The 45,335-nt window shown below is 40.7% G+C and carries 46 protein-coding genes, 2 pseudogenes and 1 riboswitch; of the genes and pseudogenes, 8 read left to right on the top strand and 40 right to left on the bottom strand.

Annotation, left to right across the window (positions count from 1 at the left end; translation table 11 throughout):
• Positions 1–178: 178 nt before the first annotated feature.
• The 24 genes from spo0A to CSV60_RS14615 all read right to left on the bottom strand — a co-directional run bounded on the left by spo0A (position 179) and on the right by CSV60_RS14615 (position 19,921).
• Positions 179–976, bottom strand: coding sequence for a sporulation transcription factor Spo0A (spo0A, locus tag CSV60_RS14725; protein WP_099630060.1), 798 nt, complete (start codon positions 974–976; stop codon positions 179–181).
• 228 nt (positions 977–1,204) lie between these two features.
• A complete protein-coding gene (locus CSV60_RS14720; RefSeq protein ID WP_099630061.1) occupies positions 1,205–2,158 on the bottom strand; it encodes a SpoIVB peptidase S55 domain-containing protein in 954 nt (317 codons plus the stop codon).
• Between the two features lie 110 nt (positions 2,159–2,268).
• Positions 2,269–3,969, bottom strand: a complete 1,701-nt coding sequence (gene recN / locus CSV60_RS14715) for a DNA repair protein RecN (RefSeq protein WP_099637501.1) — start codon at positions 3,967–3,969, stop codon at positions 2,269–2,271.
• Positions 3,970–3,985: 16 nt separating this feature from the next.
• The gene (gene ahrC / locus CSV60_RS14710; RefSeq protein WP_099630063.1) at positions 3,986–4,435 is read right to left on the bottom strand and encodes a transcriptional regulator AhrC/ArgR; all 450 of its coding nucleotides are present in this window, start codon (positions 4,433–4,435) and stop codon (positions 3,986–3,988) included.
• A gap of 77 nt (positions 4,436–4,512) precedes the next feature.
• Positions 4,513–5,334, bottom strand: coding sequence for a TlyA family RNA methyltransferase (locus CSV60_RS14705; protein ID WP_099637500.1), 822 nt, complete (start codon positions 5,332–5,334; stop codon positions 4,513–4,515).
• Positions 5,331–7,229: a 1-deoxy-D-xylulose-5-phosphate synthase gene (gene dxs / locus CSV60_RS14700; protein WP_099637504.1), complete on the bottom strand. Its 1,899-nt coding sequence runs from the start codon at positions 7,227–7,229 to the stop codon at positions 5,331–5,333. The genes CSV60_RS14705 and dxs overlap by 4 nt, the downstream gene beginning before the upstream one ends.
• Before the next feature lie 142 nt (positions 7,230–7,371).
• Positions 7,372–8,256: a polyprenyl synthetase family protein gene (locus CSV60_RS14695; protein WP_099630065.1), complete on the bottom strand. Its 885-nt coding sequence runs from the start codon at positions 8,254–8,256 to the stop codon at positions 7,372–7,374.
• Positions 8,249–8,491 (bottom strand): exodeoxyribonuclease VII small subunit, encoded by a 243-nt coding sequence (locus CSV60_RS14690; protein WP_099630066.1) that lies wholly within the window; start codon positions 8,489–8,491, stop codon positions 8,249–8,251. Before CSV60_RS14690 ends, CSV60_RS14695 begins: the two co-directional genes overlap by 8 nt.
• A gap of 2 nt (positions 8,492–8,493) precedes the next feature.
• Positions 8,494–9,843: an exodeoxyribonuclease VII large subunit gene (xseA, locus tag CSV60_RS14685; RefSeq protein WP_099630067.1), complete on the bottom strand. Its 1,350-nt coding sequence runs from the start codon at positions 9,841–9,843 to the stop codon at positions 8,494–8,496.
• A 63-nt stretch (positions 9,844–9,906) separates the two neighbouring features.
• Positions 9,907–10,776: a bifunctional methylenetetrahydrofolate dehydrogenase/methenyltetrahydrofolate cyclohydrolase FolD gene (gene folD / locus CSV60_RS14680; RefSeq protein WP_099637499.1), complete on the bottom strand. Its 870-nt coding sequence runs from the start codon at positions 10,774–10,776 to the stop codon at positions 9,907–9,909.
• Positions 10,777–10,854: 78 nt separating this feature from the next.
• Complete coding sequence (gene nusB, locus CSV60_RS14675; protein WP_099630069.1) at positions 10,855–11,229, bottom strand: transcription antitermination factor NusB; 375 nt, start codon at positions 11,227–11,229, stop codon at positions 10,855–10,857.
• Between the two features lie 521 nt (positions 11,230–11,750).
• Positions 11,751–12,137: an Asp23/Gls24 family envelope stress response protein gene (locus tag CSV60_RS14670; RefSeq protein WP_099637498.1), complete on the bottom strand. Its 387-nt coding sequence runs from the start codon at positions 12,135–12,137 to the stop codon at positions 11,751–11,753.
• 16 nt (positions 12,138–12,153) lie between these two features.
• On the bottom strand, positions 12,154–13,500 hold the full coding sequence (gene accC / locus CSV60_RS14665) for an acetyl-CoA carboxylase biotin carboxylase subunit (RefSeq protein WP_099630071.1): 1,347 nt from the start codon (positions 13,498–13,500) through the stop codon (positions 12,154–12,156).
• Positions 13,501–13,513: 13 nt separating this feature from the next.
• Entirely contained in the window at positions 13,514–14,017 is a 504-nt protein-coding gene (gene accB, locus CSV60_RS14660; protein WP_099630072.1) for an acetyl-CoA carboxylase biotin carboxyl carrier protein, read from the bottom strand.
• A 279-nt stretch (positions 14,018–14,296) separates the two neighbouring features.
• Positions 14,297–14,848 carry a SpoIIIAH-like family protein gene (locus CSV60_RS14655; protein ID WP_099630073.1) on the bottom strand — a complete coding sequence of 184 codons (552 nt, stop codon included), beginning with the start codon at positions 14,846–14,848 and terminating at the stop codon, positions 14,297–14,299.
• The gene (locus CSV60_RS14650; protein ID WP_099672189.1) at positions 14,835–15,257 is read right to left on the bottom strand and encodes a hypothetical protein; all 423 of its coding nucleotides are present in this window, start codon (positions 15,255–15,257) and stop codon (positions 14,835–14,837) included. Before CSV60_RS14650 ends, CSV60_RS14655 begins: the two co-directional genes overlap by 14 nt.
• Positions 15,258–15,320: 63 nt before the next feature.
• Entirely contained in the window at positions 15,321–15,488 is a 168-nt protein-coding gene (locus CSV60_RS15910; RefSeq protein ID WP_158232007.1) for a hypothetical protein, read from the bottom strand.
• A gap of 9 nt (positions 15,489–15,497) precedes the next feature.
• A complete protein-coding gene (locus CSV60_RS14645; RefSeq protein ID WP_158232006.1) occupies positions 15,498–16,397 on the bottom strand; it encodes a stage III sporulation protein AE in 900 nt (299 codons plus the stop codon).
• Positions 16,398–16,432: 35 nt separating this feature from the next.
• A complete protein-coding gene (locus CSV60_RS14640) occupies positions 16,433–16,810 on the bottom strand; it encodes a stage III sporulation AC/AD family protein (RefSeq protein WP_099630076.1) in 378 nt (125 codons plus the stop codon).
• The gene (locus CSV60_RS14635; RefSeq protein ID WP_029054553.1) at positions 16,811–17,020 is read right to left on the bottom strand and encodes a hypothetical protein; all 210 of its coding nucleotides are present in this window, start codon (positions 17,018–17,020) and stop codon (positions 16,811–16,813) included.
• 321 nt (positions 17,021–17,341) lie between these two features.
• Positions 17,342–17,899, bottom strand: a complete 558-nt coding sequence (efp, locus tag CSV60_RS14630; protein WP_099637496.1) for an elongation factor P — start codon at positions 17,897–17,899, stop codon at positions 17,342–17,344.
• Between the two features lie 24 nt (positions 17,900–17,923).
• Positions 17,924–18,982, bottom strand: coding sequence for a M24 family metallopeptidase (locus CSV60_RS14625; RefSeq protein ID WP_099637495.1), 1,059 nt, complete (start codon positions 18,980–18,982; stop codon positions 17,924–17,926).
• Entirely contained in the window at positions 18,979–19,425 is a 447-nt protein-coding gene (gene aroQ, locus CSV60_RS14620) for a type II 3-dehydroquinate dehydratase (protein WP_099637494.1), read from the bottom strand. The genes CSV60_RS14625 and aroQ overlap by 4 nt, the downstream gene beginning before the upstream one ends.
• 70 nt (positions 19,426–19,495) lie before the next feature.
• Entirely contained in the window at positions 19,496–19,921 is a 426-nt protein-coding gene (locus CSV60_RS14615) for a hypothetical protein (RefSeq protein WP_099637493.1), read from the bottom strand.
• A gap of 122 nt (positions 19,922–20,043) precedes the next feature.
• Here CSV60_RS14615 and CSV60_RS14610 point away from each other — a divergent pair, with 122 nt between their 5' ends.
• A complete protein-coding gene (locus CSV60_RS14610; protein WP_099637492.1) occupies positions 20,044–21,033 on the top strand; it encodes a DUF1385 domain-containing protein in 990 nt (329 codons plus the stop codon).
• Between the two features lie 111 nt (positions 21,034–21,144).
• Here the strand turns inward: CSV60_RS14610 and CSV60_RS14605 are convergent, their stop codons facing one another.
• The 6 genes and pseudogenes from CSV60_RS14605 to CSV60_RS14580 all read right to left on the bottom strand — a co-directional run bounded on the left by CSV60_RS14605 (position 21,145) and on the right by CSV60_RS14580 (position 27,823).
• Positions 21,145–22,572, bottom strand: coding sequence for a carbon starvation CstA family protein (locus CSV60_RS14605; RefSeq protein ID WP_099630082.1), 1,428 nt, complete (start codon positions 22,570–22,572; stop codon positions 21,145–21,147).
• A gap of 235 nt (positions 22,573–22,807) precedes the next feature.
• Positions 22,808–23,410 (bottom strand): annotated as a pseudogene (locus tag CSV60_RS14600) (vitamin B12-dependent ribonucleotide reductase); the annotation flags it as partial.
• 90 nt (positions 23,411–23,500) lie between these two features.
• Entirely contained in the window at positions 23,501–24,331 is an 831-nt protein-coding gene (locus CSV60_RS16085) for an HNH endonuclease (RefSeq protein WP_233189645.1), read from the bottom strand.
• 211 nt (positions 24,332–24,542) lie between these two features.
• Positions 24,543–25,700 carry a hypothetical protein gene (locus CSV60_RS14590; protein WP_369823654.1) on the bottom strand — a complete coding sequence of 386 codons (1,158 nt, stop codon included), beginning with the start codon at positions 25,698–25,700 and terminating at the stop codon, positions 24,543–24,545.
• Positions 25,701–26,028: 328 nt separating this feature from the next.
• A pseudogene (locus CSV60_RS14585) lies at positions 26,029–26,826 on the bottom strand (ribonucleotide reductase N-terminal alpha domain-containing protein); the annotation flags it as partial.
• A 163-nt stretch (positions 26,827–26,989) separates the two neighbouring features.
• Positions 26,990–27,823 carry a lipoate--protein ligase family protein gene (locus tag CSV60_RS14580; RefSeq protein ID WP_099637490.1) on the bottom strand — a complete coding sequence of 278 codons (834 nt, stop codon included), beginning with the start codon at positions 27,821–27,823 and terminating at the stop codon, positions 26,990–26,992.
• Positions 27,824–27,952: 129 nt separating this feature from the next.
• Here CSV60_RS14580 and CSV60_RS14575 point away from each other — a divergent pair, with 129 nt between their 5' ends.
• From CSV60_RS14575 to CSV60_RS14565, 3 genes are all read left to right on the top strand, one after another.
• Positions 27,953–28,348, top strand: coding sequence for a rhodanese-like domain-containing protein (locus tag CSV60_RS14575; protein WP_199173114.1), 396 nt, complete (start codon positions 27,953–27,955; stop codon positions 28,346–28,348).
• 59 nt (positions 28,349–28,407) lie between these two features.
• The gene (locus tag CSV60_RS14570; protein WP_099637489.1) at positions 28,408–29,673 is read left to right on the top strand and encodes an ATP-binding protein; all 1,266 of its coding nucleotides are present in this window, start codon (positions 28,408–28,410) and stop codon (positions 29,671–29,673) included.
• A gap of 438 nt (positions 29,674–30,111) precedes the next feature.
• Complete coding sequence (locus tag CSV60_RS14565; RefSeq protein WP_099637488.1) at positions 30,112–30,276, top strand: aspartyl-phosphate phosphatase Spo0E family protein; 165 nt, start codon at positions 30,112–30,114, stop codon at positions 30,274–30,276.
• A 195-nt stretch (positions 30,277–30,471) separates the two neighbouring features.
• On the opposite strand, the gene CSV60_RS14560 is transcribed toward CSV60_RS14565, so the two are convergent.
• On the bottom strand, positions 30,472–31,020 hold the full coding sequence (locus CSV60_RS14560; RefSeq protein ID WP_099637487.1) for a DUF7010 family protein: 549 nt from the start codon (positions 31,018–31,020) through the stop codon (positions 30,472–30,474).
• An 81-nt stretch (positions 31,021–31,101) separates the two neighbouring features.
• A complete protein-coding gene (locus CSV60_RS14555; RefSeq protein ID WP_099637486.1) occupies positions 31,102–31,533 on the bottom strand; it encodes a DUF1801 domain-containing protein in 432 nt (143 codons plus the stop codon).
• Between the two features lie 522 nt (positions 31,534–32,055).
• Here CSV60_RS14555 and queC point away from each other — a divergent pair.
• The 4 genes from queC to CSV60_RS14535 all read left to right on the top strand — a co-directional run bounded on the left by queC (position 32,056) and on the right by CSV60_RS14535 (position 36,121).
• Positions 32,056–32,721 (top strand): 7-cyano-7-deazaguanine synthase QueC, encoded by a 666-nt coding sequence (queC, locus tag CSV60_RS14550; protein WP_099637485.1) that lies wholly within the window; start codon positions 32,056–32,058, stop codon positions 32,719–32,721.
• Positions 32,721–33,272, top strand: a complete 552-nt coding sequence (locus tag CSV60_RS14545) for a VUT family protein (protein ID WP_099630337.1) — start codon at positions 32,721–32,723, stop codon at positions 33,270–33,272. Before queC ends, CSV60_RS14545 begins: the two co-directional genes overlap by 1 nt.
• Positions 33,273–33,286: 14 nt before the next feature.
• Positions 33,287–33,775, top strand: a complete 489-nt coding sequence (gene queF, locus CSV60_RS14540; RefSeq protein WP_099630094.1) for a preQ(1) synthase — start codon at positions 33,287–33,289, stop codon at positions 33,773–33,775.
• 306 nt (positions 33,776–34,081) lie between these two features.
• Positions 34,082–36,121, top strand: a complete 2,040-nt coding sequence (locus CSV60_RS14535) for a catalase (protein ID WP_199175298.1) — start codon at positions 34,082–34,084, stop codon at positions 36,119–36,121.
• A 452-nt stretch (positions 36,122–36,573) separates the two neighbouring features.
• Here CSV60_RS14535 and CSV60_RS14530 read toward each other — a convergent pair whose 3' ends face one another.
• From CSV60_RS14530 to CSV60_RS14495, 8 genes are all read right to left on the bottom strand, one after another.
• Positions 36,574–37,410: a malate synthase gene (locus tag CSV60_RS14530; protein WP_099637483.1), complete on the bottom strand. Its 837-nt coding sequence runs from the start codon at positions 37,408–37,410 to the stop codon at positions 36,574–36,576.
• Positions 37,411–37,946: 536 nt separating this feature from the next.
• Positions 37,947–39,434 (bottom strand): aminomethyl-transferring glycine dehydrogenase subunit GcvPB, encoded by a 1,488-nt coding sequence (gcvPB, locus tag CSV60_RS14525; RefSeq protein ID WP_099637482.1) that lies wholly within the window; start codon positions 39,432–39,434, stop codon positions 37,947–37,949.
• Positions 39,427–40,773: an aminomethyl-transferring glycine dehydrogenase subunit GcvPA gene (gcvPA, locus tag CSV60_RS14520; RefSeq protein ID WP_099637481.1), complete on the bottom strand. Its 1,347-nt coding sequence runs from the start codon at positions 40,771–40,773 to the stop codon at positions 39,427–39,429. Before gcvPA ends, gcvPB begins: the two co-directional genes overlap by 8 nt.
• 20 nt (positions 40,774–40,793) lie before the next feature.
• A complete protein-coding gene (gcvT, locus tag CSV60_RS14515) occupies positions 40,794–41,894 on the bottom strand; it encodes a glycine cleavage system aminomethyltransferase GcvT (RefSeq protein ID WP_099637480.1) in 1,101 nt (366 codons plus the stop codon).
• 163 nt (positions 41,895–42,057) lie between these two features.
• A riboswitch (glycine riboswitch) is annotated at positions 42,058–42,150 on the bottom strand.
• A gap of 134 nt (positions 42,151–42,284) precedes the next feature.
• On the bottom strand, positions 42,285–42,791 hold the full coding sequence (locus CSV60_RS14510; RefSeq protein ID WP_099630100.1) for a shikimate kinase: 507 nt from the start codon (positions 42,789–42,791) through the stop codon (positions 42,285–42,287).
• A 294-nt stretch (positions 42,792–43,085) separates the two neighbouring features.
• Positions 43,086–43,385, bottom strand: a complete 300-nt coding sequence (locus tag CSV60_RS14505) for a hypothetical protein (protein ID WP_099637479.1) — start codon at positions 43,383–43,385, stop codon at positions 43,086–43,088.
• Between the two features lie 240 nt (positions 43,386–43,625).
• The gene (tnpB, locus tag CSV60_RS14500; protein WP_233189643.1) at positions 43,626–44,834 is read right to left on the bottom strand and encodes an IS200/IS605 family element RNA-guided endonuclease TnpB; all 1,209 of its coding nucleotides are present in this window, start codon (positions 44,832–44,834) and stop codon (positions 43,626–43,628) included.
• Positions 44,835–45,145: 311 nt separating this feature from the next.
• Positions 45,146–45,335: conserved phage C-terminal domain-containing protein (locus tag CSV60_RS14495; protein ID WP_199175297.1), on the bottom strand; the 190-nt coding region annotated here is incomplete at its 5' end.

The following is a 45,335-nucleotide window of genomic DNA, read 5'->3' as shown; positions in this document are numbered from 1 at the left end:
ACACCCTTGCGTTGAGCTAACTGTTACTTCTGCCTTCACAGTTCGGGACTTGCACCCTATAGACTACACCCATGCTGGGCGCACATTAAAAAAGGTATGAAGGTGTCTTCTCCTTCATACCTTTTGAGGTTTTGTCTCAGCCTCTTTGGATACACTCTCTATCATTCTATTACTTCAATCAGCTCACCATATGCTCCAAACGGATCTTATCCGCAATCATGGCAATAAATTCGCTATTCGTCGGTTTGCTTTTCAAATGATGTACTGTATAGCCGAACGTCTTCGAAATCAAATCGTAATTTCCACGGTTCCACGCCACCTCAATTGCATGGCGAATTGCACGTTCCACACGGGATGGAGTCGTATTATACTTTTTCGCAATGTCTGGGTAGAGAATCTTCGTGACCGATCCGAGCAACTCCACATCACTATAAACCATCTGAATTCCCTCGCGTAAAAACGCATAACCTTTAATATGAGCAGGTACGCCGATTTCTTTGATCATCGACGTAATCGCCGTATCGAGTACCTTCTGAGTTACAACACCTGTCGGTTGTGCGGAGGATTCCTGCACGACAAATGAAGGCGTCGTATTTTTCGGTTTCCCAGCAGCTTTAAAGATTTGCCCGATTAAGCGGTCAAATTCAAACGGCTTCAACATGAAGTACGAAGCACCCAGGTTTGCGGCTTGCGACATAACGTTTTCCTGTCCGAAAGCCGTCAGCATCATGATTTGCATATCTCCCATTTTATTCGTTTCATTCAGTGTCTCTAATACTCCAATACCGTCGAGATGCGGCATAATAATATCCAACAATAAAATATCGGGACGCTCTTCTTCTAACAATGTCAAGCATACTTGCCCATTATTCGCTGTCCAAATCACTTCTATTTCATCGTGCTTCTCAAAATATGACATCATCGTTTTCACAAGTTCTTTATTATCGTCAGCAATTGCTACTTTTATATTTTCCATTACCCATTCCCCCTGATTTAAAATCGGACATTCATTTCTTTCTCCCGCTGTTTCTCTCCTATTATCGTAAGTCATATATTTGACGATTTCTACATTTACTTAATTTTTCACTCAAAATGATACTTCTGAACGATGCTTTCTACCTATTTCGACTTTATTCCCTTTTCTTTGTATCGAACACCTATACGAAAAAGCAGCCTGTGCACTTTTTAGGCACAGGCTGCTTTTTCATTTCTCATTCGTTCTCATCGTCTTTAGAAAAAGCGCGGCCCCTTTTTCTGGCTCGTCCACGAACATATGCGTAATCGCACCGACAAACTTACCGTTCTGGATTATAGGACTACCACTCATACCTTGCAGGATTCCGCCCGTCTTACTCAGCAGTTTCTGGTCAGTCACTAGGATATGGAATTGTTCTTCTTCTATCTTCGTTATTTGGATGGAGAATTTTTCTACAGTAGAACCTTCCACTGTGGTGTAAATTTCTGCGGGTCCGATCATCAATTCAAAAGGCTGCATAATTTCAAGCGGTTCAGACAACACTTTATTATGAGCATTTTTCCAATGACCGAAAATTCCATACACGCTATTGATTTGAATATTTCCAAGGAATTTATTCTGATCAATAATCGAGGAGATTTTATACCCTGGAATCCCTGGAGAACTTTTCTTGATTTGACTGATTTCAGATAAATAAATCGCGCCTTTTTCAAAAGACGGAGCAGACTGCAACGTACTATCAATAATCTGGTGCCCCAGCGCGCCATACGTGCCGCTTTCCGGGTCGACGTATGTCAACGTTCCTGTACCTTCCGTTCGATCCTTCAGAAAAGGCGTGACGCGCTTAATGAGCGACTTATCTGCTTCAATGGTTTCATTCTTCCCATTACGCAAAATGTCGAGTACCATCGTAGCACGATCTTTTTGTAACGCCCGTTCGAAATGAACGAGTTGCTTCGTATCCGTACCGTTCAACTGGCGAATGATATCCCCTTTTTTTAACCATTCCTGCTGACTCACCTTGACGTCACTTGTTACATAAATACCACTTAAATCCATTTGAATACCAATGGAATCACCCATCGGAATGAGCGTTTCTTCATTTGCTAATGAAATTCCAGGCACTAGGCAGAGCATCAGGACGAGTGCTAAAAGCGTTTTGAAAGATTTATTCCATCCCATGTTTCACCTCCTCAACGAAAGATACCTTTGGTATGTCCTTTCGAAGAGAAAGTATGAAAGGGTAAAATAAACAGTGTCATTTTCCATGGAAAACGTTGTGAATTCATACTTTATTTGCGGAATTCCTTTTTGCGTTGATCAGCTAAAATTAAAAGTTCTTCAGCATGTTGAAGCGTCAATGTCGTAATTTCCGCGCCCGACAGCATGCGTGATAATTCTTCCGTACGTTCTGTTTTCATCACGTCATGAATCGCCGTTGTGGTACGACCATCATGCACTTCTTTTTTGATGAGATAATGATGATCTGCCATCGCGGCCACTTGCGGTAAATGCGAAATACATAACACTTGTGAATGGCTGGAGATCATAGAAATTTTTTCTGCGATGGATTGCGCTACGCGTCCACTGACTCCGGTATCCACTTCATCGAAAATAATCGATGTAACACCTTGATGTTGAGAGAAAATCGTTTTCAACGCCAGCATCATTCGGGATAATTCGCCACCAGACGCCACTCGTACCAAAGGTTTGAGCGGTTCTCCTAAGTTTGTGGAAATCATAAATACGACTTCGTCAAATCCATTGGCATCGAATTGATAAGGTTGTTTTTGGTGAATCTGTACTTTGAATGTAGCTTTTTCCATATACAACTGCTTCAACTGCTCTTCAATTCCTTTTTCAAGTGACAGTGCTGCTTTTTTTCGAATAATCGATAATTCATTCGCTTCAATTTCAAGATCTTTTACGTATTGTGCCAATAATTCTTGATTTTGATGCAATCTTTCGTCACGATTGACCAGTTGATCGAGTGCATCCGCAATTTTATCGCGATAAATCAAAATATCTTCAAGTGATTTCCCATATTTTCGTTTCAATGTCAAAAACAACGCTAATCGATCTTCGACAAATTCTAAACGCTCTGGCTGGAATTCCATGCCATCGATCATCCTTTTTAAATCATGTGAAACGTCTTGAAGCGCGTAAAATGAAGAATTAACTGTTTCAGACATCGTTTTGAGATCTTCATCAATCGAAGCTGCTTCTTCGAGATCACTCATCGAATTACCAACCCAATCAAGACCATGCGACTCTAAAGACAATGCTTCATATGAAGTATTCAAGCGATCAAATAACCGATTAAAATGTTGAAGCTTTACAAGTTCAGACTCCAATTCTTCTTCTTCACCGATCATTAAATTCGCTGCATCAATTTCTTCTAATTGGAATTTGTATAAATCGATTTTCTGCGCGATTTGTTGTTCATCTTGTGTTTTCGCCGCAATAAGTTGCTGAAGTTTTTTATATTTCTCATATAATTCGGTATATGTAGACATGGAACGTTCAATAGGTGCCCCAATAAAGAAATCTAGCAAATGAATATGTCGCTTTTCATTCATTAATTCTTGGTTTTCATGTTGTCCATGGATGTCGATCAGCAATGCGCCAATCTCACGCAATATAGCAATGGTCACGAGTTTACCATTAACGCGACAAACAGATTTCCCGCTGGCACTTATATCCCGGCGTAAAATCACGATACCTTCTTCCGTATCAATACCAAATTCAGTCAATTTCTCTGTTACATTTTCAATATTTTTATCGATGGTGAAAAGTCCTTGAAGCTCAGCTTTTTTCGCACCGTGGCGAATGAATTCCTGTGAACCACGGCCGCCAGCGAGCAGCTGAACAGCATCAATGATAATGGACTTCCCAGCACCCGTTTCGCCAGTCAGCACCGTTAGTCCATCGTCAAATGCGATTTCAAGTTGTTCAATAATAGCAAAATTTTTAATCGAAAGTTCGCTTAACAAAGAAACCTCACCTCGCTTATAGCATTGATAGTAATTTATCTTTTACGTATTCTGTTTGAGATTCTTCACGACAAATGATTAAACAAGTATCGTCACCGCAAATGGTTCCAAGCATTTCATCCCAGTCCAAGTTGTCGACAAGTGATCCAACCGCTTGCGCATTACCGGGAAGCGTTTTCAACATGATAAAATGACTTGCACTGTCGATGCCAACGAACGCATCCTCGAGCATACGCTTTAATTTTTCTTCCGTATTATAGCGATGGATAGGAGGGAGACTGTATTTATAGTTACCTGAAGGTGAAGGTACTTTAATCAAGTGCATTTCTTTAATATCACGCGAAACTGTCGCTTGCGTGACATCGGCCCCAGCGGCTTTTAAGCTCTCGACTAGCTGATCCTGTGTTTCTATTTCATTGTTCGTAATAATCTCTCTAATACGTAGATGTCGTTGTCCTTTATTCAATTGAATTCACTCCGATTCTGTTGAGTCCATAAACAAAATTATACTAATCATCTAAAAAACGCGCAACTCATTGCGCGTTATGTTAAATCATTATGTGCCTGTTTGACCAATTGCTTAAAATCTTCCGCAGTGAAATCAGTCTTTGCTCCGTCTTCGGCAACTAAATAATACAAGAATTCAATATTGCCTTCTCCACCCGTAACAGGCGAATACGTAGCACCTTTCACGGAAAATCCTTCCGTCGCTGCCATCGCCGCGATTTTCTCCAATACTTCTAAATGTATTGCTGGATCACGGACAATACCTTTTTTACCGACTTTCTCTTTCCCAGCTTCAAATTGAGGCTTCACTAGCGCCACCACTTGTCCGCCCGGCACAATAATGTTTTTAAGTGCTGGCAAAATCAAGGATAACGAAATGAATGAAACATCGATCGTCGCGACTTCCGGTAATCCTTCCGTAAATAAATCAACCGTCGCATGACGGAAATTCTGCCGCTCCATCACTGTCACTTGTTCATGCTGACGAATTTTCCAAGCAAGTTGATTATAGCCAACATCCAGTGCATAACAATGTTTGGCACCGTTTTGCAGTGCACAATCGGTGAAGCCACCTGTGGAAGCTCCAATATCTAGGACAATCTTTTCTTTCACAGAAATAGGAAAAGACACCAACGCCTTTTCCAGTTTCAAGCCACCACGACTTACATATTTAATCGCGGGTCCTTTTACAGTCAACGGAGCATCCACTGCAATTTTTTCTCCCGCTTTTTCAATTCTTGTAGTATCGGAGTAAACAAGGCCAGCCATGATGGATCGTTTTGCTTGTTCACGGGATTCAGTCAATCCACGCTCTACCAGCAACAAATCCACTCTCTCTTTTTTCACAGATGTACTCATACTTTCGCTCTTTCTGCTGCTAGCTGAATAGCCGCTGCTGTCACTTCTGCTACGTGATCAGGTGTCATATGGACTTCGATAAGTAATTTATCGACACTACCGTGTTCAATGAATTCATCCGGAATACCGATTCTTTCAAAGATTGTGCCTGTATGACCCACTTGCTCTGCATACTCCAACACCCCACTGCCGAATCCACCAGCAAGAACAGCTTCTTCGATTGTAATGATGGGTTTGCCTTTAGCAAATAGTTCATCCAGTAAATTCGTATCCATCGGTTTAATGAAACGCGCATTCACAATCGCGACATTTTTGCCTTGTAATTTTAATTGTTCAGCAGCCGAGAAAGCCATGGGGATCGTTGTACCGAACGTCAAAATCGTTGCATCTTCACCTTCTTGCAACACTTCCCATGTGCCGATTGGAATCGTATGAAGTTCCTCATCCATCGGAACACCATATCCATTACCGCGTGGGAAACGAAGTGCAATTGGACCTTCATCGTAATCGATAGCTGTCTTCACCATGTGTTGGCCTTCATTTTCATCTTTCGGCATCATAATGACTAAGTTCGGCAAATGACGCAAGAATGCGATATCAAATACACCGTGATGTGTTTCTCCATCAGCCCCAACCAGTCCTGAACGATCAATACCAACAAAGACATTGAGCTTCTGGCGCGTAATATCATGCAACATTTGATCGTATGCACGTTGCAGGAATGTCGAATAAATCGCGAGGAAGGGTTTCATTCCAGTTGCTGCAAGTCCCGCAGCCATTGTCGTTGCATGTTGTTCCGCAATCCCTACATCGAAGAAACGATCCGGGAATTCTGCTGCGAAAGATTCAAGTTTCGATCCTACAGGCATAGCTGGAGTGATCGCGACAATACGTCGATCAGCTCTCGCAAGCTTGCGTACCGTTTCAGAAACCAACCCACTCCAAGCAGGGCCATTAACAGGGGATTTTACAAAATCTCCCGTTTCAATCTTATAGGGTCCCGTACCATGCCATGTACCGATTTTATCTAACTCGGCTGGGCTATAGCCTTTACCTTTTTTCGTAATTACATGAAGTAATACCGGTCCTTCCATTTTCTTTGCATATTGAAGAGAACGCTCCAATTCTACAAAATCATGGCCGTCAATCGGTCCCAAATACGTGAATCCGAGCTCCTCAAAGAAAATCCCGCTCACTACTAAATACTTTAAACTGTCTTTCACACGTTCCGCAGCCGTTGCGACTCTACCGCCTACTGCTGGGATTTTACGCAAGAGAAATTCGAGTTCGTCTTTTACATTATTATACTTGCCAGCTGTGCGTAATTTTCCGAGAATCGAGTGCAGTGCGCCAACATTTGGTGCGATAGACATTTCATTGTCATTTAGAATGACCGTGAGATTCGTTTTCTCGTGTCCAATATGGTTCAATGCTTCAAGTGCCATACCGCCCGTTAAAGCGCCATCACCTATGATTGGGATGACATAACTTTTTTCTTTTTTAATATCTCGTGCCACAGCCATTCCCATAGCCGCCGACAAAGATGTTGAACTATGGCCGGTTTCCCATACATCATGTATGCTCTCCGCCATCTTCGGGAATCCGCTCAATCCTTTATATTTTCTAAGAGTGTCAAACTCGCCAGCACGGCCTGTAAGGATTTTATGGACATATGATTGATGCCCTACATCCCATATAAACTTGTCGGTTGGGCTGTCGAAAATTTTATGCAATGCAATCGTTAATTCGACAACCCCCAGATTCGGTCCGATATGCCCGCCAGTAACTGATAAATTTTCAATTAGAAAATGGCGAATATCCGCCGCCAATGATTCTAACTGCTCTTTATCGAGCTCTTTTATAAAAGATGGATTGGTAATCTTTGTTAGATCCATCATGATCACACACCTTCATCAAGTAAGTAGGTCTTTCTATTTGCTCATTCGCACTATTTCCTGTTCATTCGACCAAGTAGTTGCTGTTTGTTTTCTACATTATAACAGTAACAACGTGCGACACAAATATAACGGTTCCGAATTACATTTTTCGCTCAATAATGTAATCTGCTAACAATTGCAACATAGACTCCCCTAAGCCAATGGACTGCAACGCAAGTAACGCTTCTTCATGACGTGCTTTTAATTGTTCGCGAGCCCCATCCAACCCTAGCAATGAAGGATATGTTGACTTTTCGCTTGAAGTATCACTGTTAGCTGGTTTGCCGAGCTGCTCGGTAGTTGCAGTCACGTCTAAAATATCATCTTGAATTTGGAAAGCCAATCCAATATTGTGAGCGAATCGGCGAAGTTGCTCGCGCTGTTCATCAGTAGCCTGTGCTAGCACAGCACCCGCTTCAATACAGTATGAGAGTAATGCGCCTGTTTTATGAATATGTACTTCTTCCAATTCTGCTAAAGGCAATGATTGCTGTTCGCCTTTCATATCGAGGACTTGGCCTTTCACCATTCCTTGTGCACCCGAAGCTTTCGCCAGTAATCCGACGAGCTCAATTGCTGCTGCAGGTGGTGTTTCCTGAAGATCTGCAAGCGCTTGGAATGCCATTGCTTGCATCGCATCACCCGAGAGCGTCGCTACATCCTCACCGTACACTTTATGATTCGTAGGTTTTCCTCTTCTAAAATCATCATCATCCATGCATGGTAGATCATCGTGGATCAATGAATATGTATGTATCAATTCGACAGAAGACGCCACTTTTACTGCATCCACCGAATCCTTTTTCATATCAAATAAAACAGCCATAACCAATAATGGCCGAATCCGTTTGCCGCCTGCGTCTACTGAATACATCATGGATTCGTGCAAAACGTTAGGAATATCGGACTTCGCCAGTTGGTTCGTCAATTCACTTTCAACTTTAGGTATCATTTCATCGACAAATGCTTGTAGTTTATCATTCATTCGGCTCACCTGCTGTTGGGTCAAATGAGGATTCATTACCCTCTTGATCAATCATGCGAATCAATTGTTTTTCTGCATTTTGCAATTTCTTCTGGCAATAAGCTGAGAGCTCCATCCCTTGTTTATACAACGTAATCGTGTCATCCAAAGGTGCTTCACCGGCCTCCAACTTCTGTACAATTTCTTCTAACTGGTGCATTGCTTGCTCGAATTGCATATTTTTCTCTTCTGCCATCCTTACTCGACCTCCTTTGGAATGATTTCTTTCACTTTAGTGGAAATAGATCCGTCTGCTAATTGAAGCGTCACTAGATCTCCGCTTGCTACATCATGAATCGATTTAATCACTTCCTGATTTTTATAACCGATTGAAAAACCTCTCTCCATTACTTGTAACGGGTTCAAGGCTTGCATCATGCGCATCAGGGCTACGAAGTGTTGCTGGCGCTGTTTAATGGTGTGTTCTGCAGCACGGTTCAAACGCATTTCCAACTGTTTCATTTGTTGTTGTTCTAGCTGGATGCGTCGAATCGGTGTGTAGTACTGAATACCCGCATATAAACGATCGAAGTTCATCTGTTTTCCCTGAACGATTGCCTCACTGCCGCGTTGCAAGCGATCTTCCAAGTTGTCGAGCTTCTCAATGAATGGTCGATATAATCGTTCCGGATATTGGAGCGGATAAGACGCTTGTGCCGTTTCTAAACGCTTATTCAACTGGTTTATTAAGGTCTGGAACGCCAGATAGATCGAACGTTGCTGATTTTTCAAGTGTTGGAATAATTGAAGCTGATCTGGCACGGCCATTTCAGCTGCAGCAGTCGGCGTCGGTGCACGTAAATCCGACACAAAATCTGCAATCGTCGTATCGGTTTCATGTCCGACTGCACTAATGATCGGAATCCGACTGGAGAAAATAGCACGTGCTACGTCTTCTTCATTGAATGCCCACAGATCTTCAATGGAGCCCCCACCACGGCCAACAATCAATACATCGACATTCGCCATGTGATTCGCTTGTTCAATCGCTTTCACAATGGATGGAACGGCTGTGCGACCTTGTACGAGAGCTGGAAACAGATACATCTCCGCCATTGGAAATCGTCGGTTGATTGTCGAGTACATGTCACGTAGCGCAGCACCTGATTCAGCTGTAATGAGGCCAATTCGTTGTGGTACTTGGGGAATAGGTTGCTTGAATCTTTCTTCAAACAATCCTTCTTGCTGAAGCTTCTTTTTCAACTGTTCAAAAGCTAAATACAGCGCTCCAATACCGTCTGGCTCCATTGTGTGTACATAGAGCTGGTACGATCCCGCTGTTTCAAACACGGTCACATCACCTGTAATCAGAACGTTCATTCCGTTTTCAGGCTTAAATTGAAGTGTGTTGGAACGGGAACGGAACATCGCTGCCTGAATTCTTGTTTTATCGTCTTTTAATGTGAAATAAATATGTCCGGACGGATGAAGCTTAACGTTCGATAATTCACCTTTTACATATACGTTACGTAAATGTGGATCAGCGTCAAATTTACGTTTAACATATTTCGTTAGCGCTTGAACGGTTAAAAAAGTTTGATTGGACATGTTTCCGTCACCTGCCCTTTTATGTATAGAGAGGCGCTCCAAAAGAGCGTCTCCCGTTCAGTATTACTTATTTTCCGTACGTACCTTTAATCTTTTTTCCGCACTTTCAACGGTGTTTTTCAATAACATCGTAATCGTCATGGGACCTACTCCGCCTGGTACGGGCGTGATAGCACTTGCCTGTTTTTCTGCTGATTCATAATCCACATCTCCACATAGCTTACCGTTTTCATCACGGTTCATACCGACATCAATCACCACTGCGCCTTCTTTGATGTAATCCCCTGTAATGAATTTAGCTATACCAATTGCGACGATTAAAATATCCGCTTGTTGCGTGAATTTCTTCAAATCTTCCGTACGGGAGTGACAATACGTCACCGTTGCATCTTTTTGCAATAGTAGTTGCCCCATCGGTTTTCCTACAATATTACTTCTACCGATAATTACGGCGTGCTTGCCTGCTATATCTACGTTGGAACGCTCAAGCAATTGCATAATACCATAGGGTGTACATGGTAAAAATGTTTCTTGACCGATCAACATTTTTCCGACATTCATCGGATGGAATCCATCGACATCTTTTTCGGGGCTAATCGCGCGGATGACTTTGTTTTCATCAATATGTTTGGGCAACGGCAATTGCACCAAAATACCATCAATCGTCTCATCCTGGTTGAGCTTTTCTACTTCATGTAGTAGATCTTCTTCCGACACAGTTTCAGGCAATTTAGTCAGCACGGATTTCATACCGGCTTCTTTGCTCGATTTCTCTTTGTTTTTTACGTACGTCTCAGATGCTGAATTTTCTCCCACTAAAATAACAGCCAGTCCAGGTTGTACTCCTTGTGTGATTAAAGAAGAGACTTCTTCTTTTAATTCATTCCGGATTTCCTGTCCTATCGCTTTACCATCAATCTTTATACTAGACATGATTTTCCCACCAAACTTTTTTTATTTGTAATGAAAGTTTATCGAGCTCAAACTTGCTACTAGTAGAGACGTTTTCGGTTATTGGAATTTAGAAAGTACCCCATTAACAAAACGGCCTGACTTTTCGTCACCAAATGTCTTACATAACTCAATCGCTTCGTTCATAATGACCCGATTCGGGACTTCTTCGTTATGAAGGAGTTCATAGACAGCCAATCGTAATACTGTTCTTTCAATCTTTGGCAATCTGTCGATGGTCCAGTTTTCCAATTTATTTGTGATTTCACTGTCGATTTCTGTCAAGTGTTGCGCTGTGCCTCGAACTAGTTGTTCATAAAATGAATCCAGTGGTGCTTCCACAATATAACCGATCGCTTCGTCCACGTTCATCTCACTATTATCTAGCTGAAACAGTGTTTGGATTGCTTTTTCACGTGCTTCTCTTCGTTTCATAATTGTTATCTCCTCTACCGCTCATCTTCAAAACCTAATGATAGCACAAAATGCACGAAAAGAACTAGTGCAATCAAGCGATTTTATGTCACCTGTTTACATTTCCGGTCAATAAGTTCATAAATATTTGAGCCCGCAATAATTGGTAAAGAGGAAAGCACCATGATCAGCGAGTCAGAAGAATACTTTCTCATGGGGTTTTCCATGGCTAGTCAACTTTTCATTGTCGTTTGAAGTGTTATTTGTAGATAACTAGTAAGGGTAATGTGAGTTTCGCTCATTAATCCGTCTAAACGCTCATAAACCATGCATGTCCGCCCTACGCTCTGCGACACCCGCTCTATCCAGACCCGCACCCGCTCATAACTTTACGTCAAGCGCTCTATCGCCACCTGTATCCGCTCATTGCCCACCGAATCACAATTCTTCTAACCCTTTTTCTCGAAACAAAAAACCGAAGACAAACCCTACGATCTTGTGTAGGGGTGTCTTCGGTTATCCGCTCATTCAATTAGACGCACTCAGTCTTCAAAATGAATGCCTGTAATGTGGACATTCACTTCATGTGTTTGAAGCGAAGTCATATTCAAAATTGCTTGGCGAATTTCGTTTTGAATCTTCGTCGCAATCGTAGGGATGGAATGGCCATACTCAATAATGCAATACACATCGATTTTTAACCCTTCATCTACCCATTCGGTTTTCACACCTTTTCCGTACATCACTTTCCCCAACTTCTCCGCAACACCTGATGCGAAATTCCCTTGGGTAGCAATCACTCCGCTAACTTCTGACGTGGCGATACCAATGATGACTTCGAGTACTTCAGGTGCGAGCTGGACTCGTCCGAGTGCAGCATCTCCGGACGGTGTCATTCCGACAAACGATGCATTTGTTTTATCAGCCATTACACTTCTCCTCCAATTATTTCATGACGTCGTACTTTTCTAGGAACTTTGTATCAAAATCACCTGACTGGAAAATTTCGTCATCCATTAAGTTCGCGTGGAAAGGAATCGTTGTATGAACGCCTTCGACTACGAACTCGTCTAGTGCACGTTTCATCCGAGCGACCGCTTGCTCGCGCGTATCCGCATGAACGATCAGTTTTGCGACCATCGAGTCGTAAAACGGTGGAATCGTATAGCCTGGGTACACTGCTGAGTCAACACGTACACCAAAGCCGCCAGGAGGTAGATACATTGTTACTTTACCCGGTGAAGGCATGAAGTTCTTTTCAGGATTTTCTGCATTGATCCGACATTCAATAGACCAACCATTGAATTGAATATCTTCTTGTTTAAATGCTAATTCTTCGCCTGAAGCTACTTTTAGTTGTTGTTGAATCAAGTCGATTCCTGTGATCATTTCTGTTACAGGGTGTTCCACTTGAATTCGTGTATTCATCTCCATGAAATAGAACTTTTGATTGATATGATCAAAAATAAATTCTACTGTACCTGCTCCGCGATAGTTACACGCTTGAGCTGCTTTAACAGCGGCTTCACCCATCTCTGCGCGTAGTTCAGGAGTCAATGCAGGAGACGGAGCTTCCTCGACTAGTTTTTGCATACGGCGTTGAATAGAACAATCACGCTCACCTAAGTGAACCGTGTTACCGTATTTGTCCGCTAGCACTTGAACTTCTACGTGACGGAATACTTCGATATATTTCTCAATATACACACCTGGGTTACCGAAAGCCGCAGCTGCTTCTTTTTGTGTGATTTTCACGCCATTTACTAGCTCTTCTTCATCACGTGCTACACGAATTCCTTTACCGCCCCCACCAGCAGTTGCTTTGATGATCACAGGGAATCCAAGTTCTTTTGCAATTTCGAGTGCATGATCTGCGTCATCCACAATGCCATCAGAACCGGGAACGATTGGAACTCCTGCAGACGCCATTGTATTACGCGCAACATCTTTTGTACCCATTTTAGAAATTGCTGCCGCTGTGGGTCCAATGAATTCGATATTTACTTCTTCACAAAGTTCTGCGAAGCTCGCGTTCTCCGCAAGGAAACCATAACCAGGATGGATTCCGTCACAGTCAGTTGCTTTCGCAGCACTGATAACGTTTGAGAAGTTCAGATAACTGTCTGTCGATAGACGTGGTCCAATGCAAACTGATTCGTCTGCTAGTTGCACATGTAGCGCCTCTGCATCTGCTTCAGAATAGACCGCTACTGTTTTAATACCCATTTCCTTACATGCACGAATGATCCGTACAGCAATTTCTCCACGGTTTGCAATTAATACTTTTTTCATTAGTTACTCCCCCTTAGTTTTCTCTAACAAGGAATAAAGGCTGTCCGTATTCCACAAGTTGACCGTCTTGCACTAAGATTTCAACGATTTCACCATGTACTTCTGACTCGATTTCGTTGAATAATTTCATTGCTTCTACGATACAAACGATGGATTCAGCTGTTACTTTATCACCAGTTTTAACGTATGCTTCTGCATCTGGTGATGAAGCCTTATAGAATGTTCCAACCATAGGGGAAGTGATTTTGTGTAGTGTTTCGTCAATTGCGACTTCAGCTGCTGGAGCTGCCGGCGCTTCTGGTGCTGGTGTTGGAGCTACTGTTGCAGTTTCTACTGGTGCTTGAACTGGAGCCGGTGCAGCTTGTGGTGTTTGTGGCGCTTCTGTAACTGTTGTGACGGCTTGTCCACCATTCTTCTCTAGTTTAATCTTCCCTCCATCTGATTCTAATGAAAACTTCTGGATGGATGATTGATCGATAAGCTTAATAATTTCTCGGATTTCTTGAATTTTCAACATATCTGATTCTCCTAACTAAATTTTCTTGCTATCGTATACTATGATAGTCGTTTTACAGTAAATATGGAATAGCAAAGACACAAATTATTCTATTATTCTTGATAAATGCCTACTAGTTGCAAATCTTGTGACAATTTATTCGAAAAAACGATGATGTGTTATCTAATACCTTTAAAGAGTTTACCTATAAGCGTATAATTCTAATTATATGTTACACCTATTTCAAAAGCTTAATTTTTACTATGTAAAAAAGGAAGCCACATGGACTTCCTTTTGTCGTTATTCTTTTGTTTCTGCAAAATCGACTTTGACGGTTTGCGCGCCATCCCAACTCGACATGACATACTGTGTAATTTCATCCGCCATTTTCGGTGAATGGCTTTCATTCGATAACACCGTCACGTTGACTCGATCGCCATCTCCACGTACAAACACTTCTGGGTAACCAAGTGCAGCGATCTGCATCTCCATCAACGCTTCTGTCGAACTTACTTTTCGTAACGCAGCAATCTCATTAAAAATTTCATTTTTCTGTTCGGCGGTAAAGTCAGAAGACGTCATCTTCTCTGTCAACTGTTGCACGGTCTCGCTACGTTCGTTACGTACTTCCATACGCATATCCTGGAAAATATACGATTCAGCAAAGACCGGTTTCACTTCCTCCGACTTGCCTTCCTTTTCGAGTAAATTCGTTGCGTCCTTGGTTTCTTTCGTGAAGATTGCGATCCCATCAAACGGCATCGGCGCTTCCTTCTTCACGTAGTAGATTGAAATCACTGCGACTAGACTGAGTAGTGTTAAAAACCAAACTGTTCGTTTATTGGCTTTCATGTTGATTCCCCCTTTTCTTCATTTCCACGATGACGATACGATGTTCAGGCAATTGTAGGACGTTGGCTAAGAGTTGTGAAAGTCCGTTTCGTACAGCCGGATCGTCTGCCCCTTCCGCTACAACGAGCAACCCTTGCAAAGGTGATTGAGTTTTCCCATTGGATGAAGCGGAAAAATAATTGGCTAACGGGCTCTCTTCTTCTTTTTCATCGTAATGAAAATAAACTTTCACTTTCCCTAGCCCTTCCATTTGTTCAAGTGTTTCTTCAAGTGTTGACAGCATGCGCTTCTCTTCTTTTTTCTGTTTCTCCCCTCCTACATTCGCCGTACTGGTGATGTATAAAACGCTACACACCATAACCATCAAACCGATCATGATCAATCGGGGTTTCCCTGTGGGCTTTTCCAAGTTCCATCACCAACTCAACGTGAATTAACTAAAATGCATTCTACATTTGCATAATATGTAGCGTCACAGTAACTTATGACTTGCGAATTGTAGAATATATTGCAAAATCCAAATACCAATGGCCACTTTACACAATGGAATAAACATTCTTTCCATTTCACGGCTCGCCAGTAACTGAATAATTAGCGCAATGACTACCAAGTTGGCCAATCCGATTAAAAATACTTCCATACATCCGCCTCATTTCCCGAACGTCATCAGTTTAATGAACGTCACAATGAAAATCGTTGTATAGATGAAAGCGAATGTCAGCAAAAATGAAATAGCGCATAAAACAAACAACGTACGGCCGATATCGTCTAGTAAACCGCACACTTCCTTTTGCGAAAATGGTTCAATGATTGCCGCTGTCCATCTAAACATAAAGGCAATACATAGAATTCTAACTGCCGGCAATAGTGCGATCGTCCAGATCGATACGAGCAGCCAAATACTCATATAAGCCGTGGCGCCGGAAGAATACCGTCCAATTGATCCGAGCGTATCCGTCAACAATGAACCGATGACAGGAATGTTGTTCTTGATCAGCTCTTTCAACGGCTCATTCATAGCACCATTCATCGTCCAAGACAGCGCTCCACCCGCTGTAATAAAAATGGAATACGCTGCCACCATGGCGGAAACAAATGCAAGCAATGACGTACGCAATAAATCCGCCATTCGCGTGAAGGCAATTTCTGGTACCAATCGCGTGAAAATATCGAACAACAGCGCTGTTAATAACACCGGCAACAGGAACTTGTCTGCAAAAACGACAGCCCCTTGCGCAAATAACAACATAGCGGGTTGGAAATTCAAGACGCCAAACGTTGCACCAGAAGCCAAAATCATCGCAGCAATTAATGGATACATCCCAAGGAATAATGAAGCAATCGTGTGCGTGATGACTTGGATTTGCTCAAAACTTTCCTTGGCTGGCTCAATCAGCAATACTAAAATGAGGATGAGCAACAGAAACCTCGTCCACTTTTGAAACGCCGGGAGAAAGAAATCGACAAGAGAAGCAATGAGCAACATGATGAGCAACAAGAAAAATGGTCCGATGATACCCGCGATACTTTCCTGCAGAATATTCAACATAGTTGTCTCGTCCATTCATTATTGTTAGGATTCGTTCACCAAGGAATGAACGCGTGAATTGTCTCGATCAATTGCGTGATATACGGCAGCCACAATGTCATAATGACTACTTTCATGCTGGTCTGAAACAACTGCCCGAAGGCCCCGTACCCCTCATCTTTCATCTGAAGCGACAGAACTTCCGCCACATAATACAGACCTGCACTCACTACTAGTAGCGTCGCATAAGGCGACGGCAACTTTTCCGTCAACGCTAACAATGTCGACCCAAAAGGTACCAGGACCGTGAATAATACATACACTGTAACCAGTAAGAATAGCGTGGTATAAAGAATGGGATGCAAGGCAGGTGCGGCAAATGAAAGCAGAAGCAGCAAGAGATACACGACAAATAATTGAAAGAGAATTGCCATTTACATCGCCATGGATAGCCAGCTAAAGAATTCCGTAATCTCCGTAAAGAATATTCTAAGGAACATCAGCAACTCGATCGAGATGTACAGATACGCTAAAAAAAATAGGAAAAATGAGAACTCTTTCTTGCCTGTTTGCTCGAAGAACACGTGAAGTACCCCAATCACCAACCCGACGCCGGCGATGCGCAATAAGTCATTCAGTTCCATCCCGCTACGCCTCCTCCATAATCCACTCTATGAAGTAGGCTTCTTAGATATGCAAAAGTATAAAAGTATAGGGGACATTGCGGATTGAAAAAGATAGGGAGTAGTTTTTATTGGCGTGGGGATTTGAAGTTCAAAGATATACTCCCAACGCTTCGCTTATGCTCGCAAAAGCCGTTCTTCGTGACGGCTCTCGCTCTAGGCGGAGCTTCCATCCCGAAGCACTCACATTTAACAAACATTTATCAAAGATTTAGTTCTTGAACTTAATTCCACGCAAAAAAAAGATGCCCCATTACTGGGACATCCTAAATAAGTATTTACTTATGCGCGGGAAACGTATTCTGCTTCTTCTGTGTTGATGATCAACATATCACCTTGGTTCACAAAGAATGGTACTTGTACGACGACGCCAGTCTCCATCTTAGCTGGCTTCGAACCGCCACTCGCTGTGTCGCCTTTGATTCCAGGCTCTGTTTCAGCTACTTCAAGCGTAACGGTCACTGGTAATTCAACGCCAAGTACTTCATCTTTATATGTGATGACGTGAACTTCCATATTCTCTTTCAAGAACTTCAGTTCATATTCAAGTTGCTTTTCAGATAGTTCGATCTGCTCGTAAGATTCGTTATCCATGAATACGTGCATATCACCGTCAGCATATAAATACTGCATTTTACGGTTATCGATCTGTGCTTTTTCTACTTTTTCTCCCGCACGGAACGTCTTTTCGTTCACGTTGCCTGAGCGAAGATTACGCAGCTTCGAACGAACGAACGCTGCACCTTTACCTGGTTTTACGTGTTGGAAATCCATTACGCGCCAAATGTCACCATCAACTTCAATTGTTAATCCTGTACGAAATTCGTTTACTGAAATCATTCGTATTCCTCCATTTTTAACCGATTATAAAATAAGCAGTTCTTTAGTAGACTTTGTCAAACGTTCATTACCTGTTTCTGTAATCAGTATATCATCTTCAATCCGCACGCCACCTACACCAGGAAGATAGATTCCTGGTTCAACGGTAACCGCCATATTCGGCACAAGCACCGTTTTAGAACGGAATGATAAGGCTGGAGCTTCGTGAACTTCCATGCCGATCCCATGACCGGTTGAATGACCAAATGCCTCCCCATACCCTTTGGACTTGATATAATCGCGTGTAATTGCGTCGGCTTCGATACCAGTCATGCCGGGCTTAATTTGTTCCACACCCAGTTCTTGGGCACGTAACGTAACTTCATAGATTTCACGAAGTTTAGCAGAAGGCTCACCGATCGCAACGGTTCTCGTAATATCCGAGATATACCCATTATAGAGGGCACCGTAATCCATTGTAACTAAATCACCTGTCTCAATCACTTTATCAGATGCGACCCCATGTGGTAAAGCCCCTCTTTCACCAGAAGCAACAATTATGTCAAATGAAGAGGATGTCGCACCTTGTTTCCGCATGAAAAACTCCAATTCATTGGCGATTTCTAGCTCCGTTTTACCTGCTTGGATGACCGAACAAATATAAACGAATGCCGCGTCCGCGATGGCTGCTGCTTGCTTCAACACTTCGATTTCTTCCGGTGTCTTAATTAAACGTAATTTCTCTATTAAACCTGCGACAGGCACTAGTTTCGCTTTTATCTGTTCTTTATACTTCTCAAACTGACTATAACTGAGATCCTCTTTTTCGAAGCCTAGTGTATCAATCTTCATTTCTTTTACTTGATTCGCAACTTCTTGGATCATCGTGCCCGTATGCTGGACAATGCGATAGTCTTTTAGTTGGTCATTGGCTTGCTCCATATAACGGAAGTCTGTAATGAATACTGCATCATCTTGTGAAACAATTGCCGTACCAGCAGATCCCGTGAAGTTTGTCATATAGCGACGGTTATACGGATTTGTAATGAATAATGCATCAAGTTCCTGTTCTTTTAGTAATTTTCTTAATTGCTCTATTTTCAAGACGGTCTCTCCTCTCGTTTTAACAAAAACGCTTGGAAGGCAAGATCGTAGCCCGCTGTTCCAAAACCGCACAATTGCCCTGCTGCAACAGGCGCAATGACAGACGTGTGTCGGAACTCTTCACGAGTATGTATATTTGAGATATGGACTTCAATTACCGGAACGGAAATAGAGGCGATTGCGTCACGAAGCGCAATGCTATAGTGTGTAAATGCGCCCGGATTGAAGATGATCCCATCAATTTCTCGATCCCCGGCATCGTGAATCTTATTGATGAGCTCACCTTCTATATTGGATTGAAAACATGCGAGCGTGATGTCTGATTCATCCGCTAGACGCTGTATTCGGCTTTCAATATCTGCAAGTGTCTCCGCCCCGTAAATATCCGGTTCTCTTTTGCCCAATCGGTTCAAGTTTGGACCATTTAAGAGTAACAGTTCCATTAAATCCCCTCCCACTCATTTTTCTTCCCTATTTTAGCACAATGCGGTAGCTGGACATACTAATACTGTTCTAGCCTATTGTTTTTTTCATGTAGACAGATGTTCCGATGACGAAACGGAAGATCATCGCAAACAAACAAGCAAACGGTATCGATATTTTTTTAATGAATTGTGTCATTGTCAAATCTGCTTTGACGTGGATCATCCATTCAATGAAGAGTATTACAATAATTGTGACGATCAATGAAGAAACAGTGGGTGGAATCTTAATCGTCAGACGTGCAATAAAGTACAGGATAAAAAATAGCAAGAAGCAGATGACTCCCAATATCACCCACTTAAACCAGCTAGGAAAAGTCGTAAGCATATGAAGTTTTTTTGTCCAGCCTATTGGTGACCATTTTATAAATTTGAAAACTTTCAGGAATTTCAGTGAAATGATAGATAGTACCGCAGCCACAATAGCTGTCCACACATGTGTTGATGTAATTTTCATGACAATACCTCCCATTGCAGTGTCGGGCAATTTACAACTTTTTAAACATCTCAATGGTGCAATTTCACTTTTTTTAGTACAATGGGAATATCGTTTCTTACGACAGAAAGTGTGGGTATGTTATGAGCCAACAGAAAACTCCTCCGGCATACGGAGGTCAAGCACTTATAGAAGGTGTAATGTTCGGTGGAAAGAAGGATACGGTGACAGCTATTCGCCGTAAAGATGATACGATCGAGTACTACCATGTACCGAGAGAATCACATCCTATACGCACCAAATTAAAAAAAATTCCTTTAATTCGTGGTATTGTCGCGCTAATCGAATCGGCTGGTAATGGTTCTAAGCATTTGACGTTTGCAAGTGATCGCTACGATGTGATGCCTGGCGAAGAAGTGGAACATGCTAAAGAAGAAGAGACGTCGAAACTAGTCATGATGCTTGGAGTGGCGGCAGTCGGAGTGTTGTCGTTTATTTTTGGTAAGTTCGTCTTTACACTTGCACCCGTTTTCTTAGCGGAGTTATTTCAATCCGTGGCACCTAGCAAAACGGCACAAATTATGATCGAAAGCTTCTTTAAACTATTCTTGTTACTGACGTATATCGGATTGATTTCTATGACACCGCTGATCAAGCGCGTTTTCCAATATCACGGCGCAGAGCATAAAGTCATCAATAACTACGAAAGTAATATGGAAATGACAGTAGAAAATGTACAGTCGCAATCCCGATTGCATTATAGATGCGGTAGTAGTTTCATTTTGTTCACGGTCATCGTCGGAATGTTCATCTACTTCTTAGTTCCAACCGACCCACTTTGGTTGCGCGTCCTCAATCGGATTTTGTTAATTCCGGTAGTGCTCGGCATATCATTTGAAGTATTACAGTTGACGAATGCGGTGCGCAACGTACCGGTACTTCGTTATCTAGGATACCCTGGGCTTTGGTTGCAATTATTAACAACAAAAGAGCCAGACGACAAGCAAGTAGAAGTTGCCATTGCTTCTTTTGAAAAATTATTGGAAGTGGAAGAACACGGAGTAGGTGTGTTGAATCCCCAACTAGCAGCAGAAACCGAAGAAGAGAATGAGCCAAAACCTCTTCTTTCATAAGATTAAACAAAGAGCCTCCAATGTATTTTTTACATGTTTAAGGCTCATATTTCCACAAAATTTTTCATGAAAGTAAAAGGGCCTTAGCACATTCGCTAAAGGTCCTTTTTTCTATTGTTCACTCACAATAACTGGAACTTGTTTCGATTGAATGACTTTCAGTATGTAAAACACACCAATCGCAGCTGAAACTGCAATTCCTGTACCTACAGATACAGCGTAGTCTAGATGTAGACCTTCAGGAGCATACATCCAGTACGTCACAACGACTGCAGTCATGAACAGTGCAGGAATTCCCGCAATCCAATGTGTTCGCTTTTCTCTGATTAAATAAGAGGTTGCGGTCCAAAGCATGATGGCTGCTACCAGTTGATTCGTGCCGCCAACATACCGCCACAAGAACGAATAGTCGATTGTGGATAGATAGAACATCGGTACACCTAATAGCAATGTACTAGCTAAAACCACCCACTTTTTATTGGGATTCAACCACTTAGATGTCGCTTCCGTGAAAATCATACGCGCTGAACGAAGAGCTGTATCACCCGTTGTAATCGGCAAAATAATCACACCTAAAATAGCTAACATTCCACCAAACGAACCTAGTAATGTACTCGAAATTTCGTTTACTGCACCTGCAGGACCACCCGCAGCCAAGGCGCCTTGCAATCCTGCCGTACCACCAAAGAATGTCATACCTGCCGCAGCCCATACCATTGCGATGATACCTTCCGCAATCATTGCGCCATAAAACACTTTCCGGCCCTCCGACTCCTTTTTCATCGTTCTAGAAACAATTGGACTTTGCGTACAGTGAAAACCAGAGATAGCTCCACAAGAAATCGTTACCATCAGCAATGGCCAAATTGGCAACTCTCCAGGATGTAAGTTCTGTAAAGTTAAATTCGGGATTTTTTCAGGACCAAATAATAACGCGCCACCGATTCCAACTGCCATCACGATCAACACTACCCCAAACACTGGATATAAACGGCCTATAATTTTATTGATCGGCAAAATAGCCGCCAACACGAAGTAACCAAATATAATAATAAGTGACACGATAAATGACAGCGGTGTAATGGATGAAATAAGTTGCGCTGGCCCTGCAGTAAAGGCAGCCGCCACAAGAACCATTAAAACAATTGAAATCACATTGATGAAACGTCTGGCGAAATCACCTAAATACTCTCCTACAATTTTAGGGAATTGAGCACCTCCGTGTTTTAGAGATAACATGCCAGAAAAGTAATCATGAACAGCTCCTGCAAAAATACTACCAAACACAATCCAAATGAATGCGACAGGTCCATATAACGCGCCCGCAATTGCCCCGAATATTGGGCCTAAGCCTGCGATGTTCAGTAATTGGATCAACCAGCCTTTCCACCAACTCATCGGCACGTAATCCATCCCATCAGCCTGCGTATAGGCAGGCGTTTTCCTTGCATCATCAATCACAAATACCTTTTCGACCACTTTCGAATACGTTAGGTAACCAATGATTAATAAGACGATGGATGATAAAAATGTCAGCATGAAACCCCTTCTTTCTCGTCTTTTTATGTATTTGTCTGATAGATAGTTATACTATCAAACAATTTTCAATTTAGTATATAATAGTTTGAAAATTATATCAACATAGATTTTTGAAATAATTTAACATTTATTACGAATACGATATTTACCTACAAGAGAAGGCTGTTATCCTTTTCCTATGAAAGCACAAAACCCCGAATGCATAAGTGCATTCGGGGTTTTGTCTAGTATTGAATTATAAACCACACTTCAACTGTGCTTGGCAATTGGTACACGTGTTACATCCGCCTATTTCTTCTACTGTACCTTGTCGGCAAACTGGACATGTGTCGCCCACTTCTGAACCGATTGTAACATTTGTAGAACGCAATGCTTGGATTGTATTAACGAGCACGACTTTCGGCTGTTCTATCACTTCAACTACTTCTTCTGTATCCGGAATATTATCTTCCGCTTTCAGAGTTAGTACTTGTGCATCACGGCTACCGTCGACGTATACCGTACCGCCCTTTGCCCCGCCTTTATACAATCTCTCGTACACACTCTCGACTTGTTCCACTGTATAGCCGCGTGGTGCGTTAACGGTTTTAGAAATCGAGCTGTCGATCCAGCGCTGAATGATACATTGCACATCCGCATGCGCTTCTGGTGATAATTCCATTGAAGAAATAAACCACTCAGGCAAGTTATTCGGATCTGCATCAGGATGAGCCTGCAAATACTCTTCTACAATCGCTGCTTTTACTTCGATGAATTTCCCTAAGCGTCCGCTGCGATAATATGTGAATGAGAAATAAGGTTCTAATCCAGTTGAAACTCCTACCATTGTCCCAGTACTCACTTTTGTTACTCTCCTTATTCAGGAGGGCGGGGTTATCAGTACCCGCTCCATATGTCGCCACATGGGTCAGACTATATCATCAACCGATTATAATTTTTGTTTAAACTTGCTAGGATGATTTTCACCAGAATGAATTATTCGGTGACAAGGTTCACAAACACTTATTAAATTACTTAATTCGTTTGCTATTTCATAATCATCTGTTGTAGAAAAAGGAATAATATGATGGACTGATAATTCTTGTCCATATTCTATTTCTAGAATTCCACAACGTTGGCAAGTATGCTCATCACGTTTTCTTGCAATTCTACGTTGAGACAACCAATTTGGACCGTAGTAGCTGATTTTGCCACCACTCCAAGTACCACTATTTTTTCCAGAAAATAATTGGTTTTTAGAATAATAAATACCCATACATTCGATTGTACAAAAGTTTAAGTTTTTTACTACACTTGGTTTTTTATGGAATGTCTTTTCGCAATAGCTGCATGAAACCATTACTTGTTTTGAAAGTTTTTCTTTTGCTCTTCTTCCATTTGCGGCGCCTAGACAGTTTTTTCCACAATACTTTGCGTCTAATCTGCTCTTTACGACCTCAAACGGATTTTGGCATTCTTGACAAATCAGAGAAATTCGCTCTCTCTTTGGACCCGGCTTCTTTACTTCCCGTTTAAAAAGCGTGTTGCAAGTCCTGTTGCAAAAGAGATCTGTGGATTTTTCAACATGGCATTTCTTTCTATATATCTTTGTTTTACAGTAACTACAAGATACTTCTTGTTTAGTACTTAAATGTTGATTAAAATTTCCCTGTTTTGTCTGATATTCACCTTTACATTTTCGAGAGCAATATTTCTTTCTTTCATAATGGCTGGGTTTAACTTTGATAATGACTGAGCAATTTAAACATTTTTTCTCCAAAGCAATTCACTTCTTTCAAAGAGATTGTAATGGATAATTCGGTTGTCCGGCGTGTAGTCGTTGAGGGGTCAGCCATGACTTCCCTGCGGATTGTCTGCACCTTTTGATTTTTACCTCGAGCGTAATGGCAAGTTACAGGTACAAAAAGATTCTCAGAGTTTCCCGCATATAGCCAGATGTTCACGATGCAATTACTTGCATCGGGGGCAATTCATTTACCCGTTGGAGCAACAGTTAGGAGATGTGAATTACGAATTCCATGTTCCAAAATCGATTCGCGGATATCTTCTGGCATGCGCTTCATAAAGCCAGAATTAATGAAAGCATGACGTAATGCTTTCGTTTCTTCATCCGTTTGACCAATTAGGAACGGGAAACTTCCTTTTTCTTTCGCCAATTCAATCGATTCGCGGTAAGCAGTTGTCGCAATTACTTCAAATACTTCATCCACTAATTGATTTCCTTCAGGCGAGCCGTATTCTTTTTCACAGTAGATGTGAAGATCAGCAAGCCCCATCACACCAAGACCTACACGGCGTTCGCCAAGAGCTTGTACTTTATTATCTTCAAGGAAGTACGGTGTAGCATCGATGACGTTATCTTGCATACGCACACCAGTCCGTACCGTCTCTCTCAACTTTTCAAAGTTAACCGTCTTCGTATTTTTGTCTGCCATCTCAGCAAGATTGACAGCAGCTAAATTACAGACAGAATATGGTGCAAGTGGTTGTTCACCACACGGATTCGTTGCTACAACTTGCTGTCCGTAAGCCTTCGCATTCGTGTCGTCATTTGCATTATCAATGAAGAATATGCCTGGTTCCGCTGAATACGTAGCACAGATATTAATTAAATCCCATAGTGCGCGGGCTTTAATCGTACGATACACACGAACTTCGTGACCTAGACGTTCCCATTCGCGTACATCGCCAACTTCATGCCACTGTTCATTATAATGCTTCATTTGTTCAGGAGAATAATTTTCGACTGCCGGGAAACGTAAGTCGTAATCCGCGTCTTCTTCCACCGCTTTCATGAAGTCATCCGTTAATGTTACGGAAATATTCGCTCCTGTCAGGAATTCCGGATTATGAACGGTGTACGTTCCGCCATCCTGAAGCTTCAGCTCAGCGTCCCGGATAATCGCTGCGTTAAAACCACCTTGACCTGGAATTTGTTTATAGTTTGTGATGCCTTGATACATCGCTTCTTCTTGTGCTGTCAAAGGTTTGAAATTCAGTTTCTCATCTGCCAACTTCTTGATCATTTCGTCCTCTGTGTTTTCGATCAAATAACGCAAAATTCGCGGATTTTGCATTTTGGAGATGATGAATTCATAAATGTCCGGGTGCCAGTTTGATAACATGATCATTTGAGCCATTATGTTACGTTGATACGCTACATCAACTCTCTAAGTCACCATAGAGTTCAGACCATATCTTACACCTTATAAGAGGTGTCCTCGCACTTCGAGTTCGCTTGAACCCTACTCTACTCGCTTCTGCTGTTCGCATGCTTTCGATGGTCGTTGAACCTTCCTCATAACATTCGTCTTAGAGGCTTGGCTGCTGATTGTCTTTCACCACTTGTTGTTTTCAAGCATTCACGCTCACCGTTTCCAGTCACGTTGTAGCCAACAAGTCATAAGAGTTTCCAGCAATTCACGAGGTTTTTTTATAGACGAGGCACTTCTCTTTACCACGTCTTGATCCGCCTTGCTCAACCAAATGAGTCAACTTCGCAATATCATCCAGCCATGAAACCGATCCAGATGACTTCCCGTTGACACCGCGTGCCAATGTGTTGCGTGGACGCAATGTCGAACCGTTCGTTCCTACACCGCCACCACGACTCATAATCTCCATCACTTGCTTGCGGTGATCGGAAATTCCTTCACGGGAATCGGGTACAAACGGCATCACATAACAGTTAAAGAACGTGACATCCGTATCCGATCCTGCGCCATACAGCACGCGACCAGCTGGAATGAAGTTCAATGCCTTCAACTGATCATAGAACATGTTATACGACTGCGTTCTTCTATCTTCCGTCTTTTCAACAGATGCAAGTCCAGTCGCATTACGTTTCGCAATTTGCTCGTAGAACACTTCCAGCGGCTTCTCAATCACATCAAGGGGACGTGTAATCATTCCTTTTTGTTGCTCGTCCAGATCATCGATCGATGAACGATATTCTGGCTCAATCCAGATCTCCGCTTTTCCGTTCGCTTTATCAAGTTTTGTAATATAACCTAACCCACGAGCGGGGAACTTTGGATCTTCTCTCACTGTAAGAACGACAAAATCGCCTTCTTTTAATGACTTCTTTTCCATATCTTTAAATGAATACCGATCGATCATTACTAGACGTGATACTCCGCTGTGAGTCAGCTTCATATCCTCGGTAACCGGGTGAACTTGAGGGAAATTCGCAATATCCTCATTCAGCTGTTGCTTATCAAGCATTGGTTCGCCTTGTTTTGACATCGTAACCATATAACATCCTCCTCATAACGCTCCAAACACTATATATAGTGTTTAGCTTATTAAATAATCTACTACATATTGAATAGTATATCAATCGACATGTATTTTTCAAAAACGTAAAATCGTTGATATTACGACATTTCAACAAAAAAATAAAACCAAAGTACTAATTTCATTTCTTGAAATTCCAGTCATCATTGGCATATTTCTCTTTTTCAATTTGATGGACCAAAGCAAGCTGTTCCGGTGTTAATTCAAGTGGTTCCAATGAAATGTCGAGCGACGCTTCAAATCCCTTAGAAAAGGCCTGTTTACATTCCTCTGTTGAAATCTTGCGGTCCGTCAATCGGTCAATCGCAATTGCTCGATCTGGCAACGTTCTACGTACGCGTTCTTTCAAAGCGGGCGATGAATAGGTAAAAATAGATGTCAATTTATCGACATCTAAGCTCATCAAAATTGCCCCATGTTGCAAAATCACGCCTTTTTGACGTGTTTGGGCACTGCCGGCAACCTTTTTACCTTCTACGACAAGTTCATACCAGCTTGGTGCATCAAAACAAACACCGCTCTTTGGACTTCGTAATTGCGCTGTGATCTCTTGATCCGGAATCGAGAATTCTGCTTGAAGCCCTAGATTACGAAATCCTTGCAGCAATCCGCCAGAAATCACACGGTATGCTTCTGTCACCGTCTCCGGCATATTCGGGTATTTTTCACTAACAATTACACTGTATGTAAGCTCATGTTCATGCAGGACACCACGCCCCCCTGTTGGTCTTCGGACAAATCCAAGCTCAAGTTCTTTCACTTTTTCCATATCGATATCTTTTTCAATACGCTGGAAGTACCCTATCGATAATGTAGCGGGTTCCCACTCATAAAAACGCAGAACCGGTCCGATTTCACCTCGGCTATGTAAGTCAAGCAGCGCTTCGTCCAGCGCCATATTGAAGGAAGGACTACATTTCCCAGAGTCTACATAATGCCACACGGCTTTTGTCATAATCTATTCTCCTTCGTGTTTATACTCCACCAATAGTATAGGAAATCGTCAATGAAAAAAACAATAACGCATTTCATTTTATCATTAGGATTGAACTGATGCCAGATAATCTTTATAATAGAGATATTGATGAAGGGGGAAGTTTTTTTGAGTTATTATATTTTGGGAGTAGCCGTGCTCGCGGTCATTTTGTATTTCGTTATAACATACATACGGGTCGGGAAGGCATTGACCAGTCTGACACAAGAAGAGTTTATTAAAGGGTATCGCAAAGCACAATTGATCGATGTGCGTGAACCAAAAGATTTCGAAGCTGGACATATTTTAGGTGCGCGTAATATTCCATTTACACAGTTCTCACAGCGCTATAAGGAAATCCGCCCCGATAAACCCGTTTATCTTTATGACCAAAACACTAGCCGTACAGGCCGTGCAGCGCTGTTCTTGAAGAAAAAAGGTTGTACAGAAATCTATCAGCTACGTGGTGGATTTAAACAGTGGTCAGGTAAAATTAAAACAAAATAACATTGTAGATCCTCCTTAAAAAGGAGGATCTACTTATTTATAGGGAGAGTGTTTTAGTAATGATACCATCTTTTTTAATTCCACTTCATTCGGCACAATACGAAAAATTGACACATTATCACAATTACGGTGTCGTCATTGAAGCGATTCTTGACACACTTCAACAACGTTCACCTGCCGATTGGCAAATCATCCAAGTCGATGAATTCGCTTCTTACACAGAAACGATGCTTCCTGAATTGATTCATCGCAAACAATTGCCTTATGAATCACTTAGTCATATCTACGCCACATTGCCGACACAAAAGATTCAGCAAGACGTATCAACTGATGCATTTTCACTACAAGGCGCTGAAACAATTGACAATCAGTTGCTATTCTTTCCTGAACATCAAATCGCCATCGCCAATATTAGCTATTATGTCGCGACAGGCTCCACTTGGTCAGAGCATACAGTATTTGCGCCATCTGCGAGTCACGTCAAAGATTTCATCGAAGTGCTGAATCAACTTCAACGAGAAGCGATGAAAACGAATATTACGTATTTAGTGGATACGGAAGAAGGTATGGAAAAAAAGACGTATGGCGCTGGCACACAAATCGAGCGCAGTGACGTCCTGCTCGATGAACATTTGAAAAATGATCTATTTCGTTCTATCGATGAATTCTTCCGAGACGGTGGGGCTTTCTTTAAAGAATACGGGCTGCCATATAAAAGAGGGATCTTGCTGTACGGATCTCCGGGTAACGGCAAAACGACGCTTGTGCGTTCCATCACCGGAACAACTGACGCACCTGTCGTCTACTGGCAAATCACGGAATTCACAGGAAGTCATTCCGTACAAGAAGTGTTCACTACAGTCGAACGCCTAGCACCCGCCATCCTCGTCATTGAAGATATGGACTCCATGCCTGAACATATGAGAAGCACATTTCTGAACATTCTAGATGGCGTACATGTCCGTGACGGCCTATTCATAATTGGTACGACCAATTATCCTGAACGCATTGACCCTGCCCTCATCAACCGTGCAGGCCGATTTGACAGCACATATGAAATCAAATCCCCGACACGAGAAGTTCGTAAGCTATACATGGAAAAACTGGATCGCAAAAAGATACTTTCGGAAGAACAAATTGAAGAAATAGCGAAGCAGACAAAAGGCCTTTCAGTATCACAGTTGAATGAATTATATATGTCGATTGCGCTTACTTACCATTACGAGAAGAACATTCAATATGAAGAACGAATCCGCCAGTTACAGAAGCAGCATCGACAAGCTACTCGTGATGAATGGGAAACCGATTCACCCATTGGTTATTAAAACGAAAAAGAGGTCGTCTTGAATTGTTCAAGACAACCTCTTTTTCTTGGTTATGAATATTTTTACGCGGTGTCACTCAGTCTAGTTATAGACTCTGATTTCCATACAAAGATGCGCATTACTTTCAAAGACCGTAATGGCTTGTGAATGTTGTAATTCCATATGATCACAAGTATATAATAGTAAGCTTCTATTATTCACAGTGATTTATACATTAAACAACAGTAGTGTCGATTTAAGGGTGTTTTATTCCGCCTATAATGCTTGAATTATCAATCATCATACACATTTCCGTCATAATCTGAAAATAATATAGTAGTCAGTCAAAATGCGACATACTTTTCATTTCGCTTTATATATGATAAGTAAGTTGCTTCTATGACGAACAAGATAACCGCCACATGACTTGAAGCGTAATATATATTACGGAGGAAGAAAATGAATAAATCTATTAAAAAACATTTACTATTGTTTAGAATTGAAGTAAAGAGAATTATCATGTATAAGAAAGCCGAATTCTTGGGAATCACACATCCAAGCGTTGTAAGAAGTAGCCAGCGACTGGATAGCCTATTGAACAGAGTGCAAGGAATTTATTCATAACTATTGAAGTCCCATACATAGTATCAATAATAGTTCCAAGCAAAAAAGACAGTTCCCGTTTTGGAACTGTCTTTTTGTATTGCCTACACTTTATCATTCAAGACTTCAATTAAATTCGACATTTAATATTACTTGATTTTATGGAAATCGCTAGGCTACCTATTGCGTGAAGGAAAATAATCCAATAAACATTAGTCATATTCGCTTCACTACCTTTCTATAATCCATATGTAGTGCGATGCTTAATAGTAATAATACGCCAACCATAGAGAGGGGTATCACCCATAGATTGTCTGCCGTTGTATAAAGGCCTAAAAACATTATGCCGATCGCAATAATTGGAGCCGATATATAATAAGGTTTGGCATTATAAAACCACCCATATGTGAAAAAGTGCGCCCCCGTAATAATGGCAAATATCATAATTGCTTCCTGTGGGCTTTTTAACATACTCCAAAAAAGTATCGGAAAATAGAGAATCTGTGCTAGATTCAAATATAACCCTAAACTACCTAAGGCATTATTTTTAAATTTCCAATCGGCCTTTAGTACATATGAAATACCAACTGAAAGCGGGAACATTAAACCTGTTGAAAAAAGCATCCACATATTTTTCTGAGTTATTTCTATTGACTGCATAAATATAATGGTAATAATCAACCAAATTACACTAGCAGATAGGATAAATGAGATCCCATTTCTCCCTTTAATCGATAAATCATTTTTCATCTCATATATCGTCAAAGAAATCTTCCACCTTTCCTCTTCTCTTGTAAAACAGCATCGCTAAATAATGCAATGGATATCTATTGCACATACTCCACTCTATAGTTTTTCTGTGTTTGGATAGATTTCTTTAATAAAGGCCGCAGATTGTTTTATTAATTTCCTTAATATCTCTATTTCAATATCCGCAATTTTGTTGACGTATATACAGGATTTACCTGTTGTATATTTCCCGAAATCCTTCAGTAGTTTCTCTCGCTCTTCATTTTCAAGTGTTATATATAAACTGATTTTGGCTTTTCGTGGTGAAAAACCTACGATTGGCGCATCCCCTTCATGACCAGAACTATATTTGTAATGATATTTGCCAAACCCTATAATACTAGGTCCCCACATTTTCGCTTTATACCCCGTCGTTTCGGTGAAGATATCTACTAATTTAAAAGCATCTTCACGCTTTTTAGGTTGACCAATTTCCTCAATAAATTCAATGACACTACGATCGGTTTCTTTAGTTTTTAATTCGTACATTGAATACACTCCATTCTACTATTTCGTTGAATTATGCTTAATCTATAATGATTTCTAGATCACTACTTGTCTGATCCTCCCAACTTAACTGGAATACACAATTTTTGATTCTTTTACTACTATTCTGTAAATACAACTAATCGAAAATTAGAAAAGATTATTGATTACAGCACCGGTATCGCATATTGATTTTATTAAAGGGAAATCGCACCGTCGTTCTTATGACGTTAGTATCACACATATGCCTTTGTATTATTTAAATGACCGAAAAATCAATCTTTTTTGTTGTCGCTTCCCGAATTGTTGCATCTATAAAAATATTATCTAACATGGATATAACTTCAGCTTTCATCATGTTTTATTAAAGATACCAGTTACTGTTAGCATTCTCAATCTACTTGTGAAAAGTATAATTAACGTGTATATTTAACTATTGATAATCATAGGTGTCTTAGCTATATGTAGGTAAGTTACTTCGATTATTGCAGAGGGTTCGTAACCATCCCCTCTAAAAACAAAACTATGGAGGAATGTAGAGTGAATAAAGCAGTTGTAGTATTTAGTGGCGGACAAGATTCTACCACTTGCCTATTATGGGCAATGGAAGAATTTGATGAAGTAGAAACCGTCACGTTTTTGTATGGGCAAAGACATAAGTCGGAAGTTGATTGCGCTACAAAGATCGCGAAAGACTTAGGAGTTAAACAAAAAATCATCCAAATGGACGTTCTCAATCAGTTAACCTCGAACGCCTTGACCAGAAAAGACATGCAAATTGAAGCAGAGGAAGGAAGTGTCCCCAATACATTTGTCGAGGGACGGAATCATATATTTCTTTCATTTGCAGCAATCTATGCTAAATCAATTGGCGCGAATGCGATTATAACCGGTGTAAGCGAGACGGATTTCAGTGGATATCCGGATTGTCGTGATGCGTTTATTCGTTCTTTAAATACGACGTTGAATTTAGCAATGGACTATACATTTGATTTAATCACTCCTTTAATGTGGAAAGACAAAGCAGAAGTTTGGAAATTAGCGGATCAAATGGGTCGGCTGGAGTACGTAAGAGACAACACATTAACTTGCTATAACGGTGTGATCGCCAATGGCTGCCTAGAATGTCCCGCTTGCAAGCTGAGAAATGACGGACTAGCGAAATACTTACAAGGACAACATGCCTCATGATCCGAATTACGATTTATTTATTATCCATCATTCTTGCCAATGTAATTACAGCACGATTTGCACCACTTGAACTAGGTCCACTCATTATTCCCTACGGTACTTTGTTCATTGGATTAACACTTGTCATGAGAGATATGGTCCAAAATAGATTCGGAAGACATCAAACATACATATTGATTGGAGTCGCACTTTTATTATCTGCTCTTACAAGTCATTTATTAGGGGATCAACTATGGATCGTCTTTGCAAGTACACTTAGTTTTATTGTTTCGGAAACAGCAGATACTGAAATTTACACCCGCTTTAAATTACCTTTTGTAAAAAGAGTACTATTTTCCGGTGTTGTGGCCGGCTTTTTAGACTCTAGTTTATTTGTAATTATTGGTATCGGTCCACTAGGGCTTCACTTCGTGCCGTGGGAATTGGTTCCATTTGCTATACTCGGACAATGGATAGCGAAAGTGTTAATGCAGTTAATTGTTGCGGGTGGAATTAGACAAGTTGTGATGAAGTTAAATATATATGAACCAAATGTTTCAGAAGTACATTAAAAGGGGTTTGAAAAATGCTAGAAAACAGTAAAAACAACCTGACATTACTCGGCAATCAAGAGACAAAATATAACTATGAATATGATCCAGACATTTTAGAAACGTTTGAAAATCAACATCAAGACAATGATTACTTTGTTAAATTTAATATTCCTGAATTCACTAGCCTGTGTCCAATCACTGGCCAACCTGACTTTGCTACCATATATATATCCTATATTCCTGATGTGAAAATGGTAGAAAGTAAATCGTTAAAGCTTTATATGTTCAGTTTCCGAAATCATCCAGGTTTTCATGAAGATTGTGCAAATCTAATTATGAAAGATTTGATTCATTTAATGGATCCACGCTATATTGAAGTATGGGCCAAGTTCACCCCGCGTGGTGGTATCTCAATTGATCCGTATTGCAATTACGGGAAACCTGGAACGTATTTTGAACAAATGGCTAAAGAAAGACTTTTTCAACATGATTTATATCCCGAAAAGATAGATAATAGATAATTTTCCCTGCCAGGCACAGACAATCCTAAAATGTCTCCGTGCCTGGCATTTTACTATTTGTCTTAAAATAGAGCGGAACACATATAAAAACTGCCTTACAATGCAAAACAAATGATATACATAGCTATACTTTACATCCATTCCTAGCCCTTTCATTAAAATGTATGTAATTTTAATCTCATCACATACACTATCGGAATTTTTATCTTCGCTTACACATACGGTATAAATGGGACGTGAAGTATTCATCATCATATACCAGTAAATGGAGGGAATTTCGTGAAAGATGAATCGGCAAACGAAAATATGAATAGAAAACAGAATCGAAAAAGTCAGCAGTTGGATCAATTTAAAGTGGACAATAAAGGGAAAAAGCTTACGACCAATCAAGGAGTGAAAGTATCCAATGATGAAGAGTCATTAAAAGCTGGAGTACGTGGACCTACTTTAATGGAAGGAATCCATTTAAAAGAAAAACTCATGCACTTTGACCGTGAACGGATTCCTGAACGAGTTGTTCATGCAAGAGGATATGCAGCACATGGTGAGTTCGAGTTATACGAATCAATGAAAGACTATACAACAGCTGACTTTCTCCAGAAAGCAGGACAGAAGACACCCGTTTTCACTCGTTTTTCTAACGTAGCTGGAAATCTAGGATCGGTTGATACGGCAAGAGATGTCCGGGGTTTTGCGGTGAAGTTTTATACAGAAGAAGGAAATTACGATTTGGTCGGAAATAATTTACCTGTGTTTTTCATCCAAGACAGCATGAAATTTCCCGATCTTGTTCATGCAGTCAAACCTGAACCGGACACAGATATGCCTCAAGCAGCCTCTGCCCATGATACCTTCTGGGATTTCATAGCAAACAATCAAGAGTCCGCCCATATGGTGATGTGGCAAATGTCGGACCGCACGATTCCTAGAAGTTGGCGAATGATGGAAGGCTTTGGTGTTCATACATTCAGGTTGATCAACAGTGAAGGTCAAGCTACTTTCGTAAAATTTCATTGGAAACCGATACTCGGCGTACATTCATTAGTATGGGACGAAGCGCAGAAAATCGCTGGAAAAAATGCAGACTTCCAACGCAAAGATCTATGGGAATGTATTGATAAAGGCTATTTTGCTGAATATGAATTTGGCGTCCAATTGATTGCAGAAGAAGACGAATTCATGTTCGATTTTGATATTCTCGATGCAACAAAACTGTGGCCAGAAGAGATAGTGCCTGTTAAAATCATCGGCAAAATGACGTTAAATCAAAACGTCACGAACGTCTTTGCTGAAACTGAACAAGCCGCCTTCCATCCCGGCAACGTAGTGCCAGGTATAGATTTCACTAATGATCCACTTTTACAGGGAAGACTTTTATCTTATCTCGATACTCAACTATACCGCCTCGGTGGGCCAAACTTTACAGAAATTCCGATTAATCGTGCAGTATGTCCATTCCATAACAATCAGAGAAATGGATTCAATCGTCAGCGGATTGATGTCGGCAAAGTAAGTTATCATAAAAATTCCTTGGCTGATAATACACCTTCCACTTCCACAGCAAAAGAAGGCGGATTTGTTCACTATGCTGAAAAAGTGGAAGGTCGAATTATTCAAGCGCGAAGCGAATCATTCAAAGATCACTTTTCTCAAGCTCGACTCTTCTGGAATAGTATGTCACCGCCGGAAAAACAACATATTATTAACGCGTTTAGCTTTGAGATCGGAAAAGTGAGTAGTATAAGTGTGAGACAACAAGTAGTGGATATGTTCGCAAACGTCGATCAGGAAATGGCTACACTAATCGCAAACAATGTAGGAGTGAATAAGCCAACTGGTGAACAAGTCAATGTTACAGAGTCATCCCCTGCGCTGAGCCAAGAAAATACTCCCCGCTATCCATACAGTTTGAAGGTTGGTATTCTCATTGGTGACGGATTCTCTGACGAAGAAGTGAAGTCGACAATTGAACATCTAGCAAAGTATGGAGTTTGGGCATATACGATCGGTGAGAAGCTTGGTACGGTAACAGGTAAAAACGGATTGGAGATTCATGTCAATGAAACGTTTATGACTACAGCACCCGTTTTATTCGACTCTCTCTATATAGTAGGCGGAAACGCAGCCAATCAAGCGAAGTTCAATGCCGATAGTGTCTATTTCATCAATGAGGCATTCAGACATTATAAACCGATTGGTGTTGCCAAAACCGGAAACACTGTTTTCACAGCATCTGACGCAAAAAAGGGACCGGGTATCATACTTGGAGAAAATAGCGCTACGTTTAATGATGATTTTATACTCGCTATTACACAGCAACGTTTTTGGGAACGAGATATTTACTAATATGTAAAGCAAGAAGCGTCACTCTTCATTTAGAGTGACGCTTCTTTGTATTCAAATCCATGAATATAACTTTCGAAAACACATCATGACAAAGTCACTATATTATTTCTGAAACATATGAACTCTCACTTCTTTTGCGCTAACATATACCACGCTTTTCATCGTAATGATTGTCATCGCTTTTCATTACCTGGGAAATTAAAAGACAAGACGATCCAAATATTTAGCTATTTGGGTCTTCATTTTATAGTCCGATCGATAACCACTTTTTATTCTGTACGCTGTATGTTACTAATCACTTGATATAGTATTCTCAGCATGCTATATGCTATATCAATAGAACAATTTTAAAAAGTAAAAAGCTACCAGTTACCGGCTCGTCATCACGTGCCCGTATCTGGTAGCTTTACGTGTAATGTAATAAAGTATTCCATCCAAAGTCATTTTACACGTTAACGTAAAACTCCTTCAGCTTCCGGAATATTATTTATGTCAATGGCATTTAATTTGCAGAAATAGTTCAGAAATTCTTGTGCTTCTTTGATTTGCTCTTCATCCGTTTTTAACGCGATAATATCTTTTAAAATTTGAGCTGTCCAAATATTATCAAAGTAACGGAATGTACCTGAATTCCATGATGTACGTTCAGGATAGTTCTTATTTTTATAGTAATTCCAGAAAAGCATTTTCTCGGCTTCTTCTTCTGTAAGTTGAATTCTATATTCAGGGTGTGTAGGCACCAAACCGTCCTCGCCGATACTTCCAGTAAACGTATCATCAACCATGAAAAGACCCGTAATGGTTCTTTCCGTTTCCGCTTGATCTGAAGTTCTCACAGTCAGAACACCTGCACTGTTCGGACGCAAACGAGTTACTGGGTTGGGTAATCCTTTATTCTTCCCACTTTGTATGCTTCCAGTAGATATTTCCCAATCACTAAATACTTCAAACTGTCTTTCTTTATCTAACCAGAAGACAATTTGTGAGCTTTCATGAATTTTATGGTTCTTTAATATTTCCCTACGTTGCTGTTCAAGCGCCCGGATAGCCTTCTCTTCTTTACGCTTCTTTTCCAATATTTTTTCTTCTGCTCTTCGTTCCACGAAGACCTTCTCTAAAGACTCTGCCATACTTCGATTGTTTAAAGTAATAAAATTCTCGAATGCATCGGGATAGACAAATCTTTTACGATCTTTATTGAAGTCAACGGTGATAAATGACTCCTCGTGTTCCACGATATTTCCTTCACCAAACACGTTATGAGTAATTTCTTCATTAATTAAATTCACTAGACAATCTCCTCCTATAAATTCTTTGATAACTACTTTACAGTTAATCTAATTAACGTAATCCGTGTTTTCACATCTTATTTCATCGAAATACAACCACCCATTTTTCAAATTCAAAAAATGCGCCCTTCATTCCTAACTGGAATAAGTTGCGCAGGAGTATTACATACCGTCCTGTTTACTTGTACATATACAGTATAACACATAATTCGAATTTTCTCAAATTTACGGTTGACATCGGTCATTTGTTTATCGTATAATATACAATTTTGATTTTACGAGACTATGTTTAGAACTAGTTTTATTCTTACTGCTATCCATATGTAGTCCACACGTTCCGCGAGATATCTTCATGAACCATGGGGTTTACAGCATATAAAAATCGAATCATTATTTCTCTTCCGATGATCTATTGGTTCTTAATATTGTATTCTTCAAACACCCTGTGTATAACGGAAGAGTGACCAGAGTGCTATAGTATTTTCAATTCAAAAAGCACCGCTAACTTTTAGCGGCGCTCCATTCAATGTATTTTATTATTGTACTGTTTCTTCTACTGGTGACTGTTCTTTTATATAACGCAACACAGGCTTACGCGCTGCCTTCGTTTCATCAAGGCGTCCAATGACAGTTGTGTGTGGTGCTTCTTGAACGATTTCCGGATTCTCTTCTACTTCTTTAGCAATTTGAATCATCGCTTCGATGAAGTTATCCAATGTTTCTTTGGATTCCGTTTCTGTCGGCTCGATCATTATAGCCTCTTCTACGTTCAACGGGAAATAGATTGTTGGCGGATGATAACCAAAGTCTAGCAAACGCTTCGCCATATCGAGTGTACGTGCACCAAGTTTCTTCTGACGACGACCAGACAAAACAAATTCGTGTTTACAGTGCTGTGTATACGGAAGGTCGAAGTATGGCTCTAGACGACGCATCATATAGTTCGCATTGAGTACTGCGTATTCCGTTACAGCCTTTAAGCCGTCAGGACCCATTGAACGAATATACGTATACGCACGTAGGTAAATACCGAAGTTTCCGTAGTACGGCTTCACACGACCAATAGATTGTGGCACGTCGTAATTCAACACGAAGCGATCATCTACTTTTTGAACAACGGGTTTTGGCATGAATGCCGCCAATTCATCTGTTACACCTACCGGACCTGAACCTGGTCCCCCACCGCCGTGAGGACCTGTGAACGTCTTGTGCAAGTTCAAGTGAACTGCATCAAAGCCCATGTCGCCGGGGCGTGCTTTGGACATAACCGCATTCAAGTTCGCACCGTCGTAATAGAGTTTTCCACCGACTCCGTGAACCACTGCCGCCATTTCTAAGATGTCTTCTTCGAAAAGACCTAGCGTATTCGGATTCGTTAACATCAACGCCGCTGTATCAGGACCTACTTTTGACTTCAAATCTTCAAGATCTACTAAGCCTTTTTCATTTGACTTCACTGTTACGGTGTCAAAGCCAGCAACCGTTGCAGAAGCTGGGTTTGTTCCGTGAGCGGAGTCTGGAACAAGTACTTTCGTGCGCTGCGTATCACCGTTCGCCTCATGGAAAGCACGGATCATCATCAATGCTGTCCACTCGCCATGCGCGCCAGCTGCAGGTTGCAATGTAACTTGTGGCATACCCGTGATTTCAGCTAAATGTTGTTGCAGATCGTATACTACTTCGAGTGCACCTTGTACAGTGGATTCGTCTTGTAGCGGGTGAACGCGTGCGAAGCCTGGGAAACGAGCAACTGCTTCGTTAATTTTCGGATTGTATTTCATCGTACAAGAACCTAATGGATAGAATCCTGTATCGACACCATGATTACGGTTAGACAACGCAGTATAGTGACGCATGATGTCCAACTCAGATACTTCAGGCAGTTCCGCGTCTTCCGTACGAATTACGCCTTGAGACAAAATGGACGTAACGTCTACTTCAGGCACATCTAATTCAGGTAAGCTATAACCGATTCGTCCGGGTTTGGATAGTTCAAAAATGAGTGATTGATTGTCCTTATGCATGGATAGCCTCCAGTTCTTGCACGTATGCATCGATTTCTTCTTTCGTACGTTGTTCTGTTACAGCGATCAGTGCGTGATTCGCCAGACTCTCATCTACGAGACTTAAATCATATCCACCAATAATTCCTTGTTCAAGTAAGCGTTTATTGACATCTTTAATAGGTGATTTACAATCCACTACGAGTTCATTGAAATGCGCAGGACCGAATTTCACTTCAAATCCAGCTTTTTCAAATGCTTGTTTCGCATAAGCTGTTTTCGCGATATTCTGATAAGCGATTTCTTTAATTCCTTCTTTACCTAGGGCTGTCATCGCAACGGATGCCGCAAGAGCGTTCAGCGCTTGGTTTGAACAAATATTGGATGTCGCTTTGTCACGACGAATATGTTGCTCACGCGCCTGCAATGTCAGTACGTATCCTCTACGCCCTTGATCGTCATTCGTCTCACCAACTAGACGACCAGGAACTTTACGCATCAACTTTTTCGATACTGCGAAATACCCACAATGTGGTCCACCGAATGATTCCGCAATTCCGAATGGTTGTGCATCTCCAACCGTAATATCCGCTCCAAGCGCGCCAGGTGGTGTCAAGAGTCCAAGTGCAAGTGGATTAGCCGAGACGATCGATAGTGCCCCATGTTCATGTGCAATATCGCTGATTACTTGTAGATCTTCTACTTGGCCGTAAAAGTTCGGATATTGAACGAGCACTGCTGCAGTCTCATCGTCAATCATTTCTTTAAGTTTATCGATATCCGTTACACCGTTTGTATGTGGAATCGTTACCACGTCAATGTACTGCCCGTCTGCGTATGACTTCACAACTGCGCGTGATTCGTTGTGAACCGTAGCAGATACAAGTAACTTCTTACGGCGTGTATGACCTGCAGCAAGTGTCCCCGCTTCAGCAAGTGACGTGCCTCCGTCATACATGGAAGAGTTCGCTAGCTCCATGCCTGTCAATTCGCAAATCATCGTCTGAAATTCGAAAATCGCCTGTAACTCGCCTTGTGAAATTTCGGGCTGGTATGGTGTATATGCCGTATAAAATTCTGAACGTGAAATGACATGATCTACAATAATTGGACGATAGTGGTCATAGACTCCCGCTCCTAGGAACGAAGCATAATCCTGAGCATTTATATTTTTCGCAGCCAAACGTCCAAGTTCTTTTAAAAGAGATGTTTCGGATTTAGCCGGTTTAATTTGGTACTCCCCTTTAAATCGTACTTTCTCCGGAATATCCGAAAAAAGTTCATCAATAGAGGAAACTCCAATTGTTTCTAGCATATCTTTCTGATCTTGCTCCGTCATAGGTAGATAACGATGCTTCATAATTTTTTACCCCTTTTCACTTATGATCTTTTATAGAAAGGTGTTGCAATGACTTTTGCTTTCAGACGTTTCGCGCGGATTTCCACTTCCACTTCCGTACCAAGCTCAGTGAACTCTGTAGATAGAAGCGCAAAACCGATGTTCTTTTTTAATGTAGGAGACTGCGTACCCGTTGTGACTTCGCCGATCTCCCGGTCACCCACAAACACTTTATAACCAGTACGTGGAATTCCTTTATCGATCATTTCCAGTCCAACTAGCTTACGTTCCACACCTTGTTCTTTTTGCTTTACAAGAACATCTTTACCAATGAAATTTTCTTCTTTATTCACTTTTACGACGAAACCAAGCCCTGCTTCTAATGGAGAAATATCCTCTCTCAATTCTTGACCGTAAAGAGGTAGACCTGCTTCAAAGCGCAATGTGTCTCGTGCACCAAGACCTGCAGGTACGACACCGTCTTCTTTGCCTTCCAGCAAAATCTTTGTCCACAAGTTTTGGATTGCTTCGGGTGTACCATAGATCTCAAATCCATTTTCTCCCGTATAACCAGTACGTGAAACGAGTACATTTTCTCCGTCCACTTGAACATGTTCTTTAAAACGGAAAAACTTGATTTCTTCAAGTGGCTCATCCGTCAGTTTCTGTAATACCGACTCAGCCATCGGTCCCTGCAATGCAAGTAACGCGTAATTGGAAGACTGGTTGTCAATGACGACATTGTCAATCCGTTGCTTTTCCATCCAAGCTACATCTTTTTCGATATTCGATGCATTGACTACCAATAAATAACGCGCTTCCTCTAATTTATAAATTAAAAAGTCATCGATCGTTCCACCTTGCTCATTACACATCACTGTATACTGTGCTTGGCCTATTTTCAGTTTGGAAACATCATTCGTCACAAGCTTTTGCAAATAGTCGAGCGCTCCGCCACCACTGACAAACACTTCTCCCATATGCGAGACATCAAACAAACCCGCTTTTGTCCGAACAGCTTCGTGTTCCGCTTTAATACTAGAGAACTGCACAGGTAACTCCCAGCCGCCAAAGTCGATGGTCTTACCCCCGTACTCTTTATAACTTTCAAATAACGGTGTACGTAATAATTGATTTGTCAAACTGTTTCCTCCTTTTTGTTCTGATCAAGGAACGATCAGTATGTACTTCATCAAAAAAAGGACAGGGGTCTCCTATAAAAGAGAACCCCTGTCCTTTTGCCTGAAAGCTTTACAGTTTCCATACTTTCTTCGGCCGCTGATTACTCAGCACTCTCCAGAGATGCGTCATGTATGCGTTTTGTTACCTGAGAGATTCATAACATTCGTTATTTGCTCCTTCGGCGGCGCCTAATGCGCGCTCTCCCCATACAATCATTCGCATTATTGAGTTAATTTTTTCTTCACTGATATCTTAACATTTTATATAAGTAAGCGCAATCTATTTATTAATAGCGCATAAAAGCGAATGATAGCTCAACTACAAACTAAATCATTCGCTTTTTAAATGAGTTATTGATATCTTTCAATTTGAAAGATAATATATTCTGCAATGTCCGTTAAAGATTTTCCCGTTGTTTCCACAGTGAAATGGGCAGACTGTAAATACTTCGATTTGCGTTTTTTATAAAGGGCTTCTAATTCTGCCCGCGAAGATTGTTGTACAATCGGACGATTGACATCAGTCGAGATTCTTCGCCAAATATCACGGAATGATGCGTTGAGGAAAAACACGATACCCGTTTCACGCATCAGTTGAATATTCTTTTCTTTTACCGCAACACCCCCACCGGTCGCCACAATACAATACTCTTCAGGGAATTTTTCGAGAAATTCTGTTTCCAACTGTCGGAAATACAGTTCGCCGTATTGATCAAATATCTCAGGAATCGTCATTTGCATTTGTTCTGTAATTTCATGATCCATATCAAAGAACGGAATACCTGTTAACGTATGCAGCCGTTTACCGATTGCGCTCTTTCCACACCCCATGAATCCCACTAAATAAATCCTTTTCATTTTCATCCATCCCGTTTCATTAATTCAACTGCTTTACGCTCATAATAGGTTTCAAGCCAGTCGTATATTCTGTAGATACTATCTTACCCTCTATTTCAGCATAATTCTATATGTTTCCGTAAAGCTGTGACTTAATTTCTGTACAGCTCACGTAGAATTATTATGCTCTATGACAATTTTTTACTTAACAAAAAAAGAAGCCGCTTCCTTCAAAGTTAAAGGAGTCGACCTCTTTTTTATTACGATCACACACAACCCGAATAATTCCTTTCTGAAATATTATTAGTTTATTCTTTAACAGATTTGTGGTGTTACTCCTAACCCCTCTAGCATAAAATCAAGCGCTCTCATCTCTGGTATACTATTTACGAACTTTCGAGCTTTTTCTCCACTGCTAAAAACGAATGCATCAATCCCATGATCTACTTCACCATCAATACATTGATACAAGTATACAAATGAGCAACCATCCTTTTCATTATTCATGTTTTCACCTAGTACCAAAATCATAGAACTATTATCGTTAGGGCTGAAATAAGTTGTTAAAATTTCATCTCCATTTAAACTAATTCCTTCAGGCATTTTTAAAAACATTTAATTTCTCCTTTTCATAGTCATTCCTAAAATCTTATTAGGAATGGTTGAGTATGATTTTATTGACTTAATCATCTTTTTTACTTCGAGAATATTCTCTATTAAAAATTAAAGAGACTTACACAAATTATTGAACTTCCTCACCTTGCATTCTTATTGCGAGGCAAGAAATTCCTGGGCAATTGTACTTCTAGCACAAAGTAATCAGGCTATCCCCGGGTCCCAACGGTTGAATTAGTTTTAAATACACGCGGAATCTCTTTCTAATTTATATAATCTGATAGCTTCTATTTTAATATTTTTTGCTGCGTTAAGATCTCGATCATGTACTGCTCTACACGATGGACAAACCCATGAGCGTATTTTAAGATTTTTAATTTCTTTATTTTGAAAACCACACTCACTACAAAGTTGACTAGATGCAAAGAATGAATCAATTGATATTATTATCCTTCCGTACCAATTAGCTTTGTAATTCAACATGTTTACAAATTTCGACCAACTTGCATCATGGATTGCTTCACTCAATTGCTTTTCCTTCACCATTGACTTGACTTGCAAACTTTCTAATCCTATCACTTGGTTTTCGTGAATCAAACGAGTGGAAAGTTTTTGCAAAAAGTCTTCTCGAAAACATTTTATTTTCTGGTGAACTTTCGTTATTTTCCTTTTATTTTCCTCCCAAGATTTCGATCCCTCTTGTTTTCGTGCCAATGCTCGTTGCAGAAATGCCAATCTTTTTTTGTAAGATTGAAACGTCTTGGGATTGCGGACTATTTCTCCATTTGATAAAACTAATAGATTTGTAATACCTAAATCAATGCCAATCGATTCGTTCTTTGCAGGTTTATATGGTGAATACGCCAACTCACAGATTATAGAAACTGAATATTTCCCCAATCGACTCTTACTAACTGTAACCCTTTTAATTATACCTTCAACGTCACGAGATTTGGAAAAACGTACCCATCCTAATTTGGGTAGTTTAATTCGATTTTCTTTAATTTCTATACATCCACGGGAGTTTTTGGTTGTATAACTTTGGACTGAGTGCTTCTTATTTTTAAATCGAGGATGACCTAGATTATCATACTCCGTAGGAATATAGTTAATTTCTTCATATTTTTTAACAGTTTTTTTGTGCAAAACTTTTTTCATTTTATTATAACGTTTAAAGCCCTGATACAAGTATTCAATGCTTGATTGAAGTGCAATAGAATCCGCTTCCTTTAACCACTCAAACGATTTTTTTAATTCAGGGAGGATTTTTATGGCATCAAATTTTGAAAGCCATGGTAAAGATCTCTTTCTACGTTCCAAATTCTCAAATAGTATATGATTATAAACGAACCGAGCACAACCAATGGTTTGGTTAATCATTTTTTGTTGTTCAACATTCGGATGAATCTTATATTTGTATCCCTTCATGCGAAAATCCTTTTGAACCACTGATATCACTCCCATCTATACCTTATTATAATACCGTTTCAGAATTTTTCAAATAGTTTGTACCCTTTATAACTATTAATTATAACTTTTTAAATATCTTTCTATTTGACTAGCTAACTTTTGTATGAAATTCCTTTCATGCTTCCTAATTTAAGGGTTTTAAACAAAGCTAATATATTATGTTTAAGATTTTTCAGCTATTGTAATTTTTAAAAATTATCCTACAAGTTGGTATCAGTAAATAGCTTCAGAGTACGCAAGTGTGCCTGGTATTTTGGATTGATCCACTGGGATACATAACGATCAATTAATCATATGAAATCCACTCGTGTATAGCCCTCTCCCACTCTTGCATGAATTAATATCTTTATAGCTACAGATGTAGCTATAAATTGCTTACCGGTTTTCTCATTCAGATAATTAATGACAACACATGCGACGTCGAGATTCATCTCGACTTGGTCTTTATTCTTTATTTTTAAAGATTCTTTAAGTTCTTTA

This window comes from Sporosarcina sp. P7 (assembly GCF_002743425.1).
Classification (GTDB): Bacteria; Bacillota; Bacilli; order Bacillales_A; family Planococcaceae; genus Sporosarcina.
Note: the sequence above shows the minus strand (reverse complement) of the source record. Positions and strands in the feature narration are given on the sequence as shown.

Excerpts from the sequence above, each read along its gene's own strand:
- spo0A (WP_099630060.1), bottom strand. The coding sequence starts at position 976 with ATGGAAAATATAAAAGTAGCAATTGCTGACGATAATAAAGAACTTGTG.
- CSV60_RS14720 (WP_099630061.1), bottom strand. The coding sequence starts at position 2,158 with ATGGGATGGAATAAATCTTTCAAAACGCTTTTAGCACTCGTCCTGATG.
- CSV60_RS14705 (WP_099637500.1), bottom strand. The coding sequence starts at position 5,334 with ATGAGTACATCTGTGAAAAAAGAGAGAGTGGATTTGTTGCTGGTAGAG.
- dxs (WP_099637504.1), bottom strand. The coding sequence starts at position 7,229 with ATGGATCTAACAAAGATTACCAATCCATCTTTTATAAAAGAGCTCGAT.
- CSV60_RS14695 (WP_099630065.1), bottom strand. The coding sequence starts at position 8,256 with ATGAATGATAAACTACAAGCATTTGTCGATGAAATGATACCTAAAGTT.
- CSV60_RS14690 (WP_099630066.1), bottom strand. The coding sequence starts at position 8,491 with ATGGCAGAAGAGAAAAATATGCAATTCGAGCAAGCAATGCACCAGTTA.
- xseA (WP_099630067.1), bottom strand. The coding sequence starts at position 9,843 with ATGTCCAATCAAACTTTTTTAACCGTTCAAGCGCTAACGAAATATGTT.
- folD (WP_099637499.1), bottom strand. The coding sequence starts at position 10,776 with ATGTCTAGTATAAAGATTGATGGTAAAGCGATAGGACAGGAAATCCGG.
- nusB (WP_099630069.1), bottom strand. The coding sequence starts at position 11,229 with ATGAAACGAAGAGAAGCACGTGAAAAAGCAATCCAAACACTGTTTCAG.
- CSV60_RS14670 (WP_099637498.1), bottom strand. The coding sequence starts at position 12,137 with ATGGCTGATAAAACAAATGCATCGTTTGTCGGAATGACACCGTCCGGA.
- accC (WP_099630071.1), bottom strand. The coding sequence starts at position 13,500 with ATGAAAAAAGTATTAATTGCAAACCGTGGAGAAATTGCTGTACGGATC.
- accB (WP_099630072.1), bottom strand. The coding sequence starts at position 14,017 with ATGTTGAAAATTCAAGAAATCCGAGAAATTATTAAGCTTATCGATCAA.
- CSV60_RS14655 (WP_099630073.1), bottom strand. The coding sequence starts at position 14,848 with ATGAAAGCCAATAAACGAACAGTTTGGTTTTTAACACTACTCAGTCTA.
- CSV60_RS15910 (WP_158232007.1), bottom strand. The coding sequence starts at position 15,488 with ATGGAAGTATTTTTAATCGGATTGGCCAACTTGGTAGTCATTGCGCTA.
- CSV60_RS14645 (WP_158232006.1), bottom strand. The coding sequence starts at position 16,397 with ATGTTGAATATTCTGCAGGAAAGTATCGCGGGTATCATCGGACCATTT.
- CSV60_RS14640 (WP_099630076.1), bottom strand. The coding sequence starts at position 16,810 with ATGGCAATTCTCTTTCAATTATTTGTCGTGTATCTCTTGCTGCTTCTG.
- CSV60_RS14635 (WP_029054553.1), bottom strand. The coding sequence starts at position 17,020 with ATGGAACTGAATGACTTATTGCGCATCGCCGGCGTCGGGTTGGTGATT.
- efp (WP_099637496.1), bottom strand. The coding sequence starts at position 17,899 with ATGATTTCAGTAAACGAATTTCGTACAGGATTAACAATTGAAGTTGAT.
- aroQ (WP_099637494.1), bottom strand. The coding sequence starts at position 19,425 with ATGGAACTGTTACTCTTAAATGGTCCAAACTTGAACCGATTGGGCAAA.
- CSV60_RS14615 (WP_099637493.1), bottom strand. The coding sequence starts at position 19,921 with ATGAAAATTACATCAACACATGTGTGGACAGCTATTGTGGCTGCGGTA.
- CSV60_RS14610 (WP_099637492.1), top strand. The coding sequence starts at position 20,044 with ATGAGCCAACAGAAAACTCCTCCGGCATACGGAGGTCAAGCACTTATA.
- CSV60_RS14605 (WP_099630082.1), bottom strand. The coding sequence starts at position 22,572 with ATGCTGACATTTTTATCATCCATCGTCTTATTAATCATTGGTTACCTA.
- CSV60_RS14580 (WP_099637490.1), bottom strand. The coding sequence starts at position 27,823 with ATGACAAAAGCCGTGTGGCATTATGTAGACTCTGGGAAATGTAGTCCT.
- CSV60_RS14575 (WP_199173114.1), top strand. The coding sequence starts at position 27,953 with ATGAAGGGGGAAGTTTTTTTGAGTTATTATATTTTGGGAGTAGCCGTG.
- CSV60_RS14570 (WP_099637489.1), top strand. The coding sequence starts at position 28,408 with ATGATACCATCTTTTTTAATTCCACTTCATTCGGCACAATACGAAAAA.
- CSV60_RS14565 (WP_099637488.1), top strand. The coding sequence starts at position 30,112 with ATGAATAAATCTATTAAAAAACATTTACTATTGTTTAGAATTGAAGTA.
- CSV60_RS14555 (WP_099637486.1), bottom strand. The coding sequence starts at position 31,533 with ATGTACGAATTAAAAACTAAAGAAACCGATCGTAGTGTCATTGAATTT.
- queC (WP_099637485.1), top strand. The coding sequence starts at position 32,056 with ATGGAGGAATGTAGAGTGAATAAAGCAGTTGTAGTATTTAGTGGCGGA.
- queF (WP_099630094.1), top strand. The coding sequence starts at position 33,287 with ATGCTAGAAAACAGTAAAAACAACCTGACATTACTCGGCAATCAAGAG.
- CSV60_RS14535 (WP_199175298.1), top strand. The coding sequence starts at position 34,082 with ATGAATAGAAAACAGAATCGAAAAAGTCAGCAGTTGGATCAATTTAAA.
- gcvPB (WP_099637482.1), bottom strand. The coding sequence starts at position 39,434 with ATGCATAAGGACAATCAATCACTCATTTTTGAACTATCCAAACCCGGA.
- gcvPA (WP_099637481.1), bottom strand. The coding sequence starts at position 40,773 with ATGAAGCATCGTTATCTACCTATGACGGAGCAAGATCAGAAAGATATG.
- CSV60_RS14510 (WP_099630100.1), bottom strand. The coding sequence starts at position 42,791 with ATGAAAAGGATTTATTTAGTGGGATTCATGGGGTGTGGAAAGAGCGCA.
- CSV60_RS14505 (WP_099637479.1), bottom strand. The coding sequence starts at position 43,385 with ATGTTTTTAAAAATGCCTGAAGGAATTAGTTTAAATGGAGATGAAATT.